This is a genomic window from Phytohabitans houttuyneae (genome assembly GCF_011764425.1).
GTDB lineage: Bacteria > Actinomycetota > Actinomycetes > Mycobacteriales > Micromonosporaceae > Phytohabitans > Phytohabitans houttuyneae.
Genome location: NZ_BLPF01000001.1, coordinates 568,718 through 626,388 on the forward strand (window position 1 = coordinate 568,718; position 57,671 = coordinate 626,388).

At 71.1% G+C, this 57,671-nt stretch carries 48 protein-coding genes and 3 pseudogenes (2 of these 51 running past the window's edge); 14 read left to right on the plus strand and 37 right to left on the minus strand.

Going from position 1 to position 57,671, the window contains the following annotated elements:
* From Phou_RS02600 to Phou_RS02610, 3 genes are all read right to left on the minus strand, one after another.
* On the minus strand, positions 1–489 hold the beginning of the coding sequence (locus Phou_RS02600; protein WP_218578668.1) for an FAD-dependent monooxygenase. The gene continues 1,116 nt to the left of window position 1, outside the view; 489 of the gene's 1,605 nt are visible here — the first part of the coding sequence; it begins with the start codon at positions 487–489; its stop codon lies beyond the left edge, outside the window.
* A gap of 61 nt (positions 490–550) precedes the next feature.
* The gene (locus tag Phou_RS02605; protein WP_173053206.1) at positions 551–2,266 is read right to left on the minus strand and encodes a solute symporter family protein; all 1,716 of its coding nucleotides are present in this window, start codon (positions 2,264–2,266) and stop codon (positions 551–553) included.
* On the minus strand, positions 2,263–2,598 hold the full coding sequence (locus tag Phou_RS02610; RefSeq protein WP_173053208.1) for a DUF485 domain-containing protein: 336 nt from the start codon (positions 2,596–2,598) through the stop codon (positions 2,263–2,265). The genes Phou_RS02605 and Phou_RS02610 overlap by 4 nt, the downstream gene beginning before the upstream one ends.
* A gap of 206 nt (positions 2,599–2,804) precedes the next feature.
* Here Phou_RS02610 and Phou_RS02615 point away from each other — a divergent pair, with 206 nt between their 5' ends.
* Positions 2,805–3,545: a DUF6081 family protein gene (locus Phou_RS02615; RefSeq protein WP_173053210.1), complete on the plus strand. Its 741-nt coding sequence runs from the start codon at positions 2,805–2,807 to the stop codon at positions 3,543–3,545.
* Here the strand turns inward: Phou_RS02615 and Phou_RS02620 are convergent.
* Genes Phou_RS02620 through Phou_RS02660 form a run of 8 tightly spaced genes read right to left on the minus strand, consistent with a single transcriptional unit; the run spans position 3,538 to position 12,318 of the window.
* The gene (locus tag Phou_RS02620; RefSeq protein ID WP_173053213.1) at positions 3,538–4,239 is read right to left on the minus strand and encodes an SDR family NAD(P)-dependent oxidoreductase; all 702 of its coding nucleotides are present in this window, start codon (positions 4,237–4,239) and stop codon (positions 3,538–3,540) included. The genes Phou_RS02615 and Phou_RS02620 overlap by 8 nt on opposite strands.
* 35 nt (positions 4,240–4,274) lie before the next feature.
* On the minus strand, positions 4,275–4,913 hold the full coding sequence (locus Phou_RS02625) for an isochorismatase family protein (RefSeq protein WP_173053214.1): 639 nt from the start codon (positions 4,911–4,913) through the stop codon (positions 4,275–4,277).
* Positions 4,914–4,941: 28 nt separating this feature from the next.
* Positions 4,942–5,727: a 2,3-dihydro-2,3-dihydroxybenzoate dehydrogenase gene (locus Phou_RS02630; RefSeq protein WP_173053216.1), complete on the minus strand. Its 786-nt coding sequence runs from the start codon at positions 5,725–5,727 to the stop codon at positions 4,942–4,944.
* A complete protein-coding gene (locus Phou_RS02635) occupies positions 5,727–6,917 on the minus strand; it encodes an FAD-dependent monooxygenase (RefSeq protein ID WP_173053218.1) in 1,191 nt (396 codons plus the stop codon). Before Phou_RS02635 ends, Phou_RS02630 begins: the two co-directional genes overlap by 1 nt.
* A gap of 28 nt (positions 6,918–6,945) precedes the next feature.
* On the minus strand, positions 6,946–9,060 hold the full coding sequence (locus Phou_RS50875; protein ID WP_218578671.1) for an amidohydrolase family protein: 2,115 nt from the start codon (positions 9,058–9,060) through the stop codon (positions 6,946–6,948).
* 11 nt (positions 9,061–9,071) lie between these two features.
* A complete protein-coding gene (locus tag Phou_RS02650; RefSeq protein WP_173053222.1) occupies positions 9,072–10,175 on the minus strand; it encodes a 3-dehydroquinate synthase II in 1,104 nt (367 codons plus the stop codon).
* A gap of 31 nt (positions 10,176–10,206) precedes the next feature.
* Positions 10,207–11,031: a 2-amino-3,7-dideoxy-D-threo-hept-6-ulosonate synthase gene (locus Phou_RS02655; protein WP_173053224.1), complete on the minus strand. Its 825-nt coding sequence runs from the start codon at positions 11,029–11,031 to the stop codon at positions 10,207–10,209.
* Positions 11,032–11,046: 15 nt separating this feature from the next.
* On the minus strand, positions 11,047–12,318 hold the full coding sequence (locus Phou_RS02660; protein ID WP_218578673.1) for an aspartate kinase: 1,272 nt from the start codon (positions 12,316–12,318) through the stop codon (positions 11,047–11,049).
* Positions 12,319–12,543: 225 nt separating this feature from the next.
* Between Phou_RS02660 and Phou_RS02665 the strand changes: the two genes are divergently transcribed.
* Positions 12,544–14,517: an anthranilate synthase family protein gene (locus tag Phou_RS02665; protein ID WP_173058068.1), complete on the plus strand. Its 1,974-nt coding sequence runs from the start codon at positions 12,544–12,546 to the stop codon at positions 14,515–14,517.
* Here the strand turns inward: Phou_RS02665 and Phou_RS02670 are convergent.
* The 3 genes from Phou_RS02670 to Phou_RS02680 all read right to left on the minus strand — a co-directional run bounded on the left by Phou_RS02670 (position 14,474) and on the right by Phou_RS02680 (position 16,835).
* Positions 14,474–14,881, minus strand: a complete 408-nt coding sequence (locus tag Phou_RS02670; protein WP_173053226.1) for a DUF6223 family protein — start codon at positions 14,879–14,881, stop codon at positions 14,474–14,476. The two genes, Phou_RS02665 and Phou_RS02670, sit on opposite strands and share 44 nt — an antisense overlap.
* Before the next feature lie 164 nt (positions 14,882–15,045).
* A complete protein-coding gene (locus tag Phou_RS02675) occupies positions 15,046–15,708 on the minus strand; it encodes a response regulator (protein WP_173053228.1) in 663 nt (220 codons plus the stop codon).
* Entirely contained in the window at positions 15,705–16,835 is a 1,131-nt protein-coding gene (locus Phou_RS02680) for a sensor histidine kinase (RefSeq protein WP_173053230.1), read from the minus strand. Before Phou_RS02680 ends, Phou_RS02675 begins: the two co-directional genes overlap by 4 nt.
* 174 nt (positions 16,836–17,009) lie before the next feature.
* Between Phou_RS02680 and Phou_RS02685 the strand changes: the two genes are divergently transcribed.
* Complete coding sequence (locus tag Phou_RS02685) at positions 17,010–17,474, plus strand: DUF6069 family protein (RefSeq protein WP_173053232.1); 465 nt, start codon at positions 17,010–17,012, stop codon at positions 17,472–17,474.
* Positions 17,475–17,476: 2 nt separating this feature from the next.
* Here the strand turns inward: Phou_RS02685 and Phou_RS02690 are convergent, their stop codons facing one another.
* From Phou_RS02690 to Phou_RS02730, 9 genes and pseudogenes are all read right to left on the minus strand, one after another.
* Positions 17,477–19,423 carry a multicopper oxidase family protein gene (locus Phou_RS02690; protein ID WP_173053234.1) on the minus strand — a complete coding sequence of 649 codons (1,947 nt, stop codon included), beginning with the start codon at positions 19,421–19,423 and terminating at the stop codon, positions 17,477–17,479.
* 14 nt (positions 19,424–19,437) lie between these two features.
* Positions 19,438–19,869: a DUF6220 domain-containing protein gene (locus Phou_RS02695; protein WP_173053236.1), complete on the minus strand. Its 432-nt coding sequence runs from the start codon at positions 19,867–19,869 to the stop codon at positions 19,438–19,440.
* A 128-nt stretch (positions 19,870–19,997) separates the two neighbouring features.
* On the minus strand, positions 19,998–20,888 hold the full coding sequence (locus Phou_RS02700) for an aromatic prenyltransferase (protein ID WP_173053238.1): 891 nt from the start codon (positions 20,886–20,888) through the stop codon (positions 19,998–20,000).
* A 50-nt stretch (positions 20,889–20,938) separates the two neighbouring features.
* Complete coding sequence (locus Phou_RS02705) at positions 20,939–22,114, minus strand: hydroxymethylglutaryl-CoA synthase (RefSeq protein ID WP_173053240.1); 1,176 nt, start codon at positions 22,112–22,114, stop codon at positions 20,939–20,941.
* 2 nt (positions 22,115–22,116) lie between these two features.
* Positions 22,117–23,178: a hydroxymethylglutaryl-coenzyme A reductase family protein gene (locus Phou_RS02710; RefSeq protein WP_173053242.1), complete on the minus strand. Its 1,062-nt coding sequence runs from the start codon at positions 23,176–23,178 to the stop codon at positions 22,117–22,119.
* Positions 23,175–24,305 carry a phosphomevalonate kinase gene (locus tag Phou_RS02715; protein ID WP_173053244.1) on the minus strand — a complete coding sequence of 377 codons (1,131 nt, stop codon included), beginning with the start codon at positions 24,303–24,305 and terminating at the stop codon, positions 23,175–23,177. The genes Phou_RS02710 and Phou_RS02715 overlap by 4 nt, the downstream gene beginning before the upstream one ends.
* A pseudogene (gene mvaD, locus Phou_RS02720) lies at positions 24,302–25,350 on the minus strand (diphosphomevalonate decarboxylase). Before mvaD ends, Phou_RS02715 begins: the two are co-directional and overlap by 4 nt.
* A complete protein-coding gene (mvk, locus tag Phou_RS02725; RefSeq protein ID WP_173053246.1) occupies positions 25,340–26,422 on the minus strand; it encodes a mevalonate kinase in 1,083 nt (360 codons plus the stop codon). The pseudogene mvaD and the gene mvk overlap by 11 nt, the downstream one beginning before the upstream one ends.
* The gene (locus Phou_RS02730; RefSeq protein WP_173053248.1) at positions 26,422–27,510 is read right to left on the minus strand and encodes a polyprenyl synthetase family protein; all 1,089 of its coding nucleotides are present in this window, start codon (positions 27,508–27,510) and stop codon (positions 26,422–26,424) included. The genes mvk and Phou_RS02730 overlap by 1 nt, the downstream gene beginning before the upstream one ends.
* A 407-nt stretch (positions 27,511–27,917) precedes the next feature.
* Between Phou_RS02730 and Phou_RS02735 the strand changes: the two genes are divergently transcribed.
* Positions 27,918–30,596, plus strand: a complete 2,679-nt coding sequence (locus Phou_RS02735; protein ID WP_173053250.1) for an AAA family ATPase — start codon at positions 27,918–27,920, stop codon at positions 30,594–30,596.
* A 9-nt stretch (positions 30,597–30,605) separates the two neighbouring features.
* Here the strand turns inward: Phou_RS02735 and Phou_RS02740 are convergent, their stop codons facing one another.
* Entirely contained in the window at positions 30,606–32,561 is a 1,956-nt protein-coding gene (locus Phou_RS02740) for a LuxR C-terminal-related transcriptional regulator (RefSeq protein ID WP_218578675.1), read from the minus strand.
* Between the two features lie 497 nt (positions 32,562–33,058).
* Here Phou_RS02740 and Phou_RS02745 point away from each other — a divergent pair, with 497 nt between their 5' ends.
* From Phou_RS02745 to Phou_RS54270, 5 genes are all read left to right on the plus strand, one after another.
* Positions 33,059–35,236: an MMPL family transporter gene (locus tag Phou_RS02745; protein WP_173053254.1), complete on the plus strand. Its 2,178-nt coding sequence runs from the start codon at positions 33,059–33,061 to the stop codon at positions 35,234–35,236.
* Positions 35,237–35,483: 247 nt separating this feature from the next.
* On the plus strand, positions 35,484–36,362 hold the full coding sequence (locus Phou_RS02750; RefSeq protein WP_218578676.1) for an AfsR/SARP family transcriptional regulator: 879 nt from the start codon (positions 35,484–35,486) through the stop codon (positions 36,360–36,362).
* Positions 36,363–36,423: 61 nt separating this feature from the next.
* Positions 36,424–38,961, plus strand: coding sequence for an ATP-binding protein (locus Phou_RS02755; RefSeq protein ID WP_173053256.1), 2,538 nt, complete (start codon positions 36,424–36,426; stop codon positions 38,959–38,961).
* Positions 38,962–39,043: 82 nt separating this feature from the next.
* Positions 39,044–39,379, plus strand: coding sequence for a YceI family protein (locus Phou_RS54265; protein WP_218578678.1), 336 nt, complete (start codon positions 39,044–39,046; stop codon positions 39,377–39,379).
* 29 nt (positions 39,380–39,408) lie between these two features.
* The gene (locus Phou_RS54270; RefSeq protein WP_281365056.1) at positions 39,409–39,585 is read left to right on the plus strand and encodes a hypothetical protein; all 177 of its coding nucleotides are present in this window, start codon (positions 39,409–39,411) and stop codon (positions 39,583–39,585) included.
* 68 nt (positions 39,586–39,653) lie between these two features.
* On the opposite strand, the pseudogene idi reads toward Phou_RS54270, so the two are convergent.
* From idi to Phou_RS02810, 12 genes and pseudogenes are all read right to left on the minus strand, one after another.
* Positions 39,654–40,222, minus strand: a pseudogene (idi, locus tag Phou_RS02765) (isopentenyl-diphosphate Delta-isomerase).
* A gap of 6 nt (positions 40,223–40,228) precedes the next feature.
* On the minus strand, positions 40,229–41,167 hold the full coding sequence (locus tag Phou_RS02770) for an aromatic prenyltransferase (protein WP_173053258.1): 939 nt from the start codon (positions 41,165–41,167) through the stop codon (positions 40,229–40,231).
* 35 nt (positions 41,168–41,202) lie between these two features.
* On the minus strand, positions 41,203–41,550 hold the full coding sequence (locus tag Phou_RS54275; protein WP_218578679.1) for an aromatic prenyltransferase: 348 nt from the start codon (positions 41,548–41,550) through the stop codon (positions 41,203–41,205).
* On the minus strand, positions 41,505–42,122 hold the full coding sequence (locus tag Phou_RS02775) for an aromatic prenyltransferase (protein ID WP_218578681.1): 618 nt from the start codon (positions 42,120–42,122) through the stop codon (positions 41,505–41,507). Before Phou_RS02775 ends, Phou_RS54275 begins: the two co-directional genes overlap by 46 nt.
* A gap of 28 nt (positions 42,123–42,150) precedes the next feature.
* Positions 42,151–42,501, minus strand: coding sequence for a methyltransferase (locus Phou_RS55285; RefSeq protein WP_371872068.1), 351 nt, complete (start codon positions 42,499–42,501; stop codon positions 42,151–42,153).
* A gap of 395 nt (positions 42,502–42,896) precedes the next feature.
* A pseudogene (locus Phou_RS55290) lies at positions 42,897–43,148 on the minus strand (methyltransferase family protein); the annotation flags it as partial.
* Entirely contained in the window at positions 43,145–44,287 is a 1,143-nt protein-coding gene (locus tag Phou_RS02785; protein ID WP_173053260.1) for a DegT/DnrJ/EryC1/StrS family aminotransferase, read from the minus strand. The pseudogene Phou_RS55290 and the gene Phou_RS02785, both read right to left, overlap by 4 nt.
* A 5-nt stretch (positions 44,288–44,292) precedes the next feature.
* Positions 44,293–44,832, minus strand: coding sequence for a cupin domain-containing protein (locus Phou_RS02790; RefSeq protein ID WP_173053262.1), 540 nt, complete (start codon positions 44,830–44,832; stop codon positions 44,293–44,295).
* Positions 44,829–45,926 carry a type III polyketide synthase gene (locus Phou_RS02795; RefSeq protein WP_173053264.1) on the minus strand — a complete coding sequence of 366 codons (1,098 nt, stop codon included), beginning with the start codon at positions 45,924–45,926 and terminating at the stop codon, positions 44,829–44,831. The genes Phou_RS02790 and Phou_RS02795 overlap by 4 nt, the downstream gene beginning before the upstream one ends.
* Before the next feature lie 14 nt (positions 45,927–45,940).
* Complete coding sequence (locus Phou_RS02800) at positions 45,941–46,690, minus strand: DUF3050 domain-containing protein (protein ID WP_246273717.1); 750 nt, start codon at positions 46,688–46,690, stop codon at positions 45,941–45,943.
* Between the two features lie 27 nt (positions 46,691–46,717).
* The gene (locus tag Phou_RS02805) at positions 46,718–47,788 is read right to left on the minus strand and encodes a class I SAM-dependent methyltransferase (protein ID WP_218578685.1); all 1,071 of its coding nucleotides are present in this window, start codon (positions 47,786–47,788) and stop codon (positions 46,718–46,720) included.
* Positions 47,789–47,815: 27 nt separating this feature from the next.
* Positions 47,816–49,342, minus strand: coding sequence for a class I adenylate-forming enzyme family protein (locus Phou_RS02810; protein WP_246273158.1), 1,527 nt, complete (start codon positions 49,340–49,342; stop codon positions 47,816–47,818).
* An 800-nt stretch (positions 49,343–50,142) separates the two neighbouring features.
* Here Phou_RS02810 and Phou_RS02815 point away from each other — a divergent pair.
* From Phou_RS02815 to Phou_RS02830, 4 genes are read left to right on the plus strand one after another with little or no spacing between them, the layout of a single operon-like run.
* On the plus strand, positions 50,143–51,216 hold the full coding sequence (locus Phou_RS02815; RefSeq protein WP_218578687.1) for a polyprenyl synthetase family protein: 1,074 nt from the start codon (positions 50,143–50,145) through the stop codon (positions 51,214–51,216).
* Between the two features lie 47 nt (positions 51,217–51,263).
* Positions 51,264–52,220, plus strand: a complete 957-nt coding sequence (locus tag Phou_RS02820; RefSeq protein WP_173053270.1) for a UbiA family prenyltransferase — start codon at positions 51,264–51,266, stop codon at positions 52,218–52,220.
* Between the two features lie 34 nt (positions 52,221–52,254).
* A complete protein-coding gene (locus tag Phou_RS02825) occupies positions 52,255–53,874 on the plus strand; it encodes an AMP-binding protein (protein WP_173053272.1) in 1,620 nt (539 codons plus the stop codon).
* 23 nt (positions 53,875–53,897) lie between these two features.
* Positions 53,898–54,671, plus strand: coding sequence for a transmembrane-type terpene cyclase (locus Phou_RS02830; RefSeq protein ID WP_173053274.1), 774 nt, complete (start codon positions 53,898–53,900; stop codon positions 54,669–54,671).
* Here the strand turns inward: Phou_RS02830 and sigJ are convergent.
* On the minus strand, positions 54,598–55,578 hold the full coding sequence (gene sigJ, locus Phou_RS02835) for an RNA polymerase sigma factor SigJ (RefSeq protein WP_173053276.1): 981 nt from the start codon (positions 55,576–55,578) through the stop codon (positions 54,598–54,600). The two genes, Phou_RS02830 and sigJ, sit on opposite strands and share 74 nt — an antisense overlap.
* A 118-nt stretch (positions 55,579–55,696) precedes the next feature.
* Between sigJ and Phou_RS02840 the strand changes: the two genes are divergently transcribed.
* Positions 55,697–57,671: the 5' portion of an MMPL family transporter gene (locus tag Phou_RS02840; protein WP_173053278.1), read on the plus strand. 254 nt of this gene lie beyond the right edge of the window; 1,975 of the gene's 2,229 nt are visible here — the first part of the coding sequence; its start codon is at positions 55,697–55,699; its stop codon lies beyond the right edge, outside the window.

Here is a 57,671-nt window from a genome sequence, read left to right on the forward strand (position 1 = left end):
GACGTCGACCAGGTGGCTGGTCACGACGTCGCCGTCCTGGGTGAGCGAGTCGAAGCGCAGGCCGGTCCGCAGGTCGACGAGCGGGTCGCGCTGGCAGTGCGCGCGCAGGACCGGTTCCAGGTCGATCTGGGAGATGCGCTGGCCGGGCTCGGTGGGCTGGGTGCCGTCGTTGCGCTCGGCGATGCGCTGCCACTCCTGCGCCACCGACGGGAGCCGCCACGTGGTGATCGGCGCCGCGGCGAGGCCGGCCGACCAGATCACGTCCGCCCGGTGCTCCGGCGTCACGCCCGCGGCGCGGACGTCGCCCGCGACCCCGAGCTCCCGGAGAAACTCCATGCTGCGTGCGTTGACGTAGTCGAGCTTGGGATGGACCGATGTCTCGAAGCCCTGGTCGACCAGGACGCTGGGCACGCCCTGCCGGGCGAGCGCCAAGGCCGCCACCATGCCGACAGGGCCCGCGCCCACGATCAGGACCGGTACCGGATCCACGATTTCTTACCTCCCGAAGTGGTGTGGGGCGGAGGGACCGCCCCACACCGTTCGCGGTTGTTCAGTGCGCTTCGCTGAGCGTCCGACCCGTCCGGTCCCGTCCGTTCAGGCCGCTGGCGGCAATCGGCAGCTCCGCCTCAGCCCGGGCCGGGATGACGGCACCGGTCAGGGAGCGGACCTGCATCTCGGCGAAGGCGGCGTCGTTGCGCTCCGGGCTGGTGAGCGATCCGATGAGGCCGAACAGGAAGCCGAGCGGCGCACCGACGAGCCCGGGCTCGAAGTCGATGAACTTGAAGTCGGAGTCCGGGAACAGCGCGGTCGGGTCACCCGACACGCCGTTGGAGAAGAACACCATGACGAGGGTCACGGCCATTCCACCGTAGACGGTCCACATCAGACCGCGAGTGTTGAACCGCTTCCAGAACAGCGAGTAGATGACGGCCGGCAGGACGCAGGCGGCGCCGAGGTCGATCGACGTCGGGATGAAGATGTGCGTGAGCTGGGTCATCATCACCATGCCGAAGACCAGCGCACCGATACCGAAGATCAGCACGTAGCGCCGGACGTCCTTGAGCTCGGCGGCCGCGTCCCCCTTCTGGCCGCGCGCCGCGCGCACGTCCCGTACGAAGGAGGTCACGCCGTTGAGCAGCAGCACCGCGAAGATGGCGCCGACCGACAGCAGCGCGATCGCGCCGAGCAGGCCGCTTGCCCACGAGCCACCGAGGTCATCCACAATCTTGGGCAGGGTGATGTCGCGGTGGGCGCCGACCTTGCCGATGGCGGCTCCGCCGAGGATCGCGACAGCACCGAGACCGATGATGACCATGCAGGCCCAGAACCCGACCGTGATGATCGCCGCCCAGCCCGCCGTCTGCCGGGCCGCCCGTCCGCTCCTCGCCACGAAGAAACGCATGAACAGGAACGGCATGCCGATGGAGCCGACCGCGATAGCGAACGCCTTGGACAGGTGGACCCAGGGGTCCTGGGTCGAGTTCACCGTGGCGCCCTCGCCGAACAGGCGGCCGGTCTCCAGCAGGTCGCCGCGCGGACTCGGCGCGGCCTTCGCCTCGGCGTCGTTGAGCAGGTCGGCGAGGTTCAGCTTGTACTTGGCCAGGATCGCCACGGTCAGCACCAGGACGAAGCCCATCATCAGCGAGACCTTGAGCACCAGCACGCGGGTGACGCCGGGCATTCCGCCCAGGTAGACCAGCGCGATGGCGGCCAGGCCGACGATGCCGACCACGGTGCCCACGACGGGCGCGTTCACCGTGGGATGGGTGGTGAACATCCGACTCGCGACGAAACCCATCGAGCCCACCGCGATGACCGTGAACATCCCGAAGATGGTCAGGGTGAGGACCGCCGACGCCATCCGCGCCTGCCGCGGCTGGGCGCGTACCGCGAACAGGTCGCCGATCGTGTACGCGTTGACGTTGCGCATCGGTCCGGCGTAGATCAGCACCGCGAGCACCGTCGACATCACGAAGGCGGTCAGCAGCAGGATCGCGTCGAAGCCGTTCAGCGCGACGTGCCCGACGATGATGATCACCGTCGAGTACATGATGCCGCCGGCGACGTGCGCCATGGCGTTCTCGCCGATGCCGATGTTTCGCCCGGCGAGGAGGAAGTCGTCCCGGTTGCGGATCCGCCCGCGCACCGCCATGACGAGAGCGAACGCCGCGACCGCGAGGACCAGGACGATCCCGGTCGCGATGGCGGGTTCCGCCCACGTGTTGTCGATCGGCGGTGGCGGCGGTGCCGCGAGGATGTCGCTCACCGCAGGCCCCCTTCCAGGTCAGCCCGGATCCGCTCGCTGACCGGGTCGAGCCGGGTGCTGGCGTATCTCATGTACGCCACGGTGACGACGGCGACGAGCGCGAACGACAGGATCAGGAACAGCAGGCCTACGTTCATGGGTCCGCCGAGCCCGGTGCGGTAGATCTCCGGCACGAAGGCGGCGAGCGCTATGCCGACGAACCACCAGCCGTAGAAGATGACGCTCGCCCAGACGATGAAGGTGTTCGACCGGCGGCGCAAATCCTGGAACTGCGTGCTCTCGTACGCCGCGACATATCGTTCGCTGGCGGCTGCCGAGTCCGTTGGACCCATGACACCTCCTCAGTTCAGGACACTGTGGGTGACGGCGCCCTGACGTGGTGGTCAGTACTGCGACAGTCTCAGGCACCGCGGCCGGCGTACGGCATCGCCCATTCACGGTATGTCTGGCCCGCGGAGCGAAAATGGCGTGCCGCGGGACTTGAATCGCGTGAACGTGCGATGTCCACAGTCGACGCGCACGCCGGATCGTTTAGCGCATGAGGTCGGCGCTGAAAACCAACGCCTGGACGTATGACGACTTCACGAGTGGTGAGCTCGATCCCGCCCGCTGGACGGTCATGTCGATCGCCGGGGCCGACGGCCAGACGCACACCTACCAGGACCGCAACGCGCGGGTGCACACCGGTGACGGGCGGCTCGAGCTGACGGTCAACCCGTTCACCCGCTTCCACGACAGCGACCCGAGGCAGAACAACGCCAAGCAGATGTACCGGTCGGTGCGGCGCTTCACCGCGCCGCCGGCGGGCGAGCTGGCGTTCGAGGTCGACATGGGCGTGCGCACGTTCGGCCAGATCCCGTACGACCTGCTCGACGCCTTCGGCACGGTGAACCTCTTCGACCTGGAGACCGGCGTCGTGCTCAACGCGGCCGCGACCAACGACACTGTCTACGCGGTCGTCGAGAGACTGGTCCTGCCCGGCGTGACCCGCCCCGACGACTACTACATCCACCGGGTGGTCCTGGACGTGCCGACCGAGCCGGGGCTCGTGCACGCCTACACGGTCACCTACCGGGCGGAGACGTCCGAAGTGGAGTTCCGGGTGGACGGCCGGCTCGCCTACTGGACGCGGCTGCCGGTACCGGTGACCGGCTTCACGGCCGGCATGGCCCTGTTCTCCGCGCGCAGCATGTCCCGCTACACGCGGGCGCAGCGGGAGCACGGGCAGGGCGCCGCCGGTTCGTGGGGGCCGTGGCGGGTCACGACCAGCGTCAGATGAGCACTTCGCCGCCGTCGATGTTCAGGTTGATCCCGTTGATCGAGCGGTTTTCCAGCAGGAACGCGATCGCACCGGCGCAGTCGTGCATCGTCACCGGCCGCTTGGTGAGGGCGCGGGACACGGCCGCCTCGCGGGCGGCGGGCTTGTCACTCCAGAATGGAGTGTCGGCGACGATGCTCGGGTGCAGGGCGTTGACCCGGATCGGCGAGAGCTCCACGGCGAGGGTCCGCACCAGCGCACCGATGCCGCCGTTGGCTGTCGTCACGGTCGTGGATCCCGGGTACGGCCGGTGGCTGGCGAGGCCGCCGACAAGCACGACAGCGCTCTCGTCGGTCATCCGCGGTGCGAGCGCGTGCAGGACCGTCGTGTAGCCGGTGAGCTTCACGGTCAGCAGGCGGGTGGCGTCGAGCGGGCGGTACTCGCGGACCGTGTTGTAGTCCCGGTCGAGCGCCGCGACGACGAGGTGGTCGACGCGGTCCACATCGGCCAGCGCGTCAACGATCCGCTCCGGGTCGGCGAGGTCCAGGGCGATGCCCCGGGTCTGGCCGCCGATCTCGTCGGCGATGCGTTTGGTCCGGTCCTCCGAACGGCCGGTGATGACCACGTCGTCTCCCCGCTCGGCGCACGACTGGGCGAAGTGGCGGCCGATTCCCGAGGTACCGCCGATGACGACGACACGAGTGCGATCCGACATTGACAGTTTCCTCCAGGTGTAGGTGGTGGACGCCGCTAGCTTTCCAGCTCGGCCAGGACGTCGGCCATGGACAGCGGTACCGCGCAACGGTCCGCGGCGTAGCGCAGCGCCATGAGGTGGTCGTCGAGCGACAGGTCGGCCAGCGCGTCCGCCACGAGGAAGGGCTGGATGTCCCGGCTGAACGCGTCGAACGCGGTGATGAGGCAGCCCATGTGCGCGTACACGCCGCAGACGATGAGCTGGTCGCGCCCCGCCGCGCGCAGCCGCTCCTCCAGGTCGCTGCGGAAGAACGCGCTGTACCGCCACTTGGTCAGCACGGTGTCGCCCGGCTCGGGCGCGATGTCGTCCGCGATGCCCCGGTCGGCCGGGTCGACGCTCATGCCGGGTCCCCAGATGTCGTGCAGCAGCCCGCGGTCCTGGCGGCTCATGCCGCCCGGCTGGGCGGTGTACAGCACCGGCACGCCGGCCGCGCGCGCCGCCGCGAGCAGCTTCATCACGTTGGCGACAAGCTCGGTCAGCGGCGACTGCCCGGCCGGAAACGGGCGCAGGAAGTACCGCTGCATGTCGTGCACCAGAATGGCGGCCCGGTCCCGTCGCGGGCGCCAGCTCACCGCCGTGTCCGGCAGGTCGCCGGCGCCCGGCATGGGGTACGGCGCGATCGGGCTCATGGCCATGGTTCGCCTCCTGTTCTGTCCCGCGACGTCATACGTGCAGGGCGGCGCCGCCGTCCACGTAGAGGTCGTGCATGGTGACGTGGCCGGCCTGGTCGGACACCAGGTACGCGACCGCCTCGGCGACGTCCCGCGGCTGGGCCACCTTCCGCAGCGGGATGCCGACCTTGTACGCCGCCGGCGTGCCCTCGATGACCGCCGTGAAGTCGGCGCCCTCGCCGAGCATCGCGCGCAGCATGGGCGTGTCGGTCGAGCCGGGCGAGACGACGTTGCACCGGATGCCGTAGTCCGCGAGCTCCAGCCCCAGGCACCGGGTGAACTGGGCGGAGGCGGCCTTCGAGGCGGCGTACGCGGCCATATCGGTGCGCGGCACCCCGGCGGCGTTGGACGCCACCGTGACGATCGCGCCACGGCGCCGCTGCACCATCCGGCGGGCCACCGCCCGCGACATGTGGAACACCCCGCCCGCGTTGACCGAGAAGGTGTCGCTCCACTGCCGGTCGGACAGCTCGACCACCCGGCCGGTGAAGAGCACGCCGGCGGCGTTGACGAGGATGCCGATCGGCCCCAGCTCGACTTCGACCTGCCGCACGAGCGCGTCGACCGCCTGGCTGTCGCACACGTCGACGGCGTAGCCGCGGGCGGTCTCCCCCTCGGCCTCCAGCTTGGTCACGACGGTGGCGAGCGCGTCGGCGTTGCGGTCCACGGCCGCGACGCGTGCTCCCGCGCCGGCCAGCACACCCGCCACCGCTTCGCCGATGCCCTGTGCCGCACCCGTGACAAGCGCGACGGTCGACTCGATCCCGGTCAGTTCCATCAGGCACTCCTGCTGGTCGTGGTGGCCTGCTCGGCGTCGTACCCGAACAGCCACGCGTGCTGGTCCAGGCCCGAAGACCTCCGGGCGGAGGTGTCGCGGCGGCGTTGTGCGTCCCCGTCGACAAGGTGGAAGGTCTCCGCGTTGGCGCGGGACTGCTGCTGGATCCGCGTGGTGCGGGGCAGCCGGAGCTCGGCGTACCGGCGCAGGGCCTCGTCGAGGCCGTCCGGGCCCGCGCCGGCCAGGCAGGCGGCGAGCACGACGGCGTCCTCGATCGCCTGGTTGGCGCCCTGCGCCTGGAACGGCAGCATCGGGTGCGCGGCGTCGCCGATGAGGGTCACCCGTCCCGCGCTGAGCCGGTCGATGCCGTCACGGTCGTGCAGCGCCCACCGGCTCACCCCGTCCGCCGCCTTGATCAGCCGGGCGACGTCCGGGTGCCAGCCGGCGTACGCCATCGCGAGCTGGGTGGCGTCGCCCCGCGCCGACCACGACTCCTCACGCCAGTCCGAGGCGGGCACGGTCGCGCCGAAGCTGACCTGGCGGCCGGCCGAGACCGGGTAGCAGACCAGGTGCTGGTCCGGTCCGAACCACAGCTGCACCCGGGGGTTGGTGAGCAGGTACGGCACCCGGTCGGCCGGTACCAGCCCCCGGTAGATCGTCTGCCCGGAGTAGCGCGGCGTGTCGGTGACGATCTGCTCGCGGCAGACCGAGTGGATGCCGTCGGCGCCGACGACCAGGTCCGCGTCGACCGTCGTACCGCCGGCCAGGTGCAGCCGCGCCGCGCCGGCGTCCTGGGTCACGGTGTCGAGGCGGGCGTCGAGGTGCACCCGGTCGGGCGGGACGAGGGAGAGCAGGGCGCCGTGCAGGTCCGCGCGGTGTACCGCGAGATAGGGCGCGCCGAAGCGGACCTCGCACTGGCTGCCCAGCGTGGTCTGCTGCAGCAGCCGGCCGTCGTCCCACCTGCGCATCTCGATCGCCTCCGGCGCGACCGCGACGGCGCCCAGGTGCTCGCCCAGGCCCAGCCGGTGCAGCAGCCGGGTGGCGTTGGGTGCCACCTGTACTCCCGCACCGACCTCCATCAGGCGCTCGGCCTGCTCGTAGACGTGGCAGTCGATTCCGGCCCGGTGAAGGGCGGCGGCGAGGGTGAGGCCGGCGATTCCGGCCCCGACCACGGCCACCCGGATCTGCGGCATGTCGTTCCCGTCAGTGAATTCGTGCCCGTCAGTAGTAGAGGAGCGCTTTGCCCCAGTCCTCGTCGGGCCCGAACAGGCTGCGCGGCTTGACCACGTCGGACATGCCGGTCAGCGCCTCGTTCGGCACCAGCGTCCCCGGCGCGAGGCCGGCGACGTCGCTGTCGACGCCGTACGCGGCCTTTATCGACGCGGCCAGCTCCGCCTCGGCGGCGGCGCGGTGCTCCTGGGCCACCTCGATCTCGATGCGCAGCGCCGCCGGCTCCGCCCGTGCCCGCCAGAACACGACACCGTAGGTCTCGGGCAGGGAGAAGACGAGCTCCTCCAGCCGGTGCTGGGTGACCTTCGCGGCGCCCACCTGGTAGCCGAACGCCGACCGGCCGAGCACCCGCACGGTGGGCAGCTGCCACCCGCACGCGCAGTCGTCGTACGAGACGGACACGTTGTCTTCGAGGTTGTAACGCAGCAGCGGCATCGCCTCGCGGTACAGCGGGGTGACCACGAGCTGGCCGTCGCCCTCCGCGCTGACGTTGCCGGTCGCCGGGTCGTACACCTCGAACAGTGCCCGGTCGGACCACAGGTGCATGCGCCCGTTCTGGCACTCACCGGCGAGGCTGCCGGTCTCCGTCGAGCCGTACTCCTCGATCACCGGGACGCCCCACAGCCGGCTGATCCGCTTGCGGCGGGCGTCGGTGAGCGGCTCGCCGCCGACGAACAGCGCGCGCAGCGCGGGGAAGTCCACATCGGACCGGTGCCCGGCGGCGGCCGCCGAGGCGGCCCAGATGAGGCACTCGGTCGGCACCGACCAGGTGAGCGTGACGCCCAGGTCGTGCATGACGCGGACCACGCGGGCGTACGGCATGGCGAGCGACCGGTTGTCGCCGGGCACCACTGTCGCACCGTGCAGCCGGCCGGCGGCGTGCGCGAGGTGGCCGGTCAGCAGCAGCGCGTACGGCGTGCGGACCAGGAACACGTCCTCGGCGGAGATGCCGATCCACTTGCGGGCGAAGCGCTCGGCCAGGTCGGTCCAGTCCTCCGCCGTGTAGTACGAGGGCGTGGGCCGGCCCGCAGTGCCGCTGGACTCGTGGTAGGTGGCCAGCCGCTCCTTCGGTACGCCCAGCATGCCGAAGGGGTAGTTGTCCCGCAGGTCCTGCTTGGTGGTCAGCGGCAGCGCGGCGAGGTCGGCCGGCGTGGTGGGCAGCGCCGTCGCCGACTTCAGCCACTTGCGGTAGAAGGGCGAGCGGGCCGCCCAGGTGACCGTCTGCGGCAGCTGCTTCTCCTGCAGGCGCTGCAGGTCGTCCGGTCCCTGCCACTGGCCGAGCTGCGGCAGGTTCGAAGGTGCGTCGTCGGTCACGACTTCTCCTCTCTGAGAACGCTTACTCGGTCCCATACCGACAGGCTCCATGTGACAGCACTCGATGCGCGTTGTCCCAGGCGATCTGCCGCCACTGCTCGGCCGGTATCCGCAGCGCCTGGAACTTGGCCAGCTCCACCGAGGGTGCTGGAGCGGATACTCGGAGCCGAACACCACCCGCCCGGCGCCGAGCCGGCTGACTGCCGCCTCGGCCACGCACGTGTAGCCGCCGGAGGTCTCCAGCAGGATGTTGGGCTCGTCCCGGATCAGGGTCAGGGCGTAGAAGTCGATGTTGCCGATGCCGCTGTGCCCGAGCACGAAGTTCACCTGCGGAAACTGCCGGGCCAGGCCGACCAGGTCGGCCACGCCCGCGCCCCGTCGCTCCAGGCAGACGGCGTACACCGGGTGGGCGAACTCCGCCGCCACGCCGACGAGCGCGGCGACCCGCGGGTCGTCGAGTCCGACGCCGTGGACGGCGGGCGAGACCTCCAGGCCGCGAAACTCGGCGGCCCTTTCCCGGTACGCCTCGGGAGGGCGATGGGGGTTGGCGAAGAAGAACGGGACCAGGCGGCCGTCGGTGCCCGCGCAGGCGGCGAGCACCGCGTCGTTGTCGGCGTCGGTCTCGATGTGCCCGCCCTCGATGAGCTGGCGGGACAGGCGGTCCAGGTCGATGGTGCCTCCCGCGCACACCACCGCGCGGTCCAGACCGCACTCCTCCAATGTGGACAACAGTCGCTCCCGGGCGCCCGGCCGAGGTGCCAGGCGCACGTGGAAGTCCAGCACGTTCCCCATCGCCGCGCCGCCTACTTCTCGATGCAGAACTCTTCGATCGGGTACCCCACGTGCCGCTGCTCGACGGGCAGGTAGCCGAGGACCTTCGTGCCTTCGGTCAGCTCGGTCACGTTCAGCACCGACGCGCCGGGGCCGAGCACGCGCACGTGCCAGTCGTCCTGCACGATGAGGTTCACCTTCACGCCGGACGGCGAGACCGCGTCGATCGCGAGCAGCGGCCGCGTCTCGATCTTGACTCGGCCGACGGTGATGACCCGCGACTTGCCGTTGGCGTCGACGGCGAGCACCCGGCCGCCGGAGACGAGCTCGCTGAGGTAGTTGGTGCGGCCGTTGGCCGACAGCGTGTACGAGTGCAGCGCGCCGGCGTTGACCCGGAAGGGCCGGGTCGGCATGTACGGCAGCGGGTGGGTCTCGCTGCAGCACAGGATCATGCCGGTCGAGTGCGAGCCGACGAGGATGCCCTCGTCGAGGCCGAAGTTGGAGCAGGTGTCGACGCAGGCCCGCTCGCCCATGCCCACCCGGCGGATGCCGGTGACCTCGAGCTCCACCAGCGACAGGTCGGCCGCCTTGGTGACCGCGGCCGCCTTGAGCTCGGTCGCCTCGCCCACGCGGCGGGGCGCGAGCATGACGCCGTCGGAGCCGTGCTCGAGCACACCGAAGACGATCTCGCCCTCTTCGACGTCGGCGACCTGGGTGATGATGCTGCCGTCGGCACCGGCCGCGGCGGCCAGCACGATCTCCAGCGGGATCTTGGTGGGGTCGCGGAAGTAGAGCAGGCTCCACCGCTCGTGGCGGGCGGAGCGGCAGGCGTCCTCGAGCGTGTCGGCGTCGACGATCTCCACGTACCGGCCGAACTCCACATCGGGGTACTGCAGCGCCAGCGCGGCGGGCTCACCGTGCCGGTCCGGCTCGACGATGACCAGGTCGGCGGGCTCCAGCTTCTCCGGCAACGGCAGGTTTTTCGGGAACAGGACCTTCTTGACCGTCGGGGGCAGTGCCTCCAGGTCGGCCGGGTCGGACGCGACGATGGCGTCGACCCTCTGGTGGAGGGCCTCCTCGACGATGGCTTCCTTGGCGCCGTTGGCGTTGCGGATGTCAAGCCAGCACAGCTTCACAGGTGTCTCCTCAGCGGAAGTTCGGGGAGTCTCAGGACGTAAGGGCGAGCCGGTCGTCGATGTCGTACCGGTCCGGCACGTGCCGCGACTCGTGCACGACCCGTGCGACCGTCGATGCCATCCAGCCCGGTTGGTCGGCCTGGAAGATGTTGCGCCCCATGGCCACGCCGGCCGCGCCGCCGCGCAACGCGTCGGACACGTACGCCAGCACGGTCTCGGTGTCGGCCGCGCGCGGGCCGCCGGCCACGATGACCGGGATCGGGCAGGCGCGCACCACGTCCGCCATCAGCTCGGGCGTACCGGCGTAGTCGGTCTTGACGACGTCGGCGCCGAGGTCGGCGGCGAGCGTGGCGGCGTGCGCGAGCAACTCCGGCGCCCGCGAGTTGCTGATCTGCGGGCCGCGGGCGTACACCATGGCGAGCAGCGGGACGTTCCACCGCTCGCACTCCTCCGCCACGGCCGCCATGTCGCCGATCTGCCGGGCCTCCTGCAGCGAGCCGAGGTTGACGTGGACGCTGACCGCGTCGGCGCCCAGCCGCAGCGCCTCCTCCACGTGGGCGACCAGGTACTTGGCGTCCGGGTCCGGCGCGTGCCGCGTGCTCACGCTCAGGTGGACGATCAGCGACATGTCGCCGAACCAACCGTGGTCGACGTGGCGGAGGCTGCCCTTGTGCAGCACCACGGCGTCGATTCCGGTGCCGGCCAGCTCGCCGAGCAGCGAGTTCAGGTGGCCGCCGCGCAGCGGTCCGTCGGTGACGGAGTGGTCGAGCGGCACGACGAGCAGGCGCCCGTCGCCGTGCCGGAACAGGCGTCGCAGGCGCAGGCCCCGGGCGAACGAGGCGTTGTGTAGAGCCACTGTGTCCTGCCTCTCTCAGACGGTGGCGGGTCGGCCGGAAGGCGCGGCAGTGAGGTCTGCCGGATCCGGCCGGTCGAGGTGGAACTCGCGATGCAGGGTCTCGACGGCGTCGACGGTGCGTTCGCGCGGCACGATCACGGACAGCCGCATCTGGGACGTGGAGATCCAGCTCGTGGGAATCCCGGCCGCGGCCAGCGCCGCCATGAGCCGGGCGGTGTACTCCGGGCGGCTGAGCAGGCCCATCCCGACCACCGAAACCTTGCCGACGTTCTCGTCGAAGTGCACGCCGCCGCCGAACGAGGCCGTGACCTCGTGCAGGGCGGCCCGTACCGCGTCCGCCTGGCTGCGGCGGATGGTGAATCCCATGCGGAACTCGTTCTCGTACGGCCCGGAGCGGGCAACCAGGTCCACCACCGTCCCGCCGGCGGCGAGCACGGCGAACACCTCGGGCGCCAGGTCCCGGTGGCTGTTGCGGCAGTGCACCAGCACGCGCGCGACGTCGGTGTCGTGGGTGACCGCCACGACGGCGCGCCGGGTCTCCAGCGGCCCGACGTCGCCACGGTCCACAATGGTCGTTCCCGGCTCCTGCGATGCCGCGTTACGCACGCGCACTTCGACCCCTTCCATGGCGGCAAGTTCGATGCAGCGGGTGTGCAGGACCCGCGCCCCGGCGAACGCCATCTCCGCCATCACGCCGGGCTCCACCCACGGCAGGCAGCGGGCGGCGGGCAGGATGCGCGGGTCGGCGCTGTAAACACCGTCCACATCGGTGTAGATCTCGCAGGCCGACGCGTGCAGCCGCGCGGCGAGCGCGACCGCGGACGTGTCGGAGCCACCGCGCCCGAGGGTGGCGATGTCGCCGGCGCGGTCGACCCCTTGAAAGCCGGTGACCACGGCGACCTCGCCGGCCTCCAGCGCGGCCCGCACGCGTACGGCGCCGATCCGCGAGATGAGCGCGTCGCCGTGCCGGTCGGTCGTCTGGATGCCGGCCTGGGGTCCGGTCAGCGAGATCGCCGGAACCCCCAACCCGTTGAGGGTGAGGGCCATGAGCGCCGCCGACTCGGACTCCCCCACGGCCAGCAACTGATCCAGCTCCCGAGAGGGGCTCGACGCGCCGACGTCAGCGGCAAGCCGCAGCAGGTCGTCGGTCCGGCTGCCGCGCGCCGAAACGACGACGGCGACGGCAGAGCCGCGGCGCCGCGCTTCCGCGATGCGCAATGCGGCGTTGCGGACCAAGTCAAGGGTTTGCAGCGACGTACCGCCGAATTTTTGGACGAGCACATCCACGGTCTTTTCACCGCCCTCGTCGAACTGGTTGCGCTCGACAGTAAGTGGGCGTGCGCCTTCCCGGCTACGACAGGGGTGAGTAGTGGCGCTTCATTTCAGCCGTTTACGCCACAGCGCCACAGTGTTACCCCGAATACGGGATGGTGCCTTCACGTCATGTGCGACTCGTTTCGCCGCCGCAGTATCGAGACCGGAGTGGCCTGATCTCGGGTGAGGGGAAACGATATGTACGGGACGGATTCGAGCACGGCCGGCGCGGATGTTCTGGCCGGCCTCGGTGCGGACGGGCGCGCGTTCGCCCTGCTGTACCGGCCCGGCTCGGCCCGCGACGCGAGCGTGCAGGTCCTGGCCGGCGACGTCTGCCGCGTGGACAGCCTCGCCGAGCTGCCCCTGCCCGGCGACCCCGGTGACGGTGAACGGCACGACCTGCTCGTGGCGATCCCGTACCGGCAGGTCGTCGAGCGCGGTTTCGACTGCCACGACGACGGTGCGCCGCTGCTCGCGATGCGCGTGCGCGAGCAGGCCGCGATCGGCCGCGACGAGGCCCTGGCGGCACTGCCCGACCAGGTCGTACCGGTCTCCGGCGAGGGGTTCGACCTCAGCGACGAGGAGTACGCGGCGATCGTCAAACGGGTGGTCGGCGACGAGATCGGACAGGGCGCGGGGTCGAACTTCGTCATCCGCCGCACCTACGCCGCCCGGCTTGACGACTACTCGGTCCGCGCGGAGCTGGCCATCTTCCGGCGCCTGCTGACCGGGGAGCTCGGCTCGTACTGGACGTTCCTGTTCCACACCGGCGAGGGCACGTTCATCGGCGCGTCACCGGAGCGGCACGTCAGCATGGCGAACGGCATCGTCTCAATGAACCCGATCAGCGGCACGTACCGGCACCCCGCGACCGGCCCGGAGATCTCCGGCCTGCTCGACTTTCTCAACGACCCGAAAGAGGCCAACGAGCTCTTCATGGTCGTCGACGAGGAACTGAAGATGATGGCCCGGATGTGCGTGTCCGGCGGCCAGGTGCACGGACCGTTCCTCAAGGAGATGGCCCGGCTGACCCACTCGGAGTACATCCTGACCGGCCAGAGCGACCTGGACGTGCGCGACGTGCTGCGGGAGACGCTGCTCGCGCCGACCGTCACCGGCAGCCCGCTGGAGAACGCCTTCCGGGTCATCACCCGCCACGAGACGGCGGGACGCGGGTACTACGGCGGCGTCCTGGCACTGATCGGCCGCGACGCGGCGGGCAGCCGCACGCTCGACTCGGCGATCATGATCCGGACCGCCGAGATCGGGGCCGCGGGCGCGCTGCGGCTGGGTGTCGGCGCCACGCTGGTGCGCGACTCCGACCCGGAGTCCGAAGTGGCCGAGACACGCGCCAAGGCGGCCGGCATGCGCGTGGCGCTCGGCCTCGCCGTCGACGGCACCGGCCGGTCGAGCCGGTCCACTGTGGCGAGGGCACACCCCTCGCCGGCCACCGATCCGCGCGTACGGCTGGCACTACAGAGCAGAAACGCCACGCTGTCACGCTTTTGGCTCGACGGGGCACACCGCCGGAGCCCGGACCCCCGGCTGGACGGGCGGCGCGTGCTGGTCGTCGACAACGAGGACCTCTTCATGGGGATGCTCGGTCACCAGCTGCGCGCGCTCGGCCTACGCACCACGATCACCCGATTCGACAGTCCACTGTATCCGGAGGGGTACGACTTCGTGGTGGTCGGGCCCGGGCCCGGCGACCCCTGCGACACCACGGATCCGCGCATGGGCACGCTCCGCGCGCTGACCCGTGACCTGCTCGCCGGTACCGTGCCGTTTCTGGCCATCTGCCTCGGCCACCAGATCCTCGCCGCCGAGCTGGGCCTCCCGATCGCGCGGCGCACGGTGCCCAACCAGGGCGTGCAGAAGCGGGTCGACCTCTTCGGCCGGCCGGAGCTGGTGGGCTTCTACAACACCTACACCGCCCGCGCCGGAGACGACGTCATCCCGTACGGGCGGGGAGGTCGCATCGAGGTCAGCCGTACGCCCGAGACGGGTGAGGTGCACGCCTTGCGGGGTGAGGGCTTCCGGTCGGTGCAGTTTCACCTCGAGTCGATCCTCACCCAGCACGGCCCGCAGATCCTCGGCGACCTGCTCGTCTCGTTGCTCGGGGACGGCGTCAGGCTACGCGGCGGGAGCGAGCGAGAGCCAGTCCGCCGATAGCCAGGCCGACCAGCGCCAACACCACGGCCACGATGGCGCCGCCGCGACCGCCGCCACTGCCGACACCGCCGTCGGAGCCGGCCAGCGCGATCACGGCGGCGACCATGCCGACCAGGGCCAGCACGATGGCCACGATGGCGCCGACCCGGCCGTTGCCACTCCCGGAGCGGCCGGCCGCGCGCAGCGACCAGCCGGCGACGATCACGCCGATCAGCGCCAGCGCCATGGCCACTGTGGACCCGGCACGCCCGGAACCACCGCCGGAGTCCTCGGCGAGCGGCACCTGCGCGGCGGCCGGTGCGGCAAGTGCGAAACCGCCGAGCAGGGCGGCGGCGGTGACGATGAGCAGACGACGCACGGACATGGTGCATCCTTTCGTTGCGTGGACGGGTACCGGTGCCAGCCTATTGACGGAAGTGATTGCTGGTCGTCATGCCGAAGTCGACCATTTCCCTACCGCCGGGACGGTACGCAAAGGCGGCGCTTCCTGCGTTTGCAGCAGGCGGCTACCGCGACCGCAGCAACCGGTCAGCGGTTTCGCGGAGTGACCAGCCCCGCTTCGTAGGCGAACACGACGAGCTGCGCGCGGTCGCGGGCCTGCAGCTTGGTCATCGCGCGGTTGACGTGGGTCTTCGCGGTCAACGGGCTGATCACCATCTGGTCGGCGATCTCGTCGTTGGACAGCCCTTGCGCCGCCAGGGCGACGGCCTCGCGCTCGCGATTGGTCAGCTCGGCCATCCCCGCGCTTGCCTCTGGGCCGAGCGGCTGCGCCACGTACCGGCTGATCAGCATCTTGGTGATCGACGGAGCGAGGAGGGCGTCGCCCCGCGCCGCGACCCGCACGGAGTGCAGCAGGTCGTCCGGCTCGATGTCCTTGACCAGGAACCCGGCGGCTCCGGCCCGCAGCGCGTGGAACACGTACTCGTCGAAGCCGTAGTTGGTGAGGATCACCACCCGCATGCCGGCCAGCTCGGGGTCGGCGGCGATGTGCCGGGTGGTCTCGATGCCGTCCATGACCGGCATCTGGATGTCGACGAGCGCGAGGTCGGGCCGGTGCTGGCGGGCCAGGGCCAGGCCCTCCTTGCCGTTGGCGCCTTCGGCCACCACCTGCATGTCGTCCTCGGCGTCGAGGAGCGTGCGGAACCCGTTGCGCAGCAAGGGCTGGTCGTCGAGAAGCATGATACGGATCATGAGATCTGCGCCACCGGAAGCTCGGCCTGGACGGTGAAGCCGCCCCCGGTGCGCGGCTCCGCGAGCAGCCGGCCGCCCAGCGCGGTGACGCGCTCCTGCATGCCCAGCAGCCCGACGCCGGGCACCGGTTTGGCGCCAGGTTTGGCCAGGCCGTCGTCGTCGATGCGGATGGCGAGGCCGTCCGGGCGGTAGTCGATGCGGATCGACGCGGTGGCGGCACCGGAGTGGCGCGCGGTGTTGGTGAGGGACTCCTGGACGATCCGGTAGGCCGTGCGGTCGACCGCGTCCGGCACGTCCTGCCGCTCGCCTTCGATGGTCAGCGTCGTGGTCAGGCCGATACCGCGGGCGCCGGCCAGCAGCTCGGGAAGGTGGTCGAGCCCGTGCGACGGCGACTGGCTGCCGTCGCGCAGCGTCTCCAGCGTGGCCCGCAGCTCGCGGGTCGCCTCGCGGCTGGCCTGCTGGATGGCCAGCACCGACTCGGGGACCACCTCGCCGCGCTTGCGGGCCAGGTGGACCGCGACCTCGGACTGCACCTTGATGATCGAGATCTGGTGGGTGAGCGAGTCGTGCAGCTCCCGCGCGATGTAGAGCCGCTCCTGCGTGGCGCGCAGGCGGGCGGTCTCCTCGCGGGTGCGCTCGGCCTCGTCCGCGCGCCGCTCGGCCTGCCGCAGCGCCTCGCCGGCGGCCGCGGCGGCGATCAGCCAGGCCAGCTCGAGGACGCTGCGCGCCTGGGCGAGCGCCTCCTTCGCGGCACCGTCCGCCGGCGACGCCATGATCGCGAGCGGGAGGCTGAACAGCATGGCCAGGCTGGCCACCAGCGTGACGATCCGGTGCCCGGAACGGACCGCCGCGTACACCGCGAAGAGGTAGGCGACGGCGGGCACGTCCAGGCCGATCGCGTTGTAGCCCAGCGCGCAGAGCCCGGTGACGATCAAGACGGGAATCGGCAGCTTGCGGCTGACACCCAGCACGAGGCCGCTGATGACCACGAGCAGGTAGCCGACCAGCGGGAAGTCGGTGGTCTGGTGATCCCCGGCCACAGCAGTGATCAACAGCACCGCCGCGACACAGACCGCGATGATCCAACTCCTGGCCTGAGTCCAGTAGCTGGACAGTCCCGTCCTCATGATGGCACTTTAGCCAAACTTCGGGGCGCGCGAATCCTGCCTGCGGACGAGTCCAATACTGCGGACACAGTACTTCGCTGTCCAACTGCCCAGGCGGTTGAACAGCTTATCCGGAGATCATTGTGACTCTACAATAGACACATCATTCCAGCCACCGAAGAGGAGACATCGCCCGTGGCTGCGGTCGCCCCCGAATCCTCGTCCTCGCCCCGGATCGCCTCGTTTCTGCTCGCCCGTCCCGTATGGCTGGTCGGCATCCTCGCCGCCCTCGCCGGCGCCGTCGTGACGGAGGCGTTCACGCTTCTCGCCCGCGTCGCCGGTGTGCCGATGCGCGCGGCCGGCGTCTGGGAGGAGCGCGCCCAGGACATTCCGGTGGGCTACATCGCCCGGAGCGTCGTGATGTGGTCGATCGGCGGGGTCGTCCTCGCGGTGGTGCTGGCCCGCTGGGGCAGGCGCCCCGCCCGTACCTTCGTGATCGCCACCGTGGCGTTCACCGCGCTGTCGCTCATGGCGCCGGTCTTCGCCCGCGACACGGCCGTGTCCACCCAGATCGTCCTGGCCGCGACCCACGTGCTCGCCGCCGCCGTGGTCATCTCGATCCTGGCGCGGCGGCTGTCCGCGCCGGATGTGGGCCGCTGACGTCAGCCGGCGTGCTGGCCGTGCGCGAAGGATGTGCTGACGCCGTCGTAGACGAGCCGCAGCATCATGCCCTGCTCCTGGTGCGGCAGGTTGTGGCAGTGGTTCATCCAGACTCCCGGGTTGCCGGCCTGGAACGCCACCTCCCAGACCTCACCCGGCCGCACGTCGAAGGTGTCCACCCACAGCGGGCTGCCGGAGTAGCGCGTGCCGTCGCGGGACAGGATCAGCACCGCGTGGCCGTGCAGGTGCCAGGGGTGCGTCTCGAGGCTGCGGTTGACCACCGTGTAGCGGACGACGTCTCCCTCGGCGACGAGCTGGTCGGGGACGGACGGGAAGCCGCGGCCGTCGACGGTCTGCGCGAAGGCGGGGCGGCCGTTGACCATGGCCACGGCCCGGTCCAGGACGATCGTGAAGTGCCGGTCGGCGTCGCCGCCGTCGAACGGCACCGCCGCGGGCTCGCCGTAGTGCAGCAGGTCGAGCTCGGGCCAGCCGGACGTGTCCGGCGGCGCCGGGTCGGTGCCGGTGTGGCCGGTGGGGCGCAGCACCACACCGCGGCCGGTGTCGTGGTCGAGCACGAGAGTCGCCGGGGTGTCCGGCATGGCCAGCACCAGGTCGTAACGCCCGCCGGCCGGTAGCCGCAGCGAGACCTCGCGCACCTCGCCGGGCCGGTTGAGGTCGCGGCCGTCGACCGCCGCCACCCGGAACGCCGCGCCGGCCAGCGCGAAACGGTGCGGCACCGAGTCGGTGTTGATCAGACGCAGCCGGACCGGGGTGCCGGGGCGGGCCGTGTGCACGGCGCGTCCCTCCTGGTCGCCGATCACCACCGTGCTGTCGAAGGTGTGCACCGGCAGCGTCAGGTCCAGCTCCTCGCCGGCCTGCTCCCGCGGGCGCACGACGAGCGTCCCGTACAGCCCCTTGCGCACGCCCGGGTGTGACGCCTGATGCGTGTGGTACCAGTACGTGCCGACCTGGTCGGCGCGGAACCGGTACACGAACTCGCCGCCCGGCGTGACCGGGTGCTGGGTGGCGCCCGGCGCACCGTCCTCGCCGCACGGGAGGTCGTAGCCGTGCCAGTGCAGCGTGACGCCGTCTTCGATGCCGGCGTTGCGCAGCGTCACCTCGACGAGGTCGCCCTCGGTGGCGGTGATCGCCGGCCCGGGCAGCTGGCCGTCGAAGGCCCACGCCTCGACGGCGCGCCCGGACGGGAGGTCCACAGTGGAGGTCCTGGCGGTGAGCGTGTGCCGCCGGACGGTGCCGCCCTCGGCCGGCGTGGCGGGCCCGCGCAGGTCCGCCACCGAGACGGTCGATCCGGCGGCGCCTTCCGGCCCGCCGCCGGTGACCACCGCCGGAGACGACCGGAACTGCAGGCCGACACCGGTGATGCCGGCGCCGGCCGCGACCGCTCCCCCGGCGATGCCGAGGAACCCGCGGCGGGAAAGCCGGTGGGGCGCCTCGTCCTGGTCGTCGGCCTCCGTGGCCGGTGCCGTCACCACGCGGGAGGTCAGCAGCGCGCCGGCGCAGACCGCGGCGATCGCGATCAGCGCCGTGCTCCAGGTCAGCGGGTATCCCGCGATGAACGTCACCACCAGGCCGGCCAGCGCCGCGTACCCGGCGGTGAGCAGCGCGACGAGGCCGCCGGACGGGAAGGCCTCGCCGGGCGCCCGCCGGGCGGCGCGCAACCTCGGCCCCGCGACGAGGACCGCGACAAGCGCCGCCGCGACGAGCAGGGGAAGGCCCAGCAGGACCTTCTCCTGAACGAACCACCAGCCGCTGCCGGAGAGCGTCGCGACGGTGGCGAGCCGGGCGAGTGTCGCGACGACCGCCGCGACGAGCAGCCCGAACGCGAGCCGGTGGCGCCGCAGGGCCGCTGTGACACCCGTGGCGAACCAGGCGGCGACACCGAGCAGCGCGACGACGTGGTCCAGCAGGATGAGTTGGACCGTGGTCATGACGCCGATCGCGCCTAGCCCGCCACGGAGCGGGCGCGCGTGGGTGCCACGGTCGCGGTCTGCTCGCGCCCCTCGTTGAGGATGGTGCGCAGCACGTTCATCATGATCAGACCGTTGAGCGCGTGCAGGCCGAAGACGAACTGCCCGGCCGCCGTGGTGTCGCCCGTGTCGCCGAACGCCCTGGCGACGATAGCGATCACGGGCTGCAGGACACAGAGCCCCGCCACCAGACCGGACAGGCCGATGAGACGGCCGGGCATCCGGGTGACCGCGGCGACGATCGTCAGCACCACGGCGAGCAGCACGGTGATGTATCCGAGCGCGCGATGGGGACGGAACGCCTCGTCTGTGGGTGCGCTGTCGAACGCGCCACTGGCGGCCAGGAAGAACTGCACCACCACTGCGAGCATCACCACCGCCGCCACAGCGACAAACGCTTTACGCATGGGAGAGCCCTTTCGGGTCGATTGGCCTAACGCCGACTATGTCGACGAGTCTTCCAGCGTGGCCAGGTGGTGTCCACGCCTACATTTGCAGTACAGACGTCTTCATTCGTAGTAGCCACACCTGGCCGTCAAATGAAGTTCACCGCGCCGGGCTTCCACTTGTAATGCGATTCGAGCTTGTAGTACTCGCCATGCGGCGTCAACGCGACGCCGTACACGAACTTGCGGTCCTCGCCGCCGTACGGAACGCTTTTCACGAACTTCTCGATTTCCGGTTCGACCGGAACGGGAAGTGTGGCCAGATCGGTGGTCGCTGCGGCGTAGCAGATTCGCTCGATTCTCGGCGAATCCCAACCGAGCGTCACGTACAGGCCGAATGCCTTTTCGCCGAGCTTGAGCATCTGCTCGCTCGGCTCGGCCATGCCGATCTCACGGAGCGTGGACACGATGGTCCCGGGCCTGAAGCACTCGGCGGGCACCTCGTTGAAGTACACGTTGACGGTGCGGTTCGGGTAGTCGATGCCGAGCACGCCGACCCGGTCGTCCAGCCCGTGCCGGGCGAAGAAGGCGAGGTTTTCGGCCAGGCTGCGCGGCATGGACGGAAGGTCGGCGAGCTTCGACGCCTCCTGCAGGTCGTCCGGTGTGAAGGCGCCGTAGATCTTCTTGAACCCGCCGACCGCCCCGAAGTCGATGCCGTGGCTCTCCACGAAGCACCGCCCGTGGATGTCGGACAGCAGCGTGCCGACCGGGTGGTCGGTCTTCTCGGTGAGACCCTTCGACACGGCGAACGTGTAGGGGTCCCGGTCGTCCGGGTGCGTCCGGAAGCGGCAGTCGAGCTCGCCGGCGTGCCGCAGCGCGGTCGCGACCCGGAACGCGACCACGGCTCCGGGGTGGGCGAACGCCTGGGCGAAGGCGGTCAGCAGCGGCCAGACCTTGTCCCGGGAGCAGGCCACATCCAGCTGCCGAGCCGATTCCTCGATGGTGGTGTAGAGCTCTGCGACCTCAGACGTTGCGGACATGGACCCTCCCTGGTGCGGGTGTTGGACAGCGTGGATCGGCGCGGCAGGCGCTACCGCGGCTCGTAGATGCGCTTGTGACCGGAGAGCCCGGCCAGCCGGTACGGCCCGGTGGTCTCCCGCGGGACGGGGTAGTCACCGCCGTCGACCGGGAAGGCGTGGGTGTGTATCTCGCGGTACCGCGCGTAGTCGATGTCCTCGCGCCGGTCGATCGCCTCGCGGTGCGCGTCGGCGCGCAGGTGGGCGCGGTAGCCGGGTACCACGGTGCCGGCGAAGAACTCGGCGACGCTGCCCGAGCCGTAGCTGAGGAAGCCGATCGCCTTGCCGCTCAGGTCGCCGGCGGTGTCGAGCAGCGCGGCGAGCGCCAGGTACACCGAGGCGGTGTAGCTGTTTCCGATCACCTCGTTGTAGGCCGTGGTGTTCGCGATGGCGCCGTTGATCCGCGCCTCGTCGACCTCGTACCCGCAGTAGTTGAGCAGGTGCCGGTGCGCTTTGTACGCCATCTTCGTGAACGGCTGGTGGTAGCAGAACGCGCTGAGCTCGTCGAGCTTGTGGCCGCCGCGCTCGGTGTAGTCCTTCCAGGTGCCCTCCACCGCCTGCAGGTAGGCCGAGATGGACTCGCGGCCGTCGACCAGCGCGGTGTTGCGGTAGTTCGGCCGCCAGAAGTCCATGATGTCGGCGGTGAACATGCCGGACGGGTCCTCGATGCGCACCAGCGCGGGGTCGGCGCTGATCAGCATGGCCACCGCGGCGGCGCCCTGTGTCGCCTCGCCGGGGCTGCCCAGGTCGTACTTGGAGACGTCGCTGGCGATGACCAGTACCTGCTCGGTGCGGTCGCGGTGCACGAGCCCGATGGCGAACTGCAGGGCCGCCGTACCGCTGTAGCAGGCCTGCTTGAGCTCGACGACCCGGGTGGCCGACGGCAGGCCCAGCAACGAGTGGACGTGTATCCCGGCCGCTTTCGCCTGGTCGACGGAGGACTCCGTCGCGAAGACCACGGTGCGGATCCGTTCGGCGCCGTGCCGGGCGACGATGGGCGCGGCGGCGGCCGCCGCCATCGTCACGATGTCCTCGTCGGCGGCCGGCACGCTCATCGAGCGCTGGCCGATCCCCCGCTGGTACTTGGCGACGTCGGAGCCGTTGTGCGCGGCCAGGGTCGCGTGCGTCAGGACGTACTGGGTGGTCGCGACAGAGAGGTCGTGTATTCCGATGGCAAGCTCCGCTGGCATCGCTAGCCTCCGATCTTCGCGGTCTTGTTCGTGCGTTCCAGCCGGATGTGTGTCTGCATGAGCTCGCCCGGGTTGGTCTGCGCGGCGAGGAGCGACAGTTCGCCGCACAGCACGGTGGCGGCGGCGATGACGGCGAGCCGGCGCGCGTTGTCACCGGGGTCGCGGTCGGCCCGGCAGCCGAGCCGGGTCAGGTTTTCCTCGACGAAGTCCAGGCCCTTCCCGTTGCCGACGGTGCCGACGATCAGGTTCGGCACGGTGCAGGAGAAGTAGAGGTCGCCGTCGCGGTCCTCCGCCACGGTCACGCCCTGCGAGCCCTCGACGATGTTGGCCGCGTCCTGGCCGGTGGCCAGGTAGAACCCGAGCAGCATGTTGGCGTAGTGCGCGTTGGCCGAGCGGATGCCGCCGGCGAGCAGGGTGCCGATCATGTTCTTGTGCACGTTGAGCTCGGCGACCGCCGCGGCGGTGGTGCGCAGTACCTTGTGGACGGTGTCGCGCGGCACGAGCAGTTCGGTGACGACGTTCTTGCCGCGACCGAGGATGCCGTTGATCGCGGTGGCCTTCTTGTCGGTGCAGTAGTTGCCCGAGATCGAGCCGTACGAGACGCCCGGCACCGTGCGCAGGATGTGGGTCAGCAGCGCGTCGGCGGCCAGCGTCGCCATGTTGTGGCCGGCGGCGTCGCCGGTGCTGAAGTCGAACCGCAGAAACAGCAGGTTGGCCGTGATCTCGTGGTGGAAGCCGATCAGCTCCACGAACCGGCCGCAGGTGCGCACGAGCTCGCGCAGCTCGTCGAGGCGGGCGTCGACCTCCAGCGCGGCCATGTACGCGGTCTGCGCGTCCCTGGCCCGCACGAGCACCGAGCGCGTCATCCGCTCGTCGACGAGGGTGGCGACGATGCCCGGCTCGACCATCATGGAGATCCGGGCACCGCGCCCGACGGAGGGCCACAGCGGCGACTCGTAGGTGGCGAGCGGTACCTCCGTCTCGATCATGCCCACGTTGCCGGAGATCCGGAGCGGCCCCACCCACTTCATGGGCACGCCGGCGGTCTCGTTCGTCTGGTTCATCGGCTGCCCGCAATCGTCTCGTTGGTGGCCTGGACATGAATCGGCATGGGCTGTACTCCCGCGGCGGCCCACCGCGCCCGCATCCGCGTGATCCGCTCGTCCGCGGTGGCGTCCAGCAGCGCGATGCCGCAGTCGCCGCCTCCGGCGCCGGAGGGTTTGGCCGCGCCGCCGGCGGCCTCGGCCGCGTCGCAGAGCGCGGTCAGCCTGCTGGTGAAGATGCCGAGCCCGACCTCGCCGTCCAGGCCGGCGAGCACCTGGCGGGCGGCCCGGACCTGGCGTACCAGGTCGTGGTCGTCGCCCTGTTCGAGCGCGCGGATCGCGGACCGCACGCACTCGTCGCTGCGGGCCACGAAGCCGCGGTGCGCGGCGCTGCCCCGCCACCGCCGCGCCTCCAGCTGCCCGGTCAGCGAGCTGGTACTGGCCGGCTGGCCGGTCCAGCCGACCTCGAGCGCGAGCGCGCGGGGCGGCGGCAGCCGGTGCAGCGCGAAGCCCGGCCACGGCGCGCGCACCGCCTCGTCGACGCCGAGACGCCGCGCCATGTCGAGCACGGCGGCCCGGTTGGGCGCCTGGTACGCGATCCAGCCGCCCCAGACGCTCGCGGCCAGGTCGCCGCCGGAGGCGCCGGGGTCGAGGCGGGCGGTCGCCAGCAGGGCAAGCCGGAACCTTTCCTCCGGCGCGAGGTCCACGCCGTGGTAGGCGGCCAGGGCACTGACGGTGGCGACTGTCACCGCGCCGCTGGAACCGAGCCCGAACTTGGTGCCGTCGACGTGCAGCCGGCTGGTGATCGCGACGTGCACCGGCGCGTGGCGCAGGCCCCGCGCGGCCAGCAGTCCGTCGACCACCTCGATCGCCGACACCACGTGGCCGAGGCTGTCCGGCGCGGGCCGCTCGCCACCGCCGCCGTCGAACGCGGTCAGGACGCCGTCGCGCCGCCGCAGCCGCGCCTGGCCCGTGGCGAGGTCGGACTCGATCACGACGTCGGCGCCGTCCGCCGCCGAGACGGTGACGCTGACCTCCCGGTCGACCGCCACCAGGATCGCCGGATGGCCCGGTTCCAGCACCGCGTACTCGCCGGCGATGAACAGCTTGCCCGGCGCCTGCCGGCGGACCGGCGCCTGACCGCTCACCGCTCGGCCTCCGTCCACAGGCGTGCGGCCGGCCCGCGCCGGGCGGTGACCACCGACGATCCGGGGGCGGCGGCGCCCAGCGTGGCGGCGACACGTTCGGCGTCGGCGGGGTGGCAGAGGACCTTGACGTTCGGCCCGGCGTCCATGGTCGCGTAGGCAGGTACTCCGTCGGCGCGCAGGCGCAGGACGGCGTCGAGCACGGCCACCGTCGGCGGCGACATGTAGCGCACGGCGGGGCGGGCGGCCAGCATCGTCGCGTGCATGCCGAGGGCGTTGCGCTCGGCGATCTCGCCAACCGCGTCGAGGTCGGACCGCGCCAGCGCCGCCCGCATCTCGGTCAGGTCCGCCTTGCTGGAGGTCGCCCAGGCCGCGTAGAGCGGCGAGGTCTCGACGGTCCGGCGCATGCCGCCGCGGCTGGACACGGCCTTGGGGCCGGCGTTCACCACCGCGATCACCAGCGCGGGGTCGAAGTCGGGTACGGGCACCGGCTCGGCGTAGGAGGCGAGGTCGGCCTCGGCACCGGTACCGCCGCCGGCGTGGCAGATCGCGAAGTCGCCGAAGATCGACCGGGCGGCGGAGACCGACCCGCGGCGGGCCAGCCGGGACAGCGCGGTGGGATCGAGGTCGAGGCCGTACGCGGCGGCCGCGGCGAGGGCCAGCGCGGCGAACCCGCTCGCCGAGGAGGCGAGCCCGGCACCGGTGGGTACCGCGTTTCGGGTGTCCACTGTGGCCGGCTCGGTGCGGCCGGCGAGCTGGCGCACCAGGTCGAGGAAGGCGACGACGCGCTGCCCCACCTCGCCCCGCGCGGGGCGCCGTCGAGCGTGACGCTGTCGGCGGCCGCGTCGGGGCACAGCCGCACCGTGGTGGTCGTCGGGAAGATGTCGAGGGTCATCGAGAGGCTGTCGACGTACGGGATCATGAGCCGCTCGTCGCGCTTGCCCCAGTACTTGATCAGCGCGATGTTCGGGTGTGCGACGGCGGTCGCGGCGCGGTCGAGGACCCGCTCCGCCGGCCCCACCGCCTCCAGCCGGTGCTCAGTGCGCATAGCTCGCGAACCTCCCCACCGGTACCACCCAGGTGCGGACGGCGCCGGCCTCGTGCAGGCGGCCAGCGATCGTCTCGGCCCGGCGCGGGTCGTCGGCGAGCGCGACCATGCAGCCGCCCAGCCCGCCGCCGCTGATCTTGGCGCCCCGGCCACCGGCCGCGATCGCGGTCTCCACCAGCGTGTCGATCCGCTCGGTGCTGATGCCGATGTCGCGCAGCAGCCGGTGGTTTTCGGTCAGCCGCGCGCCGAGGTCGTCCACCCGGCCTTCGCCGAGGTCGCGGAGGGCGGCGTGGGTCAGGCCCGCCACCTCGCGGACGAACGTCTCCTTGGTCCGCGGGTCGCGCTCGAACGCGCCCCGCAGCATCTCCACCGCCTCCTTGGTGCTGCCGGAGGCGCCGCTGTCCGCGATGACGAACAGCCCGTCGAACTCCCACGGGTGGGCGGCCCCGGCCCGGGCGGCGTCCGGGAAGCCTTCGCCGGCCATGGCCACGGGCAGCTCCCGGGCGAGGCCGGCGCGGAAGTAGAGGGGCGCGGTCGCGCCGGTGGCGATGGCGTCGATGCCGCTGGCCCGGCCGTGCGCCGCCGTCTCGGAGACCTGGACGAGGTCGAACACGGTTCGGGCGTCGAGGCGCCGCCCGAAGAGGTCGCCGAGGGCCAGCACGGCCGCCCGCGCGCAGGCGGCGCTGGAGCCGAGTCCGCAGCCGCGCGGTATCGCGCAGTCGATGAGCACGTCGACGCACACGCGCTCGGTGACGCCGGCCCGCACCTTGAACTCGGCCACCAGGTGCCGCAGGTCGTCTGCCTCGACCGGGGTCGCCGACCCGGTGCCCGGTCCGGCGATCGCGAACGAGATCTGGTCCGCGCCCTCACCGGCGCTGGGCAGCCGCGTCGCGGTCGCGGTGACGGGCAGCCGCGGTACCGGGATGGCCAGCGCCGGAGCGCCGTACACGACCGCGTGCTCGCCGAACAGGATGGCCTTGCCGTGGGCGCGTCCGGTACCGGTGTGGCCACGCGCGGCACCGGCCGCGGAGCCGTCCCGGTCGGCGAAGGTGAGCGAGTCCGTCGTCGCCATCACTGGGCCCGCTGCGTCGCCTTGATCGCCATGTCGGCGAGCTGGTGCTTGGCCGGACTGGTCGCGCTGCTCGCCTCGAGGACCGCCAGCGCCTGGTCCGCGCGCTGCGCTATCTGCCGCTCGACGTCCTCGACGGCACCGAGGCCGACGAGGATGGCGCGGAAGCGGTCGAGGTCGTCGTCGGACAGGTCGGTGCCGAGCTTGCTCCGGACGAAGGCCGCCGCGGTCGGGTCGTGTTCGTCGGCCAGCCTGAGCGCGGTGGCGATCAGCACGGTCCGCTTGCCCTCGCGCAGGTCGTCGCCGGACGGCTTGCCGGTGACCAGCGGGTCGCCGAACACGCCGAGCAGGTCGTCGCGGAGCTGGAACGCGATGCCGATGTCGGCGCCGAACGCCTGGTAGGCCGCGACGAGGTCGGCGTCCGCGCCGGCGATCGCGGCACCGAACTGCAGCGGCCGCTCCACCGTGTACGAGGCCGTCTTGTAGCGGATGACGCGCATCGCCCGCTCGACGTCCTCGTCGTCGCTCACCTGGCTGATCAGGTCGAGCAGCTGCCCGTACATGACCTCCGAGCGCACCGCGGACCACACCGGCGAGACCCGGGCGTGTGCCTCGATCGGCAGCCCGGAGGCGCGGACCAGGACGTCGGCCCAGATCAGCGCCAGGTCTCCGATCAGGATGGCGGTGCCGACGCCGTAGGAGTTCGAGTCACCGGAGAACCGGCGCCCCCGGTGCCGCTCGGCGTACGTGACGTGGGCGGCGGGGTGGCCACGCCGGGTCCGGGAGTCGTCGATGATGTCGTCGTGGATCAGGCCCGAGGCGTGTAGCAGCTCGAACCCCGCGCAGGCGCTCAGCACGGCTGGGGCTACCGGGTCGCCCGGGTCGCCGCCGGCGCCGATCCAGCCCAGCCAGGCGAAGGCCGGCCGGATGCGCTTGCCGCCGCGCAGCACGAAGCTCTCCAGCTCGGCGACCGTCGCGGCGAAGTCCGGACCGAGCGCGTCGGCCTCGGCCCGTCGCTCGGTGAAGAAGTCCCTGATCGCGGCATCGATAGCGGTCGTGTCCGCCGCTGCCCCGAGATAGCTGACGGTCATGCTCTGATCTCCCGTTCGAGGCGCCGGCCACTGTCACAGTCACGCATCTCGGACTCCCCTGATTCGCTGAGATCACGTCGCTTCGTGCGGGCATTTGCCGACCCACTCGCGTAACGCGCGTCTCCGAGAAAGCAATAGCCGATTTCGGTACGAGCGCCTACCGTCCCGGCACTGCGCAATACCGAATCAGCATGCTAAAGACAGTAAGCGCGCCGTACCGTGCTGGCCCACTACTCGCGCGGGTAGTGCAAGCTAGCAACGGCATTCACGCCACATCGCCGCCGATCACCGTATAACTGAGTCAGCCCGTCCGCTGCGGTGGTCGACCGAGCACCGGCAGGTGGCGGCGCGTTCAACTGACCAGTCCGGACAGTTGAACGCCGCAAGGACAAACACGGGGGTGTAGCATGAATCCCTTGGTGGGGCGCGAGCACATTCTGTCCACATTGGGCAGTCACCTGGATGCCACCCTGCAGGGATCCGGCAGCTGTGTCATCGTCGATGGTCCGTTCGGCATCGGCAAGACCCACTTGTTGAAGGCCACGGCCATGGAGGCGGTCGAGCGCGGCCTGACGGTGGTCGCCGGACGCACGAGCATCACCGATCAGCCGATTCCCATTCACCTGCTGATCAATTTCCTGCGCCATGTTCACGCCGGCGAGGGGGATTTCGACGACCTGATGGGCCCGGACAGAAACCCATTCTGGCTGATGGACCGGGTCGGCGAGCTTGTGGAGAGCGCGTCCCGCCGCCACCCGCTCATGGTGGTGCTTGACGACGCGCAGCGGGTCGACGACGTCAGCGCCCTGGCCCTGCGCGGGCTGGTGCGGTCGCTGGCCTCCTCACCGGTGCTGTGGCTGCTCGCCCGCCGGCCGGTCGCCACCCAGTCGCTCGCGCAGCACGTCGTGGACTGGCTGATCGACCACGCCGCGGTGCAGCTTCACCTGGGGACGCTGGACCACGAGTCGGTGGCCGAGCTGTGCACCAGCTTTGTCGGTGCCAAGCCGGACGCCACGGTCCTGAGCTGGGCGGCCCGCTGCGGCGGCAACCCGTGGCTGATGGAAAACGTGTTCAGCGCGCTCATCAAGGCCGGCCAGATGATCATCACCGACGGTACGGCCTCGGTGGTGGCCGAGCGGCTGCCCGAAGGGGTCGTCGCGGCCGTGCACCGGCTGCTGGGCGAGATGTCACCCGCGGTGCGGCGGCTGCTCGTCGACGGCGGCCGCATCGGCCACACGTTCACCGTCGAGCAGGCGGCCGCCGCGATCGGCGAGCCCACCTTCGACCTGCCGTCCGCCGTCGACGAGGCGGTGCAGATGGGCCTGATGCGGCGCGACGGCATGGAGCTGACGTTCACCCACCAGGTCGTCGGTGAGGCGCTGGCGCACAACGGGTTCCGCGCGTGGGAGCCCGCCGTGACCGCTCCCCCACCGGTGGCCGTGGCCGGGCCGGCGGCCGCCCGAGGTGTGCCGGCCGCCCCGGTCGTGACCTCCCCCGCCGCGCCGGCGCGAGCGTCCGTATGCGGGTGTGAGGAGACGGCGGCCCGGGCGATCGCGAGCCTGGAGCGCGGCTTCGACGAGGCGTCCCGCACGCTGGCCCGCGCGCTGCGGCTGCTCGCCGGGGCCGGTCGGGGCGCCGAGGCCTGCCGGCTCGCGGACGTGGCCCTGCGCCGCGGCATCGAGGCGACCGCCGAGGCGCAGCTGGTGCACGAGCTCGGGCAGGGGCTGCGGGACACCGACAGCCACGGCATGGCCGCCGAGCTGCTCGCGCGCACGCTCGCCCGGCAGGACGTCTGCGAGCTTGACCGCGCCAAGCTGAACCGGGTGCTCGCGGACACCGCGAAGCGCGTGGCCGAGGTGCCGGTCCAGGGGCTGGCGGGATCCGGTCCGAGGATCGCGGCGGGCGCGACCACTACCGCCACGGCGCCGTGGCGCGGGGAGCCGGCCAGCCGGCGGCATTGCGACACCTGCGAACGGCCACTGTGGACCTGGCTGGTCCGGGCCCTTGTCGCGGCCGACCACGGCGAGGAGGCGGCCGCGGTCCTCGCCGCCGTCAAGGATGTCTCGCCCGCGTCGCTGTGGTACGGCCACCGCGCCGAGCTGCTGGTCGCGGCGGGCCGGCTGGATGAGGCGCGCGCCGAGGCCGAGACGGCGCTGCGGCTGGCGGACCGGTCGGCGCCCGAGGACTCCGTACCCGCTCGGCTGGTCCTGGCCCGCGTCAGCATGCACGACGGCGACCTCGCCACCGCCAGCGACCAGCTGCGCATGACCGAGCGGCTGATGAGCGACGACGCGACGGCCGACAAGGCCCGCCTGGACTGGGCCCTCGCCCGCTTCCACGCGGCGAGCGACCGCCCGGCGATGATGGTGCAGACACTGATCAACATCGACGGCCAGGTGGTACCCGACCAGCTGCTGTTCACCGAGACCCCGGCGGCGGCCGCGTCGCTCATCCGCCAGGCCCGGCAGGTGGGGCTCGGCGCGGAGGCCGAGCTGGCGGCGGAGTTCGCCCGGCGGATCGCCCGGCGCAACCCCACCGTGCAGGCGCTGGCCGCCGCGGCCGAACACGCCGAGGGCGTCCTGCGCAACGACGCGGCCGCCCTGCACCGCGCCGCGGAGCTCTACCGCCTCGCCGGGCGCCCGCTGGCCGCCGGGAGCGCGCTGGAGGACGCGGCGCGGGTGGAGCAGAGCACGCGGGACAAGGTCCGGGCCGTCCGGCTTCTGGAGTCCGCGATGGCCGTGTACGCCGGGTGCGGCGCGCGGCGCGACGTGGACCGGGTACGGCAGAAGCTGCCCGGCCTGGACGCGCACAACGTCCGGCGGCTGGCCGTGGAGCGGCCCAAGTCCGGCTGGGAGAGCCTCACGACCGCGGAGCTGCGGGTGGTCCGGGCGATCGTCGACGGCCGTACCAACCGGGAGGCGGCCAGCGTGCTGTTCCTGTCGCCGCACACGGTGGACACCCACCTGCGGCGGGTGTTTTCCAAGCTCGCCATCAACAGCAGGGTGGAGCTGACCAAGCGGTTCATCGCGCACGAGGCGTTTCCACCGCTGATGGTCGCCGCACACCAACCGGGCTCGGCCGGCTGACCTGATCGGTCAGCTGGCCGCACCCTCGATGTAACCGGAGCCGTACCGGTTGTCGTCCCCCATGGAGTAGACAGCGGCCGTGCTCGTGTACGTCGCGGCACCGCGCACGAGTTCGACCCGCGTGCTGATGCCGAGCTTCTTGTAGACCTTTCTGAGGTGGTAGTTCACCGTGTGCTGCGACAGGTGTACCTGCTTGGCTATCTGCCTGTTGGTCAGGCCGACGCTCACCAGGTAGGCGATGCGCCGCTCCATGTCGGAGAGAGTGGACCAGCAGGCGGCCAGCGGCGAACCGACCTCCTCCGAGTAGGGGGTGGCGTTCTGCCGTCCCTCCACGGAGTCCCTCGCCGCGTAGAGCTTGGCGAGCTCCTCGGTCGCGAGTGCCACCGAGATGGGATCCGGCGACTGCACGATGATGAGCGCGAGTGCGGCCGGTGCCCGGTTGGCCAAGGCGTGCGCGTGCATGGCGGTGAGGCCGATCACCGAGACGCCGGGGTTGTCGCTGGCGAGCTGGTCCACCGTCGCCAGGACGGTGCGCTCCAGGTGGCTGTCGCCGAGGTCTCGGGCGAGCACGACGAGGAACGCGGCGGCACTGGGCACCTCGATGTACAGGCTCCGCTGGGCGGGCAGCCGCCGGTGCTTGCCGGACAGCAGCTCGGCCGCCGCCGGCAGCCCGTCGCGCTTGACCGCGATGAGCAGCTCGGTCCAGGCGTACTGCACGGAGTCGAGCACCACCTGGCTCGCCACGTCGCCCTGGGCCCGCCTGAGGTACTCGACCGCCGCGGGCAGGTCTCCCATGTAGAAGGAGGCGTTGCTGAGCACCGAGTACGCCAGCGGCCGCAGCATCGGAACCGCATCCGGATCGACCGCGGTGGTCGCCAGCATCGCCTCCCGGCGGGCATCCCCTATCCGTCCGGACTGGAGGTAAACCCGGGAACGCATTGCCGCTGCCGCCGCCGTCCAGACCGGCATCGACAACACTTGCAGTGCACCTTCCGCGTCGTTTATCAAAGATTCTGCACGGTCGAACTCGCGCAGGTTGGCGAGCTTGCCGGCAAGAGCGAGCTGGAAATGGAGCCGCCATACCGGGTCGACGCTTTCGCTGTAATGCACGGCTGCTTCGCCGAGCCGAAGACCCTCCGCCAACTCCCCCGCCCGCCAAAGCAAATTGGACCGCGTGGTCAGCGCCATTAGAGCGGCGATGTCACCGGATCCGGTCCCGCGCTCCCGCAGGATCTTGTCGGCGAGCTTGTCGGCGTCGTCCCGGCCGAGAAGGAAGTAGCCGAGAATCAGTGACGCCTCCGCGTCGAGGCGTGCCGAAATCGACGCTTCCGAGCTGGCGAGAACACGCTCGGCAACCCGGACGCCGGCCGCCGCATTCCCATTCATTATCAGGCGGTGCGCCCGTGAACACATTCCGCCGGCCTCATTCTGGACCACACTTTCGTGTTCCGCCGAGCGCTCGGTCACCCACGGTTTCTGGTCGTACGCCCGGGCCCGCCGGCCGGACAGGCCCAACGCCTCGCGGCGCAGGGCGTCACGCACCGGGAGCGGGATCGACTCGTTGATGCCCTGCAGGTGGAACTCGCTGCGGAACGCCAGGCGGTGCGCGGCGGCGACGATGAACCCGGCGGCCATCGCCTCGTCCAGCGGCGTGAGCAGGGTGGCCGAGGAGCGGTCCAGCATCCTGGACACGTCCTCCAGCATGAAAGACTTACCCAGCGCCGCCGCCACCTTCAGAAACTGCTGGCAACTCGTGCTCAGGTCGCTCAGCTGGCGCATGACGAACTCCACGATTCTTCGGGGAATTCGCCTTTCGATCAGCTGAATTCTGCCACTGTCCTCCTTAACCAATCCCTCTTCCGCGAGCCCGAGAGCGAACTCGGCCAGCAAATGCCGATTTCCCCCGGCACCCGCAGCGAATTCGACTAGCTCGCGATCGACGTCAGCCCCGAGGATGTCGCGCAATACCTGCCCGTTTTCATCCTCATCCAGCCGCCCAGAAGTCGATCCATTGGCGACAGAAACATTGGCCGGTATCGCTTCTAGATCCTGGCCATCTTGCGTTGGTCCCGTAGTCATAATCCCCCGAGATTATGCGGACACACCTGAAACACAGAGCTTCAAGCTTGATCACCCTAGCACACGGCGTTGTCGCTCATCTATCTAAAACCTGCTCACACCCCTGCCGTCAACTGGGCAGGTTCAAGGGGCGAAGTCGTAGGATGTCGGGCGGCGTCGACTGATATCGGACCAATCTGAGCATTGACATCATCGACCCATGAGTTGCCAGCCTGGCGCCATGAGGCACCCCTATAAAACCCCTATGTCGCCGACAGCTACTGCGCCTGCAGTACCGCACACGCAGTAGCAGGTTCGGGAAAGTGTCTTCATCTGTACGTCGACGTATCAGGCGCCCGTCACGAACATTGACTCGCAGGCTCATGACTCTTGAGGAGAAGACGATGCCCACCGAGACTCCCCGTGCGGATGGAGCTCTGGCAGGACTGGCCCGGTTCTGTTACCGGCGCCGTCGACTGGTCCTCTTCGCCTGGATCATCGGCGTCCTCGCGCTGGCGTTCCTCGGCTTCCGCTTCGGTGCCGAGCCCGACAACCAGTACTCGGGTGGGGACTCCCACTCGGCCAAGGCGCAGGCCCTGCTCGCGCAGCACTTCCCGCAGCAGCGGGGCGACACGCTGACCCTTGCGATCAAGGCGGACCAGGGCATCGACGACCCGGCCACCCGGCAGAAGATCGAAAAGGTCATCGCCGAGCTGGACGCCTCGCCGGTCACCGGCCCGATCACCTCGCCGTACCAGGACGAGAGCCTGGTCACCCAGGACCGTCGCATCGCCCGGACCACCATCCCGCTGACCGACATGGACGTGCCGAAGGCCGACGTCAAGCCGCTGGTGACCACCGTCAAGGACGCCTCCGGTGACGGGCTGACGCTGGGCCTTGGCGGCGACAAGGCGGAGAAGGCGGAGACGCCGCCGCAGGGTCCGGCCGAGGGCATCGGCCTGCTGACCGCCGCGATCATCCTGTTCATCGCGTTCGGGTCGCTGGTGGCGATGGGCCTTCCGATCGTGACCGGCCTGATGGCGGTCCTCGGCGGCATCGGCGTGATGAAGCTCGTCGGCCACCTGGCTCCCTCGCCCGACTTCACGGTGCTCGTCGCGGTGCTGATCGGGCTCGGCGTCGGCATCGACTACGCGCTGTTCATCCTGACGCGCTACCGGGACAGCCTGCAGGAGGGCGACGACCCGGAGACCGCGACGGTCAAGGCGATCACGACCGCCGGCCGCGCGGTGCTGTTCGCCGGTACGACCGTGGTGATCGCGCTGCTGGGCCTGATCGCCATGGGCCAGAAGATGATGACCGGCGTGGCCATCGGCGCGTCGTCGGCCGTGCTGGTGACGATGATCGCCGCGGTGACCCTGCTGCCCGCGTTCCTCGGCTTCATCGGCTACAAGATCGACTCGCTGCGCCTGCCCCGCCGCAGGCCCCGCGGCCACGCCGCCGGTGTCCCCGCGCGGGAGCGCCGCACCCTCGCAGAGCGGTGGGCCGGCGTGGTCCAGCGCCGCCCGCTGGTCGCCGCGCTCGGCGCCGGCGCGATCCTGCTGGTGCTCGCGGCACCCGCGCTGTCGATGCGGCTGAGCCTGCCGGACGCCAGCGTGCAGCCGCACGACCGCAGCAGCTACACGTCGTACACGATCATCTCCGAGGGTTTCGGCCCCGGCTACGGCGCACCGTTCATCTTCGCGACCCAGGTGGACTCCGGCGACACCGACCTCGGCCCCGTCGTCCAGGCGGTCCGCAACACCGAGGGCATCGCCTTCGCCACCCCGCCGCGGGTCAGCGAGGACGGGCAGGCCGCCACCTTCATGGCCTTCCCGACGACCGGCTACCAGGACGAGAAGACCACGGCGCTGGTACACAAGCTGCGCGACGAGGTGCTGCCGAACACGCCGGGCGGCGCGGAGGTCTTCCTCGGCGGCCCGAACGCGGGCGCGATCGACTTCGCCGAGGACACCAGCTCGCGCCTGCCGCTGATGATCACGGTGGTCATCGTGCTGTCCCTGATCCTGCTGGTCGCGCTGGTCCGGTCGATCACGATCGCGCTGCAGGCCGCGGTGATGAACCTGCTGTCGATCGGCGCCGCGTACGGCGTGCTCGTCGCGATCGTCCAATGGGGATGGCTCGGCTCGGCGCTCGGTTTCCCGACCGAGATGCCGATCACGACCTGGGTGCCGATGATGATGTTCCCGCTGCTGTTCGGCCTTTCGATGGACTACGAGGTCTTCCTGATCTCGCGGATCCGCGAGGAGTACGAGCGCACGGGCGACACCCGCATGGGCGTCACGCGCGGCCTGGCGCGCACGGCGAAGGTCATCACGGCCGCCGCCGCCATCATGATCGCAATCTTCACCACCGCGCTGCTCGGCCCGGACGTGTCGGTCAAGCAGATCGGCTTGGGCATGGCCATCGCCGTCCTCGTGGACGCCACCATCATCCGGATGATCCTCGTCCCGGCGGTGATGGAGCTCTGCGGCGACGCCAACTGGTGGATGCCCGGAAGGCGTAAGTCGAAGGCGACCTCGGTTCCCCCGGCTGAGGTCGAGGAGGAGGCGGCCAGAGTCTGACCGATTCCTCGAAGTGGAGTGTGGGGGACCCTGGCGGCGTTCCCCACACTCCTTTTACGTACGGGAGGCCGCATCCCCGATGCCAGCCAGGCCGAGGCGACTACAAGATCGGGTAGTGAACACTACCCACGCTCCTCTGTGGCCGATGTTGCTTGTGGTGAGTCCCACTGGCGATGATTTCAGGTATCCACGGGGGAAGGGGTACGTATGCGGCCTGCGGACCATTCCCGCGACGAAATGCCGGCACATGGGTAACGCCGCCGTCGTCCCCGTCCCGCGCCGCAGGCCGCCTGAGTATCCACGATGGACGGAGGAGCGGGAGCCCGCGCGGATCCGGGCCGAGTTCCGGGCGTTGGGCCCGATCGAGGCGGTCGTCGGGGATCGGCTGGTGGACCTTGGCGCACCCAAGCAACGTTCCCTGCTCGCGCTGCTGGTCAGCCGGGCCGGCCAGCCCGTGGCGGTCGAGGCGATGCTGGAGGCGCTGTGGGTCGGCAGTCCCCCGCCGGCCGCGACGACCTCCCTTCAGGCGTACGTGGCCAACCTTCGCCGCGTGCTCGAACCCGACCGCGCTCCGCGCAAGCCGGCCACCGTGCTGCGCACCACCCCGCGCGGCTACCTGCTCGACCGGCGCGTCGTCGAGCTCGACGTGCACCGCTTCGGCGCGCACGCCGCGGCCGGCTGGCAGGCGTGGGACAAGGGCGACCCGCCCCGGGCGCTGTCCGAGTTCGACGCCGCGCTGGCGCTGTGGCGCGGGCAGCCGTACGCCGAGGTGGCCAACGCCTCGTACGTGATGCCGGAGGTGGCCCGCCTGGAGGAGCTGCAGCTGTCGGTCATCGAGGCGCGCTGCGCCGCGTTGCTGGCCGTCGGCGCCCACGAGGCGGTGGCCGAGCTGGAGGCCTTCATCCAGGCGCATCCGCTGCGCGAGTACGGCTGCGAGCTGCTGAGCCTCGCGCTGTACCGGGCCGGGCGGCAGGCCGACGCGCTCGGCGTGCTGCGGACCATCCAAAAGCGACTGTCGGAGGAGCTGGGCATCGACCCCGGCCCGCGCTGCAGCACCTCGAACGCGAGATCCTCAACCAGGCTCCGGCCCTGGACTGGCACCCGACCCCGACCGTGCAGACCCTGACCGTGGCCAGCCGGCCCACCGCCGCGCCGCCGGACCCCCGGCCGAGCAGCCGGCGGCGCTGGTGCCGGACCCGGAAGCGTTCGTCGGTCGCGACGCGGCGCTGCGGCACCTCGTCGAGGCGTTGGGTACGGCCGCGGCCGGCCGGGGGCGGGTGGTGTCGGTCTCCGGCGGGCCGGGGATCGGCAAGACGAGCCTGCTGCGGCGGTTCACCCGGCAGTCGGGTGTGCCGGTGCTCTGGGCCAGCTGCCCCGAGCACGTCGCCGCGCCGCCGCTGTGGCTCTGGGAGCAGGTGCTGCGCGTGGCCGGTACCCGGTTTCCGCAGCGCCGGTTGCCTGAGCCGGTGACCGAGCTGCTCGACGGCGACATCCGGCAGCTCGCGGACGGCGTGGACGCGGCCGGCCCGACGCTGCGCCGGTTCGAGGCGATCGTCCACTACCTGACCGGGGTCTCGCAGACCGCGCCGCTGGTGGTGGTCCTCGACCACCTGCACCGCGCCGACTCGACCTCCCTGCGGCTGCTCGCACACCTGGCGGAGTCGGTGCCGGCGAGCCGGCTGCTGCTGGTGGTCTCCTACCGGTCCGGCGAGGCGGCCTCGCTGGCCGAGACACTGGCCGCGCTGGCCCGCGCCGGGATGACGCGGATCGAGCTCGGCGGGTTGAGCACACAGGACACCCGTGCGCTGGCCGGCGCCGTCCTCCAGCGCGAGGTCAGCGCGTCCACCGCCGAGGCACTGTGGACCCGCACCGAGGGCAACCCCTTCTTCCTGCGCGAGCTGATCAAGCTGTTGACCACCGACCAGCGCCTCGACCAGCCGCACACGGCGCCGGTGCCGGTACCGGTGCGTGAGGTGGTGCTCCGCGGCATCGCCCGGCTCCCCCACGCCGCGACCGACGTGCTGCCCGTGGCCGCGGTCGCCGGCCGGCACTTCGACATCGAGGTGGTCGCCGAGGCCGCCGCGGTCGAGATCGACTCGGCGCTGGAGGTCCTCGACGCGGCGGTAGCGGCCGGCCTTGTCGAGGAGGACCAGCAGCGGCTGGGCTGGTTCCGCTTCGCGCACGCCCTGGCCGCCGAGGCCCTGTACGAGACAATCGGCCGGCTGCGCCGCGCCCGGCTGCACAGGCGGATCGGGGCCGCGGCCGCGCGGGCCTGGTCAGGCAACGCCGAACGGGCCGCCGAGGTCGCCCGGCACTGGCTGCTGGCCGCCGAGCTCGACCCCACCGCCGCCGCACAGGCCGCGGTCCACGCCGTGACAGCCGCCCGCGCGGCCGACGCGCGGCGGGCCTTCGACGAGGCCGCGGCGCTGTGGCGGCAGGCCCTCACCGCCGCCGAGCTGGCCGAAAAGGGCGACCTCGACCGGTACCCCCTCTTGATCGGTCTGGGCACCTCCCTGTACCGGGCCGGTGATCCGCGCGAAGGTCTCGCCGTCTTCGTCCGGGCGATGGAGGAGAGCCTCGCCGCCCGGGACACCTCGCGGCTGGTCACCGCCGCGGTCGCCGCGCTCAGCGAGCTGAACTCGTACCCGGCCGGCGAGACCGCCCCCGACCGGCGGCTCGTGGAGCTGCTGGAGCGGGCGTCGACCCAGGTGGCCGACCGCACGCAGCGCGCGCTCGTCCTCTCCTGCCTGGCCGCCGCCGGCGGCGACCCGATCCGCCGCGCCGAGCTCTCGGACGAGGCGGTGGCGCTCGTCCGGCTCACGGCCGACGACGCCGCGCTGGTACACGTCCTGCACCTGCGTGCCGTGGCGCTGGACGGCCCCGACCACCTCGACCAGCGCCTGCGGGCGGTCGACGAGCTGCTCGCGCGGCCCGGCCTGCCGCCGCCGATCGCGGTCCGGGCCCGGCAGCTGCGCGCGCAGGCCCTTGTCGCGCTGGGCCGGGCGCCGCAGGCCGCCGCCGAGCTGAGCTTCGCGGCGGAGCTGGCCGGCGAGCCGCACTCGCCCCTGCGCACCCAGCTCGCCTGGTCGCAGGCCGCCCTGCTCTCGCTCGGCGGGCGGTGGCGCGACGCCGACGAGGTGCGGCGGGCGACCTACGACGCGCACGTCCGGATGAAGTGGGGCACCGCGCGGTTCAACCGGGTGATCCAGCGCTGGGACGCGGCGTACCTGGCCGGCGCCGGCGCGGACCTCGTCGACGAGCTGTGCGCGGTCGCCGAGTCGTCCGGCCTGCCCGCGCTGCGCAGCGCCCTGGTGATGGCGCTCGTCGAGGCCGGAAACGTGCAGGAGGCGCGCATCGCGCTGAGCCGGTCGCCACACCGGCCGAAGGACCACCTGTGGCTTTACACAAACGGTTGGACGCTGCTGGCCGCGTCACGCCTGGGCGAGGTGGACACCGCGACCCGGCTGCGCGACCTGCTCCTGCCGTACCGCCACCTGACCTGTTCGATACCCGACCTCGTGATCAGTGGACCGGTGGCCTACTACACGGCGGAGGCCGCCTTCGCCCTCGGCGACCCGGACGCCGCCCTCGGCGATCTCGCCATCGCCACCGAAATCTCCCGGCGGATGGGCGCCAAACCGTGGCTCGCGCAGGTGCGAAAGGCGGTCGCCCGGTGCCGGGGCACGCGCACCGGGCTGGTGCTCCAGCCGGAGGTGCTTATTTGATGGGATCCGCCAAAGCCATTGACGAGGCAGAATACGTGTCATCGCTGTTCGTGTTCAGACCACCGAGAGGAGTACTTTCCGCATGTCCATGCAGGTCGACATTCCCGGTTACGTCGCTGGTAGCTGGGTGATCGACGCCGCCAGCTCCGACGTGACCTTCCAGATCCAGCAGATGGGGTTCTCCACCGTCAGCGGGAGCTTCGATGACTTCGAGGGCACGATCGTGACCGCGGACAACCCGCGGGACTCGTCGGTGACCGCGGTCATCCGGACCGCCTCCGTGAACACCCGGAACAAGCGACGTGACAAGCACCTTCAGACGAAGGGCTACCTGAACACCAAGCAGCACCCCACGATCACCTTCGCCTCGACCGGTGTGCGTGAGGACGGGGCGGCATCCTCGTCGACGGCGACCTGACCATCCGCGAGGTCACGAAGCAGGTCACGCTGAAGGTCGAGGTCGACGGCTTCGGCGTGGGCGCCGACGGCACGGAGATCGTCCGGTTCACCGCGCGCACCGAGATCAACCGCGACGAGTACAACGTGATCCAGGGGGTGGCGTCGGCCGTGATCAGCAAGAAGGTCGACGTACTCATCACGGCCGAGGCCCGCAAGCAGGACTGATCCCGGCACGCGAAAAGGGAGGGGAACCGTCTCGGCTCCCCTCCTTTTGACGTCTCCGTCCCGGCCGGTCAGCGCGCGAGCGCGGCCGCCTCGGGCAGGCGGGAGGCCGCGTCGGTGGCCACACCGAGCACACCGCCGAGCCACGGCGAATACCGCTCCGGGTGCGCGGCCAGCTCCGCGCGCAGCAGCTCCGGCTCCAGCCAGCGCACGTCCGCCACCTCGGCGGGGTCGAGCCGGAGCGGCGGGTCCACCGGCACCCGGCCGACGACCACGTGGTCGTACTCGTGCTCGACCCGGCCGGTCCGCGGGTCCTCGGCGCGGTACAGGTAGACACCCGCCTCGTGCAGGGCCACCTCCGCCACGCCGATCTCCTCGACCAGCCGGACGGCGGCCGCGTCGAACACGGTCTGCCCGGGCGCCGGGTGTCCACAGCAGGCATTGGCCCAGCGCAGCGCGAACCGCGTCTTTACCTCGGCCCGCTGCTGCACCATGACGCGGCCGAGGTCATCGAGCAGCATCACCGAGAACGCCCGGTGCAGCCGACCCGGCGCGGTGTGGGCCTCGGCGACGGTGCAGGAACCGGTGGCGGCCCCTCCGAATCCACGAGCTCCACCAACTGCAATTCTCGAGAAGCCACGGAGGGTCACCTGTCTCCCGTAGTCCGCGCAGCCTGATCCTCGAACGCATCATGCGTTTGCAAAAGCTTGAAGGTCTCCGGCGGCATTTGGTAGTACGAGCCGAGTTTATAGTACTCACCGGTGGGCGACAATGTGCTGCCGTATACAAGCACACGCTCGTCGGCGTATGCGTGTGGCGCGCTCTTGGCGAATTGCGCGATCTGCGGTTCAATCCGCGCGGGAAGCGCGTTGGCGTCCTGCGTGAGAACGGCGAAACAGATACGGTCGACCTTCGCCGAGTCCCAGCCGACGGTGATGTAGATCGAGAACGACTTCTGGATGAACTCGAGTGTCCGCTCGCTCGGCGCCGGCAGCCCGAGCTCCTCCAGCATCGCCAGGATCACCTTCGGCTCCAGGCAACCGTCCGGCAGCTTGCCGAAGTAGACGTTCATCGTCCGGTGCTGGTAGTCGATGCCGACCATCGTCACGTGGTCGGCCAGGCCGTGGTGGGCGAAGGCGCCGGCGTTTTCCGCGACGGCGCCCGGCACCGAGGGCACGCCGGTGAGCGTGGCCAGCGACGGCAGGTTGTCCAGGGCGAAGAAGGCATAGGTCTTCTTGAACCCGCCGGTGACGCCGACGTCGATCGCGTAGCCCCGGACCGGGCAGCGCTCCTCGATGTCGGAAAGCAGCGTGCCGACCGGGTGCTCCGTCTTGTCGATGAAGCCGTTGGACAGCGCGCGCGAGTACGGGTCGACGCCGCCCGCGGGCACCGTGATGGTGTAGTCGAGCTCCGCCGACTGGCCCTCGCCGCTGGCCATGCTCAGCACGACGACGGCGTCCGCGAGGGCGTCCTCGAAGGCGGTCAGGACCGGCCAGACATTTTCCCGCGAGCAGGTCACATCGAGCAACCCGGACGCTTCCTCGATGGCCGAATATACTTCTTCCCGCTTGGTGACTGCGGACATTTGACCTCCACTACCGCTTGCGGACGGGGCGACCACTATGCAGCGTCCTCATTGGAGTCGGACAGGAGCATAAGGTCCAGCATCTGGGGCCGCCATCGATAATACGACTGGAGTTTGTTGTACTCCCCGCGCTGGGCCGACGTGACCGCGTACACATACCTGCGATCCGCGGCGTCGTACGTGTACGGCGCGCTTTTCACGAACTGCTCGATTTTGGGGTCGAGCGGGACGGAAAGGGCCGTCGGGTCCTGCGTCATCACGGCGAACGTGATGCGCTCCACCCGCTCCGACTCCCAGCCGAGCGTGACGTAGATGCCGAACGCCTGCTCGCCGAGGGTCAGCAGCTCCGCGCTCGGCTCGGGCAGGCCGAGCTCGCCGAGCATCGCCCGGATGGTGGTCGGCACGAAGCACTCGGGGGTATCTCGCCGAAATAGACATTTACCGACCTCGACGGGTAGTCGATGCCGACGAGACTCGCGTTGTGTGCCAGGCCGTGGCGGGCGAAGAAGTCGAGGTTTTCCGCCATGGCGCGCGGCGCGGACGGGACGGCTGCCAGCGTCGCCAGGCTCTGCAGCGCGTCACCGGGGAAGAACGTCCAGGTCTTCTTGAAGCCGTCGACCACGCCGAAGTCGATGCCGTAGCAGTCGATCGGGCAGTGCTCGGCCAGGTCGGCCAGCAGCGCGCCGACCGGGTGGTCCGTCTTGTCCGTGAGGCCGCTCGACAGCGCGAGGGCGTACGGGTCGACGTCCTTGGGGAGCATCGTGAAACGGCAGTCGAGGTCGCCTTCGCCGCGCGCGCCGGTCGCCACCCGGAAAGCGATCACCGCCTGCCCGAGCAGGTCCGCGTAGGTGGTCAGGACGGGCCAGACCTCGTCCCGCGCGCAGGGTGCGTCGACCAGCCGGGCCGCCTCCTCGATGTCCGCGTAGAGACCTTCCAGCTCAGCGGTCCCGGACATGGTTCCTCCAGTTCGTCTCGGTCGAGCGCTACCGGGCGAGGATCACGGTGGCGGGCGACGGTGTGGGGTGGAACGAGATGTCGTCGAAGCCCGCCTTGGTCAGCCACGCGTGGTAGTCGGCCTGCCGCCAGGTCGTCCCCTGCCTGCTCTTGAGCAGCATCTCGGCGGCGAACAGCAGCGCGAAGGGCGGCCCGGAGCGGTCGTCGTCCACGACGAAGTCGCAGATGACGAGCGTGCCGCCGGGCTTGAGCGCGCCGCGGATCTTGGCGAGGAGCGCGATGTTGTCCTGCGGCCCTCCTGGTGCGCGATGTGCGAGTACACCGCGATGTCGTGGACGGCGGTGCCGAAGTCGGTGGTGTGGAAGTCGCCGTCGACGCACGTGAACCGGTCGCCGACGCCCCGTTCCGCCACGAGCCGGCGGGCGATCGCGTTTATCGGTCCCCAGTCCAGCTGCGTCGCGCGGGCGGCGGGGTTGAGGCTCAGCCAGGTCGCGGAGTAGATGCCCGAGCCGCCGCCGACGTCGAGGATGGAGATCTCACCGGCCTCCGCCACGCGCAGCAGCTCGGCGGCGGTCGTCGCCACCGGTACCGACTGTGCGGCGATGGCCTGCACCAGCTTTTCCCAGTGCGGGTTGTCGGCCACCTCGACGGTCGCGTCGGTGAGCGGCCCGCCAACCCGGACGGTCTCGGGCAGCGTCGACACTGCGCCCATGTGGGCGAGCTTGAGCTGGGCGAAGCTGCTCAGGCAGGTGGGCTTGCCCTCGACGAGGAACGTGGCCGCCTCGATGGTGTTGCGGTACCCGCCGTCGCCGACCTCGACGAGGCCGAGGCTGACCAGCCCGTCGAGGAGGGTCTGCGCGCCCCGGGCGGAGATGCCGGCCCGCTCGGCGAGCTGGTCCGCGTCGCGCGCGCCGGCCTCGAGGTGGGTGAACAGCGCGTGGCTCGCCGCCGCGCCCAGGATGCCGGTGGCCCAGTACCCGTTGATGAGCCGCATGATCCGGTCGGGAGCCAGCTCGTCCGCGGTCATGCCGCCCCTTCCCTGGCGCCGGCGCGCACCGCGGCCCGCAGGGCGTCGACCACCCGGTCGACCTGCTCCATGCTGAGCTCGGCGTGCATCGGGATGGCGAGGTTGCGCTGGAAGAGGTCGGCGGAGACCGGGCACGCCTGCTTGGCCTCGTACACCGGCTGCAGGTGGCACGCCCACGTCCCGTGCCCGCAGCCGATGCCTTGCGCCCGCAGGGCGGCCGCCACGGCCGAGCGGTCCACAGTGGAGTCCAGCGTCACCATGTACGTCTGCCAGGCGTGTGTGCGGTCGTCCGGCACGTGCGGCAGGGTGAGCAGCTCTTCGCCGGCCAGCAGCTCGGCGTACCGGGCCGCGACCGCCTGCCGGCGCGAAAGCAGCTCGTCGACGCGCCGCAGCTGCACCAGCAGGATGGCGGCGGCGATGTCGGAGAGCTTGTAGTTGTAGCCGATCTCGGTGAACTCGGGGATCGGCAGGCCGACCACGCGCGCCTGGTCGAAGATGCTGCCGATGCCGAAGGACGAGCGGATCCGGGCGTCCGCCGCCAGCGCCGGGTCGGCCGTCAGCAGGGCGCCGCCCTCACCGCTGGTGGCGCCCTTGCGCCCGTGGAAGGACAGGCAGGCGACCGGCGCCAGCGCACCCGCCGGGCGCCCCTGGTAGGTCGCGCCGACCGAGCAGGCGGCGTCCTCGACGAGGAACAGCCCGTGCCGCTCGGCGATGGCCGCGAGCTCGGCGTAGTCCGCGGGCAGGCCGACGGTGTCCACCGCGATCACGCCGACCGTCCGCGGGCCGACCAGGTCGGCGACCGCGCGCGGGTCCACGGTGCCGGTGTCGGCGCGCACGTCGGCGAAGACCGGCACACCGCCGACGTACCGCACCGCGTGGGCCGGCGCGGGGAACGTGAAGTCGGCGACGATGACCTCGTCGCCCGGCTGGACGCCGAGCGCGAGCATCGCCAGGTGGAGGGCGGCGCCGCAGTTGCTCAGCGCCACCGCGCCGCCGGCACCGTAGCGGGCGGCCAGCTCGGCTTCGAGGGCCTTGCCCTTCGGGCCCTGTCCGGCCGGCCAGCCCGACGCGAACACCTCGGCGACGGCCGCCAGCTCCTGCTCGCCCAGGCTCGCGTGCACCTGAGGGATGTTGTCCATTGTGGTCACCTTCGGCTGGTGTGGTGGGGCACGGGCCCGTAGCGCAGCGGCGTGATCTGGCTGACGTCGTAGCGGTCGCGCAGCTTCTGCACGGCCTCCGGGTCCACCGACTGTCCGGTTGAGAAGATCTCGCAGATCTCCTCGAAGTAGCGCTCGTGGTCCGGCGACGGGTAGCTCTGGAAGAGCATGCGCACCGGCTTGTCGGTGGCGTTGCGGAAGGCGTGCGGGCAACCGGGTGGTACGAACATGCAGCTGCCCGCGCCCGCGCGGGCGACCCGGTCGCCGGCCGGCGACTCCCAGTCGTGCCAGCCGTCGGCCGTGCGGGTGACCGGCTCGAAGGCGAGCAGTTCGAGCTCACCCTCCAGGACGTAGAAGAACTCCTGCGAGCGGTGGTGGGTGTGCGCGCCGACGTCGAAGCCGGGCGGCACCACGACCTCGAAGCAGGACACGACGGAGCCGTCCGCCGCGGTCACCTTGAACGTGACCTCCTGCGCCTTGGTGACCAGCTTCCGGCCGTGACCGGCCGGGACGATCGAGCCACTCATGCGACGCGCTCCCCCGCCGTCTGCGCCAGGTCCCGGCCGGCGGGTACCTCGGCGGTCCAGCTGCCGACCGCCATCTCGGCGGTGATGCCGGGGCCGAAGCCCGCGACGATGCCGGTGGCGCCCGGCATGATGACACCGTCGTCGAACAGCCGGCGCAGCGCGTCGAGCACGACCGCGCTGGCGATGTTCCCGTACTCGGTGAGCGTCGCCCAGCTGTACCGGAACATCTCGCGGTCGACGTCGAGAAACTTGCTCAGGTCGTCCAGGATCCGCGGACCGCCGGCGTGGATGATGTAGAAGTCGAGGGCGCGGACGTCCCAGCCGTGGTCGGTGGCGAGGTCGCGCAGCACCGGGGCCAGCGGCTCCATCGTCCCCGGGACGCGCCGGTCGAGCTGGAAGTGAAAGCCTGTCGCCCGCACCGCGTAGGAGATCCACTCCTCGGTGTTCGGGATGAGGTACGAGGCGTTGCGCTCCAGCGCGATGCCGGTGCCGCCGCGACCGCGCACCACAGCGGCCGCGACGGCGTCGCCGAACAGGCCGTCGGACAGCAGCGATCCGACGCCGTCGTCCTCGGGCTGGTAGCACAGCGAGCACAGTTCACAAGAGACGATCAGTACGTTGCTGTCCGGGTACGCGGTGCAGAAGTCGTGGGCGCGGTTGATGGCCGCCCCGCCGGCCGCACAGCCCAGCTGCGCGATCGGTATCTGCCGCGTGTCGAAGCGGAACCCCAGGTTGTTTATCAACCAGGCGGTCAGTGACGGCATGAGGAAGCCGGTACACGAGACATAGACGATCACGTCGATGTCGTGTGCCAGCAGCCCGGCGTTCGCGAGGGCCTCCTCGACGACCGCCGGGCACCGCTTCTTCGACTCGCGCTCGTAGACGCGGTTGCGCTCCTCGAACCCGGGGTGGCGCAGCGTCTGCTCGATGGGCTGGACGATGTGGCGCTTTCGTACGCCGGTGTTCTGGATCAGCCGGAGTACCAACGGGAGCTGCGGCTTGCCGGCATGCACCCGCGCGGCGAACTCCAGCGTCTCTTCCATCGTGATGACGTGCTCGGGCACGCTCACCGACGGCTTGCACAAGGTTGGCATGTCCCCTGGTCCGCTCAGCGCCCGTCGAACTCGGCGAGCACGCCGTCCCACAGCCCGGTTCGGGCTCGGACCGCCGCCACACTGACCGCGTGCGCCTCGGCCTCGCGGACCGGGTCGCCGTCGCACAGCGAGGCGAGCAGGCGCAGCGCGAGCGGGCCGTGCTCGTCGTGGTCCAGCGCGATGTGCCGGTCCAGGTAGTGCCGGAAGACCGGTGCGTTGGCGAGCACCACGTCCACATTGGCCCGTACCGCCGAGAACACGTCCGGCAGCAGGTTCTCGCGGCCGTGGCAGAAGGAGGAGGCCACCTCGTGCGGCGCGCCGTTCATGGCCACGTCGAGGGTGTGGCCGACGAACTCGCGGACGCTCGGCGGGATCTTCGGGTCCTTGAGGGCCGCGGCGGGCGTCAGTCCACTGTCGAGTGCCGCGAGAAACCCGTCGATGGGCCCGGTGTCGGCGCCGATCTCGTCCATCGCGCGGCGGTACAGCTCGAAGTGGCTGATGTACCCGCCGCCGATGTCCTCGTCGGTCTCCTCGGCGAGCACGATCTCCAGGATGAACCGGCCGTGGTCGGCCCGCCCGCGCGGGCGCCAGGGCAGGGTCACCGTGGTCACCTCGGTCTGCAGGCGCTTGAGCAGTGTGAAGAAGTCCCAGACCGCGAACACGTGGTGCTTCATGAAGGTCCGCAGCCGGTCCTCGGTGGTGATCTGGGTGTAGAGGGGGTGGTCGATCAGTTCGGCACGCGCCGTGTCGAACTCAGCAAGCACGGTCAACTTCGCCTCCTGGGGAAATCGTCATGCGGTCTTGGTCGCGCAGAGGATCGCCTGCACGGGGATGACGTCCGGTGGTATGTCTGCGGGGTCCTTGACGACGGTCTTGGTGACCTCGAACCCGCATTCCTGCAGCCAGTGCCGGTAGGTGGAAAGCTTCTGCGGCCCGCCCTGTCCCATCGTGCAGCCGATGAAGAAGGCCGGGAAGAAGTCGACGTTGTAGTTGCCGGCGTCCTTGATGTCCTCGGGGTAGACCGGCACCATGATGTGGACCTGCCCGCCGGTGTCGAGCGAGCGGTGGACGCCTTCGAGGATGCGGTACACGTCGCCCTTGTCGAACATGTCCAGGAAGTGCTTGATCAGCACCACGTCGAAGCCTTGCGGTATCCCCTCGAAGACGTCGCCGCCGATGAACGAGCAGTGCTCGGCCACCCCGTGGTCGGCGAAGTTGCGCAGGCACTCCGCCTCCTTCTCGGGCAGGTCGAAGGTGGTCACCTTCAGCCCCGGCGAGGCCGCGTGGCGGTAGGTGTGTATCGCGCCGAGCCCGGTGTTTCCGGCGAGGTCGAGCACGCGCGCGCCGGCGGGGATGTCGACGTTGCCGAAGAACCACGGGTCGATGCGGGCGGTCACGTTGTCCATCAGCGTCGCCCAGGACTCGCGCAGGTCCTGGTGGTCGGCGACCGCGCCGTACAAGGTGCCCTCGGCGCCGTAGAGCTCCTTGAGACCCACGAGGGTGCCGGTGCGGGCGCTGTCGGTGAGGTGGAACAGCTGCCGGAGCGCGACCACCTTGATCATGTTCATGTAGGTGAGCGCGCGCTGGAGGTCTGCCTTGGGGACAGTGGCGAGCGCGTCGAGGCGGTACCCGCCGGTCGCCTCGTCGTAGCCGACGAAGCTCTCCTTGACCAGCAGGTACAGCAGCTGCTCGACCGCGTCCGGCTTGGCTCCGACGGCGGCGCCGAGCTTGGCCGCGGTCATGCCGGGGTTGTCCCGCAGCGTGTCGATGATGCCCAGCTCGAAGCAGGACAGCAGGGTCATGAACCGCGAGGGTCCCACCATGTACTCGCGGAACCGGGAAAGCGTCGTTTCTGGTCCCATGTCACCGGTGCCTTTCGGGTTTGGTCGTCACGCCCGCTTCTCCGGCTGCCCGTGGAGCCGGCGGGACAGCTCGATCCGCTGTACCTTCAACGTGGCCGTCCGCGGCAGCTCGGCCTGCGGGATGTGGATCGGGTCGGCGAGCTGGGGAAAGTCGGCTACGGCCGAGCGCCAGCGGTCCGGGGCCAGCGGCTGGTCGTCGTGGGTGCAGACCACCGGCACCGGCTCCGCGTTCGGTCCGGGCACCACGACGAGCTCGCTCAGCTCGCGCAGCTTGCCCAGCACCACGTCCTCGATCTCCAGGCTGCTGCGCACCCCGGGGATCATGTCGACCTCCCGGTCGAGCATGTGCAGGCAGCCGAACCTGGTGCGGTATCCGACGTCGCCGGTGCGCCACCAGTCGCCGCGCCGGTTGGCGTCGTACCGCTCCTGCTCGCCGAGGTACGTCTTGGCCAGGCCGACCCAGCCGACCTCGATGAAGCCGGGGTTCGCCTCGGACGGCGGCCGGCCGTCGCGGCTGACGACGCGGACCCTCGCCGAGCCGGGCATGGCCCAGCCGACGCAGCGCCCGTCCGCCTTGTGCGCCGACCTGCGCAGGTACGCGCGGCCGACGGCGGGTCCGACCTCGCTCTGGCCGTAGATCTGGAAGAACATCGCGCCGCGCCGCTCGGACGAGCCGACGAGCCGGCCCATCGTGCGGGGGTGCATCGCGTCGAAGGTGCTGCTGAAGTACTTGACCGACGCGAAGGGTTTGCGCGGGTCGTCGGCGAGCCCTTCCCACTCCATCAACGAGTTGGGCAGCGCCTCGATCAGCCCCGGCCGGTGCTTGAGGAACAGCTCGGCGACCCGGCCCGGCTCGGACTCGTTCATCAGCAGGACCGGCATCTCGAACATCAGCGCGAGCGCCATCGCCGCGAACATCCGCGAGTGCACGAAGGAGATGTGGATGGCGACGGTCTCCCGCCGGCGCATGAGGGACAGCAGCACCCACTGCGGCGTGAGCCGGGCGGCCATGGTCCGCGGCGTGTGCACCACGAGCTTGGGCAGCCCGGTCGTGCCGGAGGTGTGGGTGATCAGCGCGGCCTCGTCCAGCGCCACGACCACCGGCCGGACCGGCGGGGATCCGGCGAGGGCGCCGAGCGAGACCGCGTCCGGCCGCTCTCCGGCGATGATTGCCACCCGCCGGGTGAGGTCGGCCACGGGTACGCCGGCCAGCGAGTCGAGCTTGGGCCCGTCGGTGAGCAGCCAGGGCTTGTCCAGCCGGTCGAGCAGGGCGCCGACGGTCGCGGCGTCCAGGGCGGGCGAGAGCATCACGGGTACCGCGCCGACGCGCGACGCCGCCGTGGCCAGCACCCAGACGTCGAAGTTCGCGGTCTTGTAGATCACGACGCGTTCGCCGGGTGCGACACCGGCCGCGGCCAGCCGGCCGGCGAGGTCGTCGACGTGGTAGGCGATCTCGGCCACGCTCAGGCGCCGCCCGGCCTCGGGCAGCACGCCCAGGTCGTGGTCGAGGGTGAGCAGGGTGGCGCCGTTCCGGGCCGCGGCGACCTCCGGCACGAGGCCGAGGTGGAGACCGCGCCTGCGTATCGAACTGTGGAGCAACAAGTGCTTCATATGGCCTCGCTCCCTATGCGGTGTCCGCTTCCCGCCGCGCGGTGTGCCGAGCATCGACCACGCGACTTGACCGCGACTATTCGGTGACTTGGCGGCGGCTTGGCTTGTCCACATCGAACGGGCGGCCTGTTTGCGCGCACGGCGGCGGATAACACTGTCCACCGGGGCCAGGCTGGGAAAACGCGACTTGGCGTTCACTTGGCAGCCACTTGGAATGGCGATCGGAAAAATGATCTAAAAGAGAACTACTGATGAATGGACTAGGCTCCATCATGGACTGTTGCTATCGAAGAACGACGTTGCTATCTTACGTGGTGCCGGGACCCGGCTTCGCTGTTGAAACCACTCCAATCGGTCGGTCAAAACGGGGGAAGTGACGTGGGACCGTATTTCTGAGACATCGCGCACGCCTAAAAGGGCGCGCTGCCTGCGCCCTGCTGCCACCGGCCCGGCGGCTCGACGTCTAGTCCTTTGTAGACGCTCGCTGGCGCCCATGCTCGCGCGCCGTTCCCGGGCGTACGCCCCTGCGCGGTCAGTGGTGGCACCGGTCCGGCACCGCGCAGCGCCGCGCGTGCCGCTGCCCGTCCTCGACCGCCCGCCGTGCCGTGCCGCTCCGGCGCTTCGGCAGGCCTCGCATCCGGTTACCCGCCGATGCGCATCGCGCCCGGCGGCGCGCCGGTCCGGTGGACGGTTCTCTGCCCGACACGCCCGGTCGCGCCGGCGGCCGTAGCACGGGAGACGACGTGACCACGATCAACACCAAGCCCGCACCGGATACCTCGACCGCACCACCCCGAGTCCTCCGCCAGCACCTCATGGAGCTGGTGGAGGAGCAGCTCAGCGAGTTCTTCCGCGTCGAGCGGGACCGCCGCTCGCGCGCGCACAGCCGGGCCGCGGACCTCGTCGGTTCGGTCGCCGACCTGGTGGCCGCCGGCGGCAAGCGGATCCGCCCCGCCTTCTGCATCAGCGGCTTCCTGGCCGCCGGGGGCGATCCTGACGACCACCGGGTGCTGCCGGCCGCCAGCGCGCTGGAGCTGCTGCACGCGTCCGCGCTGATCCACGACGACATCATGGATGCGGCGACGCGGCGGCGCGGCGTCCCCACGGTGCACGAGCAGCACTCGGCCACCCACCGGATGCTCGGCTGGCGCGGCGAGGACCGCCGGTACGGCGAGGGCGTCGCCGTCCTGGCCGGCGACCTGGCGCTGGTCTACGCCGACCAGTTCATGGCGGCCGCGCCGCCGCTCGTCGACGCGCTCTGGGCCGAGCTGCGGGCCGAGCTGATCGTCGGGCAGTTCGTCGAGGTGCACGTCGCGGCCGCGGCCGACTTCCCCATCGACCCGGAGCTGGCCCGGTGGATCGCGGTGGCCAAGTCCGGCCGGTACACGATCCACCGCCCGCTGGAGGTCGGCGCGGCGATCGCCGGGCGCCCGGACCTGGCCGACGCGTTCGAGGCGTACGGCGCCGCCATCGGCGAGGCGTTCCAGCTGCGGGACGACCTCATGGACGCGTTCGGCGACGGGCAGGTCACCGGCAAGCCGCACGGGCTGGACATCGAGCAGCACCGGATGACCCTGCTGCTGGGCCTTGCCATGAAGCGCGACGTCGGCATCGGCGACCTTGTCTCGTCGAACGCCACGCGTTCGGGCCGGCTGCGCCGCAGGCTGCAGGACACCGGCGTACGCGTCGACGTCGAAGAGCACATCGACCGGCTCGTCGAGGAGGGCTGCCGGGCCATCGCCAAGGCCCCGCTGGCGGCCGGCTGGCGGGAAGAGCTGACCGAGATGGCCCACCTCGTGGCCTACCGCGACCGATGACCGCCACCGCCTCCGACAACGACCTCGCGGAGAGGAAGCGAGCTGCCATGAGTTCCGAGATCTCCACGGGCCGGCTGGTCCCGTCTCCGTGGCAGACCTTCGTGGGGCTGGTACGCATCTCGAAGGTCTCGGTGTACCTGCACTTCTTCCCGTGGACGCTGGCGGCCCTGCTGCTCAGCCCCGCGGCACTCGACCGGGCGGGCGCGCTGCCGGCGATGGCCCTGCTCCTGCTGTCGTCGGCCGGCATCGTGGCGGCGACCGCCGCGGCGGACGACATCGTGGGCCTGCGCAACGGCAGCGACGCGGCCAACTACACCCGGCCCGGATTCCGCCGCGACATCCGGCGCAAGCCGTTGCTCAGCGGCGCGATCACGCTGCGCCAGGCGATCGTCTTCGCGGTGCTCGCGGAGGCCTTCGCCGTGGTCACCGGCGTCGCCGCGTTCGCCGCGCTGGACTGGGACGTGCCGATGTCCGCGGTGGTCATCTTCATCGCGTGCGCCGTGCTCGGCCCGCAGTACTCGTGGGGCCTGCGGTTCAGCTACCACATCGGCGGCTCGGAGCTGCTGCTCGGCGTCGGCACCGTCGGCGGGATGCTGTTTCCCTACCTGGCGGTGGAGGGCCACTGGACCCGGGCCGCGGTGCTGCAGGGCGTGCTCATGGGCCTGTGGCTGGTCATGCTCGTGTCCTGCTCCAATGTGGGCGACCGGGACGGTGACGCGGCGGTGGGACGCCGCACGCTGCCGGTGGCCGCGCCGATGTGGGTGGTCAAGGGCGCCGTGGTGGTGTACCTGTTCATCTCGGTGACCACGATCACGGCGCTGTCCACATTGACCACGATGCCGTGGTGGACCGCGCTGGCCCTGCTGCCGGCCACCGTGCTGCACGCCGCTCAGGTGCACCTCGCCGTGGTGCGCGGCCGCTGGCGGGTCGCGCGGGTGTCCGCGTTCGTCGCCTACGACCTCGGCTTCCTCGGCCTCGTGGCCGCCAACCTGTTCGCCCGGTGACGCCGGGCCCCTCAATCCTCTAAGGACGATCCACATGGGACAGCGCCGGCAATCCCCGTACCACATTGGACACCTGTTCCACTGGCACGCCGAACGGCGGCGGCAGGCGGTCGTCCACCTCGACCGCCCCCTCGACGTCGCTCCCGGGGGCGGCACGGTGTACGACGCGGCCGCCCTGGCGGGGACGGTCGACGAGCTCACCGACTGCCTGTACGAGGCCGGGCTGCGGGCCGGCGACCGGGTGGTGGTCGCCAAGGACAACCACTACGACATGCCGCTGCTGGCCGCGGGCGCCGCCCGGATCGGCGCGCTGCCGGTCATGCTCGCCCCGATCGCGTCCGTGGAGACCGTGCGGAAGCTGATCGAGCGGGCCCAGCCGGCGCTGCTCGTCGCCGGTACCGGACTGCTGGCCCGGGCGGAGGCCGCCGGCATCAAGCTCGCCGACCCGGGTGTCCGCACGATCGCGGTGGGCGCGCCGGCCGGCGAACTGCCCTCCGGCACACTGACCCTCGACGAGGTGCGCCACGGCGCGCGGGCTCCGGTGCGGGTCGGCGGCGCCGACGATCCGATGATCTCCACGCACACCTCCGGCACCACCGGCGTACCCAAGCTGGTCGTGCACACCGCCAACACCGCGATCGGGCGGTTTCCGGCGCGGATGGAGCGCTGCCCCATCCCGTTCCTGACCACCCGGCACGCCGACGTGACGGCCGCCGCGGTCTCGTTCGCCCACATCCGGGTGATGGCGTGGACCGCCTCGCAGCTGAAGATGGCGCCGAGCAAGGTGGTGGCGATCTCCGATCCCGGCCTGGCGACCGTGGAGCGGATGCTCGACGAGCACCGGCCGACGATGCTGGAGGCGCTGCCCAACATGTTCCAGCACTGGGAGGCGCTGGTCGCGCGGCGACCGGAGCTGTTCGCCCAGGTGCGGCTCTACGTGACCACCTTCGACGCGGTGCACGCCCGGACCGTCCGCACGTTCCTGAACGCGTCCCACCGCCGGTTTCCGGTGTGGGGCTGGGGACTCGGCCAGTCGGAGATCACCGGCATCATCGTCAACCTGTTCACCCGCCGGACCGTGCGCGAGGGCGACGGCCGCGCGGACCGTACCAACATCGGGTTTCCGGCGGCGTTCGTGCGGGTCCGGGTCGTCGACCCGGAGACCGGCCGCCGGCAGCCGCGCGGCAAGCCGGGCCTGTTGATGGTGAACAGCCGGGCCCGTTGCCTGAGCTACCTCGGCGAGCACGACCGGTACCAGGCCAAGCGCACCGGCGAGTGGTGGAACAGCGGCGACCTCGGCGAGCGGGTCGGCTTCGGGCGGATCCGGCTGCTCGACCGCGAGGTGGACACGCTGCCCGGCCACAGCTGCATCGAGCTGGAGAGCGTCCTGCTGGACCGGCTGCCGGGGGCGTCGGACGTGACCGTGCTGGCCCGCCCGGACCAGCTGCCGGTACCCGTGCTGTGCATGGCGGACGGCGAGCTGGACCCGGACGACTGGGCCCGCGCCACCGCGGGCCTGCCCGAGCTGGCACCGCCGCGGCTTGTCGCGTGGGAGGACGTGCCCCGCACCGCCACGTGGAAGGTGCGCCGGCTGGCCCTGCGCGAGCAGGTGCTCGGCACGTCCGAGGTCAGCGGCACCGGCAAATGGACCTGAACATCGAGAGAAAGTAGGCACCTATGGACTGGCTACCCCCGGCGCTCTTCGACCTGCCCGGTGTGGCGCCGGCCGTCTCCGAACCCCGCGACTTCCGCAACTTCTGGTTCTGGACGATCGTCGTCGGGCTCGGCACGTTCTGGGCGCTGGCGTACGGGCTGGCGATCCACCGCGGCTTCGTGGACAAGTTCGTGGGCATCCCGGTCGTGGTCGTGGCGATCAACTTCGCGTGGGAGTTCGTCCACTCGATCGTCATCGACCAGGAGCCGGCACAACGCCCCGCCAACTTCGCCTGGGTCTTCATCGACATCGTGATCGTCATCCAGGTCATGAAGTGGGGGCACAAGGACTTTCCGAAGCTGCCCCGAAAGCTGTTCCAGCGGCTGTTCATGGTGCTCGTGGTGATCGCCGGGATCGAGCTGTTCCTGGCCGCCCGCGAGTTCCGTGACATCCTCGGCATGTACAGCGGCTGCGCGCTCAACGTCGGCATCAGCGCCGCCTTCATCGTCACGCTGATCAAGCGGCGCTCGTCGGCCGGCCAGTCGCTCTACGTCGGGATCTGCAAGATGATGGGCTCGCTGCTGGCGGGGCTGAACACGCTGATCCTTTTCCCGGACCGCCACCTGGTGCTGTCCTGGTTCGTCATGATCCTGGTCCTCGACCTGATCTACATCCGCATGATCTACCGGCAGATCCGGTCCGAGGGGCAGTCGCCGTGGAAGCTCAACCGGCCGCCGGTGAGCCCTCCGGCCGAGGTGCGGGCGCCGGCACGCGAGGAGCCGGTGATGGTGTCCTGACGGCATGTGCCGCGCCGTCGCGGAGTGGCCCGGCCGCCCGGGCCACTCCCGCCAGCTTGTCCGGGTTCAGCATCGTGTAGATCGCGCCGACCCGGTCGCTGTCCGGGTCGAGCTCGACCGCCAGCACGGCGTACAGGTCGTCGCCGGCGAACAGCAGCGCGCCCGGTGCGCCGTTGACCTGCGCCGGCCGCACCGACAGCGGCGGCAGCTCGGGCAGGCTCCAGCTGATCAGGCGCAGCACCTTGGCGCGGCCTTCGATGACCCGCAGCGCCGCGGGCCGCCGGCCGCCGCCGTCGGTGGACAGGCGCACGTCGGGCGCGAGTACCTCCAGCAGGGTGTCGATGTCCCCGCCGAGCGCGGCGTCCAGGAAGCGCTGGGTGGCCGCGCGGACCACCTGCGGGCGGGCCGGGCGGCGCGGCCGGCGGGCCCGCACGTGCCGGCGGGCCCGGTGCGCGAGCTGGCGGACGGCGACCGGTGAACGGCCGAGCAGCGCCGCGATCTCGCCGTGCTCGTAGCCGAACGCCTCGTGCAGCACGAACACCGCGCGCTCCAGCGGCGTGAGCGTCTCCAGCACCACCATCAGGGCGAGCGACACCGACTCGCCCCAGAGCGCCGATTCGGCGGCGTCCGGCTCGGTCAGCACCGGCTCGGGCAGCCACGGTCCCACGTAGCTCTCGCGGGAACGCGCGGCGCGCCGCAGCCGGGCCAGCGCGGCGTTCACCGCGATCCGGACCAGGTAAGCCCGCGGGTTCGCGACCTCGTCACGCCGGGCCGACACCCAGGACACCCAGGTGTCCTGCAGCACGTCCTCGCTGTCGGCGACGTTGCCGAGCAGGTTGTACGCCAGGGAGAACAGCAGCTCCCGCTGGCCCAGATAGAACGCCGTCAGCTCGTCCGGCTCCCGCATTGCCACTCCCCGTGTCGTGGCGTGAGGTACCCACCAGTTCGCGGGCGGATGTCACACCGCGGTGATCCACCACATCGTAGGCAAGTCGAGGCAACGCGACCCCCGAGGAGTGAAGATCATGCTGGAGAAGCTGTCGTGGCTGGTGCTGCGGCGCAGCCGGACGGTCCTGGTGGTGTCCGTCCTGCTGGCGCTGGCCGGCGGCGCGGCGAGCGTGACGCTGTTCGACAAGCTGACCGCCGGCGGGCTCGCCGACCCGGGCGCGGAGTCCGGCCGGGCGGCCGCGGCGCTGGACGCCGCCGGGCAGGGTCCGCCCAACCTCACGCTGGTGGTCAGCGCGCCGCGCGGGGTGGACGATCCGGCCGCGGTCGCCGCCGGCACCGCGCTCAGCCAGCGGCTCGACGCGGAACCCGACGTCAGCAACGTGACCTCGTACTGGACCGCCGGCCGCCCGCCGCAGCTGCGCGGCCACGACGGCGGCAAGGCGTTGATCGGGGCGACCGTCCACGGTGACGAGACGACCGTCAACAAGATCCTGGACGAACTGGTGCCGCGGTACGAGGGCAGCCGCGACGGCCTCGACGTGCGGGTGGGCGGCTCGGCGATGTTCTGGAAGGAGACCACCGAGATCAGCCAGGCCGACGGCGCCAAGGGCGAGGCGATCGCGTTTCCCCTCACGATGATCGTGCTGGTCATCGTGTTCGGCGCGCTCGTCGCCGCGCTGGTGCCGCTGTCGGTGGCGTTCGTGACGATGCTGGTCGGCCTGGGGGTGCTGTGGCTGGTCGCCTCGGCGACCGACCTGTCGGTGTTCGCGGTCAGCGTGGTGACGCTGCTCGGCCTCGGCCTCGCCATCGACTACGGCCTACTGATGATCAACAGGTACCGGGAGGAGCTGGCCCGCGGCCGGGACACCGATGACGCGATCCGCGCGACGATGGCCACCGCCGGCCGCACCGTGCTCTTCTCGGCGATCACGATCGTGCTGGTCCTGGCCGGACTGGTGCTGATACCGCTGCCCGCCGTGCGCAGCATGGGGTACGGCGCGATGATCACCGCGATGCTCTCCGCGGCCGGCTCGATCACCGTCCTGCCCGCGCTGCTGAAGGTGCTCGGCCCGCGCATCGAACGGGGCCGGGTGCTGCGCCGCCGCCGTCCGGCCGCCGCCGCGGATACGGAGTCCGGCTTCTGGCACCGGCTGGCGACGTTCGTGATGCGCCGTCCGGTGCCCGTCGCCACGCTCGTCATCGCGGTGCTGCTGCTGCTCGGCGCTCCTTTCCTCGGCATCCGGCTGGGCATGCCGGACGAGCGCTCGATGCCCGAGTCGTCGCAGGCGCGGCAGGTGACGACGCTGATCCGGGAAAACTTCGACGGCGCCGAGATGAACGCGCTGCAGGTCGTCGCGCCGGACGCCGACACCACCTCCGCCGACGTAGGCGGGTACGCCACCCGCCTGTCCCAGCTGCCCAACGTCGGCCGGGTGGACACGGTCAGCGGCAGCTACGTCAAGGGCGCGCTGGCGGTCCCGCCCGGCCCGCCGCACCAGCGGTTCGCGATCGGCGACGGCCTGTACCTTTCCGTGGTCCCCGCCACCGCCGAGCCGGACGACGCCCTGCACCTCGTCGACGACGTGCGGGCGGCACCCGCGCCGTTCCCGGTCCTGGTGGGCGGCACCGCCGCGGTCAGCGTGGACACCACCGACGTGCTCGTCGAGCGCCTGCCCTACGTACTGCTGCTGGTCACCGTCACGATGGTGGTGCTGCTGTTCCTGCTGACCGGCAGCGTCCTGCTGCCCTTCCTGGCCCTGCTGCTGAGCGCGCTGAGCCTGACCGCCACGTTCGGCGCGCTGGTGTGGATCTTCCAGGACGGCCACCTGTCCGGCCTATTCGGCGGCTTCACCGTCACCGGCACCATCGCCTCCACGATCCCGGTGATGCTGTTCGCCCTCTCCTACGGCCTCGCCATGGACTACCAGGTGTTCATGCTGTCGCGCATCCGCGAGGAGTACGAACGCACCGGCTCCGGCACGACCGCGGTGGCGGTGGGCCTGGAACGCATAGGCCGCATGGTCACCGCGGCCGCCGTCGTCATCTCGATCG

Excerpts from the sequence above, each read along its gene's own strand:
- Phou_RS02610 (WP_173053208.1), bottom strand. The coding sequence starts at position 2,598 with ATGGGTCCAACGGACTCGGCAGCCGCCAGCGAACGATATGTCGCGGCG.
- Phou_RS02615 (WP_173053210.1), top strand. The coding sequence starts at position 2,805 with ATGAGGTCGGCGCTGAAAACCAACGCCTGGACGTATGACGACTTCACG.
- Phou_RS02620 (WP_173053213.1), bottom strand. The coding sequence starts at position 4,239 with ATGTCGGATCGCACTCGTGTCGTCGTCATCGGCGGTACCTCGGGAATC.
- Phou_RS02625 (WP_173053214.1), bottom strand. The coding sequence starts at position 4,913 with ATGGCCATGAGCCCGATCGCGCCGTACCCCATGCCGGGCGCCGGCGAC.
- Phou_RS02630 (WP_173053216.1), bottom strand. The coding sequence starts at position 5,727 with ATGGAACTGACCGGGATCGAGTCGACCGTCGCGCTTGTCACGGGTGCG.
- Phou_RS02635 (WP_173053218.1), bottom strand. The coding sequence starts at position 6,917 with ATGCCGCAGATCCGGGTGGCCGTGGTCGGGGCCGGAATCGCCGGCCTC.
- Phou_RS50875 (WP_218578671.1), bottom strand. The coding sequence starts at position 9,060 with ATGGGGAACGTGCTGGACTTCCACGTGCGCCTGGCACCTCGGCCGGGC.
- Phou_RS02665 (WP_173058068.1), top strand. The coding sequence starts at position 12,544 with ATGTACGGGACGGATTCGAGCACGGCCGGCGCGGATGTTCTGGCCGGC.
- Phou_RS02670 (WP_173053226.1), bottom strand. The coding sequence starts at position 14,881 with ATGTCCGTGCGTCGTCTGCTCATCGTCACCGCCGCCGCCCTGCTCGGC.
- Phou_RS02675 (WP_173053228.1), bottom strand. The coding sequence starts at position 15,708 with ATGATCCGTATCATGCTTCTCGACGACCAGCCCTTGCTGCGCAACGGG.
- Phou_RS02680 (WP_173053230.1), bottom strand. The coding sequence starts at position 16,835 with ATGAGGACGGGACTGTCCAGCTACTGGACTCAGGCCAGGAGTTGGATC.
- Phou_RS02690 (WP_173053234.1), bottom strand. The coding sequence starts at position 19,423 with ATGACCACGGTCCAACTCATCCTGCTGGACCACGTCGTCGCGCTGCTC.
- Phou_RS02695 (WP_173053236.1), bottom strand. The coding sequence starts at position 19,869 with ATGCGTAAAGCGTTTGTCGCTGTGGCGGCGGTGGTGATGCTCGCAGTG.
- Phou_RS02700 (WP_173053238.1), bottom strand. The coding sequence starts at position 20,888 with ATGTCCGCAACGTCTGAGGTCGCAGAGCTCTACACCACCATCGAGGAA.
- Phou_RS02705 (WP_173053240.1), bottom strand. The coding sequence starts at position 22,114 with ATGCCAGCGGAGCTTGCCATCGGAATACACGACCTCTCTGTCGCGACC.
- Phou_RS02710 (WP_173053242.1), bottom strand. The coding sequence starts at position 23,178 with ATGAACCAGACGAACGAGACCGCCGGCGTGCCCATGAAGTGGGTGGGG.
- mvk (WP_173053246.1), bottom strand. The coding sequence starts at position 26,422 with ATGGCGACGACGGACTCGCTCACCTTCGCCGACCGGGACGGCTCCGCG.
- Phou_RS02730 (WP_173053248.1), bottom strand. The coding sequence starts at position 27,510 with ATGACCGTCAGCTATCTCGGGGCAGCGGCGGACACGACCGCTATCGAT.
- Phou_RS02735 (WP_173053250.1), top strand. The coding sequence starts at position 27,918 with ATGAATCCCTTGGTGGGGCGCGAGCACATTCTGTCCACATTGGGCAGT.
- Phou_RS02745 (WP_173053254.1), top strand. The coding sequence starts at position 33,059 with ATGCCCACCGAGACTCCCCGTGCGGATGGAGCTCTGGCAGGACTGGCC.
- Phou_RS02750 (WP_218578676.1), top strand. The coding sequence starts at position 35,484 with ATGGGTAACGCCGCCGTCGTCCCCGTCCCGCGCCGCAGGCCGCCTGAG.
- Phou_RS54265 (WP_218578678.1), top strand. The coding sequence starts at position 39,044 with ATGTCCATGCAGGTCGACATTCCCGGTTACGTCGCTGGTAGCTGGGTG.
- Phou_RS02770 (WP_173053258.1), bottom strand. The coding sequence starts at position 41,167 with ATGTCCGCAGTCACCAAGCGGGAAGAAGTATATTCGGCCATCGAGGAA.
- Phou_RS54275 (WP_218578679.1), bottom strand. The coding sequence starts at position 41,550 with ATGCTCGGCGAGCTCGGCCTGCCCGAGCCGAGCGCGGAGCTGCTGACC.
- Phou_RS02775 (WP_218578681.1), bottom strand. The coding sequence starts at position 42,122 with ATGTCCGGGACCGCTGAGCTGGAAGGTCTCTACGCGGACATCGAGGAG.
- Phou_RS02785 (WP_173053260.1), bottom strand. The coding sequence starts at position 44,287 with ATGGACAACATCCCTCAGGTGCACGCGAGCCTGGGCGAGCAGGAGCTG.
- Phou_RS02790 (WP_173053262.1), bottom strand. The coding sequence starts at position 44,832 with ATGAGTGGCTCGATCGTCCCGGCCGGTCACGGCCGGAAGCTGGTCACC.
- Phou_RS02795 (WP_173053264.1), bottom strand. The coding sequence starts at position 45,926 with ATGCCAACCTTGTGCAAGCCGTCGGTGAGCGTGCCCGAGCACGTCATC.
- Phou_RS02805 (WP_218578685.1), bottom strand. The coding sequence starts at position 47,788 with ATGGGACCAGAAACGACGCTTTCCCGGTTCCGCGAGTACATGGTGGGA.
- Phou_RS02820 (WP_173053270.1), top strand. The coding sequence starts at position 51,264 with ATGAGTTCCGAGATCTCCACGGGCCGGCTGGTCCCGTCTCCGTGGCAG.
- Phou_RS02825 (WP_173053272.1), top strand. The coding sequence starts at position 52,255 with ATGGGACAGCGCCGGCAATCCCCGTACCACATTGGACACCTGTTCCAC.
- Phou_RS02830 (WP_173053274.1), top strand. The coding sequence starts at position 53,898 with ATGGACTGGCTACCCCCGGCGCTCTTCGACCTGCCCGGTGTGGCGCCG.
- sigJ (WP_173053276.1), bottom strand. The coding sequence starts at position 55,578 with ATGCGGGAGCCGGACGAGCTGACGGCGTTCTATCTGGGCCAGCGGGAG.